The following is a 56,266-nucleotide window of genomic DNA, read 5'->3' as shown; positions in this document are numbered from 1 at the left end:
CCGCATGGGGGGGATCAGCGAGGAAGAAGATGTGTTCGCTCCTGTCGCCAAGGCGGTCAAGACCCGCTGGGCCTGGCTCGCCCTCAACCTCTGCACCGCCTTCGTGGCCTCGCGGGTCATAGGTCTGTTCGAGCACAGCATCTCGCAGCTGGTGGCGCTGGCGGCCCTGATGCCCATAGTCGCAGGGATAGGCGGCAACACAGGCAACCAGACCATCACCATGATAGTGCGGGCCCTGGCGCTGCAGCACATCCAGCCGGGCAACGTCTCCTTCCTGCTGTGGCGGGAGCTGGGGGTGGCGCTGATCAACGGCCTGGTGTGGGGTGGCACCATGGGAGTCGCTACCTACTTCCTCTATCAGGATGCGGCCCTGGGCGCCGTGATGACGCTCGCCATGGTGCTGAACCTGCTGGTGGCGGCCCTGATGGGGGTCATCATCCCCATGACCATGAGTCGGCTGGGGCGAGATCCGGCGGTGGGGGCCAGCGTGATGATCACCGCCATCACCGACACCGGCGGCTTCTTTATCTTCCTCGGGCTGGCGACCCTGTTCCTGCTCTAGTACCGGATCGGCGCCAATACGAAGGGGCCTGATGGCCCCTTTGCTTTTCAGCCGGGAGGACGAGCACATGCCCCTGACCCGCAAGGCGAGTGATGAAAGTCCCCCATGGCAGCTCGATGCTCTGAGTCTCTCGGCGACCCGGCGATGGGCTGCAGGGAATCCATGTGCAGTCTCTTATCCCCATGCTTGTTCAAGGAATATTCATTGAAATGCCAGTCCCACTCCTTATACTGGATCCACCTGTTTCCAGCGGTGGATTTGACTCAATGGAATACAACACTTCAGAACTGTGCGACATCTATCAGGACATGGTGGATGTACTCGAACCCATGCTCTGCTCCTTCGGCGGCCGTGCCTCTTTCGGCGGCGTCATCACCACGGTCAAATGCTTCGAATCGAACGGTCTCATCCGTGAAGTCGTCAAGGAGAACGGCGTCGGCCGCGTGCTGCTGATCGACGGCGGCGGCTCCATGCGCCGGGCCCTGATCGACAGCGAGATCGCCACCACGGCGGCGGAAAACGAGTGGGAAGGCATCGTCTGCTACGGCTGCGTGCGTGAGGTCGACATCCTGGAGGATCTGGATATCGGCATTCAGGCCCTGGCCGCCATCCCGGTCGGTGCCGACCACAAGGATGTGGGAGAGACGGATCTGCCGGTCAACTTCGGCGGCGTCACCTTCCTGCCGGATGATCACCTCTACGCCGATACCACAGGGGTGATCCTCTCCCCCGATGCGCTCGACATAGAATGAGCCGACACAGACTGAAGATGGGAGCCTTGGCTCCCATTTTTTATGGCTGCAACTTGCTGAAAAAAGACAAAAAAAGACAAAAAAAGAGGGCCAGTAAACAACTGGCCCCTTAACTGGAAGCAATGTGAGCAATGTCGTGCCTTCACAAGAAGTCCATCACGTTGGAACGAATGAAGTCTTTCCCGGAAAACAAGTTAACAATAATCATTCTCATTTAACTGTGCAAGCCTTATTTATAAAAAGTGCAAAAAAATGACCACCGCGCGGGTGGTCATTCTCGTCAGGCTTGTCGTGTTGCCGTTTGCAGACCGGCCAGGCCGGCCTCCCCCACCAGCTTGCGGCTGAGGTAGCGCAGCAGCACACCGTAGAGCGGCACGAACAATCCCAGGCTTATCAGCAGCTTGAACACATAGTCCACGGTCGCTATCTCGACCCAGTGCTCGGCCATGAAGGGATCCGTGCTGCGCCAGAAGGCGATGCTGAAGAAGGCGATGGTATCCACCAGGTTGCCGAACAGGGTCGAGGCCGCGGGTGCCACCCACCAAGCCCTGAGCAGCCGCAGGCGGTTGAACACCACCACATCCATGAACTGGCCCACCAGATAGGCCATAAAGCTGGCCAGGGCGATGCGCGCCACGAAGAGGTTGAACTCCGCCAGGTTGCCCATGCCCTGATAACTGCCTTCGAAGAAGAGCACAGAGAGCACATAGGAAACGGCCAGGGCCGGCAGCATCACGGTCTGGATGATCTTGCGGGCCAGTCCGGCGCCGAAGATCCGCACCGTCAGATCGGTGGCCAGGAAGATGAACGGGAAGCTGAAGGCACCCCAGGTGGTGTGGAAGCCAAAGATGGTGATCGGCAGCTGCACCAGGTAGTTGCTGCTGGCGATGATCAGGATGTGGAACAACGAGAGACGCACCAGCGCCGTCTGGTGCTGAGCAGGGGTCAGATTCATATTGTGACCTTTTTGGTTAATGGGGTTAGGGAACCCATACCGCCACCATTGGCGATAATTGAGGGGCGAGATTATACGCCCCGACACGGATAGTTCAATCCTTATGCTGCTGGTTCAGCCTGCGGCAATCATCGTCGAAGGGCGACGTCACAGGCCCCAGGCCGGAAATTCAATGCTTGTGCGACGGGCCCGGCAACCACCATCGGGACTCATGCCCCATATTGCCGACCCAGCCAGAGCACCACCTCCCTGTCGTCCGGGTGTGTCGCCTCCAGCCAGCAGCCGCTGTACTGCTCATACTCCAGCCGCAACCGGCTGCCTTCGAACTCCAGCAGCCAGCTGTGGCGATCCGCCCCCCACTCCCGCTCGATCGGTATAAGCTCCCACCCCTCGACCAGCTCCTCGGCCAGGGCAGGGAAGTTGTCCCAGCAGAGCCCGGGATAGGTCAGCAGCAGCACGGCCGACTCGGCATCCACCTGCGTTACCCGCCAGTTCATCCTTCACTCCTCAACTGCTGCAAGAGAGCTCGCCACCGCAATACCACTGGGGAACCGGGGTCGCCAGATCCTCGTATTCCGGCTGCTCGTCATAGGGGTGCTGCAGGGCAGCAAACAGCCGCTCGAACGGCGCCATGTTCCCCGTCTCGGCGGCGTCTATCACCTGCTGGGCCAGGGCATTGCGCAGCACGTACTTGGGATTGACGGCGTCCATCCGCGCCTTGCGTGCCGCATCCTGGCTCCCTTCCCGGGCCAGCCGGGCCCGATAGGCGTCGAGCCATCCCTGCCAGGGGGCGGGATCCGGCAGCAGCGCCAGCAGGGAGGCGGGCCACTCCCCCTGAGACGTCAGCTCACCCAGACGGCGCAGGAAGAGGTGATAGTCCACCCGATGTTCCGCCAGCAGCTGGAACAGCTGGCGGAACAGGGCCGGGTCTTCATCCTCCCAGGTTTCCAGGCCGAGTCGGGCCCGCATCAGTTCGGAGTAGTGCAACATCAGCTGATGCTCGTACTGGGCCAGGGCCGCCGCCAGGGCCTCGCCATCCACCTGATCCGCCAGCGCCTGGGCCAGCTTCTGCAAGTTCCAGTAACCCACCGCCGGCTGCTGATCCAGGGCGTAGCGACCACCCGGATCCGAGTGGTTGCAGACAAAGTCGGGCACATAGGCGTCGATGAAGCCGTAGGGGCCGTAATCCAGGGTCAGCCCGAGCAGGGACATGTTGTCTGTGTTCATCACCCCGTGGCAGAAGCCCGCCGCCTGCCACTTGGCGATGAGGCGTGCGGTGCGCCGCACCACCTCGGCGAACAGCTCGGCACCGCTCTCCAGTTCGGGGAAGTGGTGACGCAGCAGATAATCGATGAGCTGCGGGATCTTCTCCCCCTGGCCGCTCCAGGCAAAATACTCGAAGTGACCGAAGCGCAGGTGGCTAGGCGCTGTGCGCAGCACTGTCGCCCCGCTCTCGACCTGCTCCCGGTAGACCGGCTCGTCACTGCCCACCAGCACCAGGGCTCGGGTGGTCGGGATGCCGAGGGCATGGAGCGCCTCTGAGGCGAGGTATTCGCGGATGCTGGAGCGCAGCACGGCACGGCCGTCGCCGAAGCGGGAGAAGGGCGTCTTGCCCGCCCCCTTCAGGTGCAGATCCCAGCGCTGGCCGTCCGGCGCCTGCTGCTCCCCCAGCAGCAGGGCACGACCATCGCCGAGCCGGGGGCTGTAGCCACCGAACTGGTGCCCCGCATAGACCTGGGCCACCGGCTGCATGCCCGGCAACGGCTGCCCCAGCCCGCAGCAGGCGAGCCAGTCAGCCTCACCGACCCCGTCCAGCCCCAGCTCCCGCAGCAGCTCCTGATTGAGGTGCAGCAGCCTGGGCTCACGCAGGGGCTGAGGGGCCACAGGCTCGCAGGCCCAGGGCAGTTCGGTGGCGAAAGTGTTGATCAACTTCATGGTGGCGTGATTCGTCCCTGCGTATGCTCGTGTCACTCTTTATACCGCCGTCTGCCCGCACAGGCTAACAGGCGATCGCGCTATTTCATTTCACGGAGAAAACAATGCAAAAATGGATATATGCCCTGCCCCTGCTGGCACTGGCCTGGGGACATCAGACCAAGGCCGCCGACATCGAAGCGGGCAAGGCCAAGGCGACTGTCTGCGCCGCCTGTCATGGGGTGGATGGCAAGGCGACCGTCCCCGTCTATCCCCATCTGGCCGGCCAGAACTCTGCCTATCTGCTGAAACAGATGAAAGCCTTCAAGGAGGGCAGTCGCACCGAGCCGCTGATGGCCCCCTTCATGGCGATGCTGAACGAGGCGGACATGGAGAATCTGGCGGCCTATTACGCCAGCTTGAAGTAGCCTGGCGACGCCCTATCCCCGATGCGGTCGATTACGCTGCACTAATCGACCCTACCGCCGGCAATACTCGATGATAAGGTCCATAAAGGCTTCGCCGAAGCGCTCCAGCTTGCGGTGGCCGACACCGTTGATGGCCAGCATCTCGTCCTCGGTCATCGGCATCAGCTGGGCCATCTCCACCAGGGTAGCGTCGTTGAACACCACATAGGGCGGCACCTCTTCATCCTCGGCGATCTGCTTGCGCAGGGCCCGCAGCTCCTTGAACAGCCGCTTGTCGTAGTTGGCATTGTCGAGCAGGCCGCTGCGCTTCTCCTTGCGGCTGGAGATGGGCTGCAGCCGCGGCACCGCCAGGGCCAGCGGTACCTCGCCGCGCAGCACGGGGCGGGCCGCCTCGGTCAGCTGCAACACCAGGTTGCGGGTGATGTTCTGGGTCAGCAACCCCTTGTGGATCAGCTGGCGGATCACGCTCATCCAGTATTCGTGGCTCTGATCCTTGCCGATGCCGTAGGTCGACAGCTTGTCGTGGCCGTGATCCTTGATGCGCTGGTTGAGCGAGCCCCTGAGCACCTCCACCACATAACCCACCCCGAAGTTCTGCCCCACCCGCCAGACGCAGGAGAGCGCCTTCTGGGCATCTTCGGTGCCGTCATAGCTCTTGGGGGGATCCAGGCAGATGTCGCAGTTGCCGCACGGCTTGTCGTTGTACTCGCCGAAGTAGTTGAGCAGCACCTGGCGACGGCAGGTCTGCGCCTCGGCGAAGGCCGCCATCACGTTGAGCTTGTACTGCTCCACCTGCAGCTGCTGGGGGTTCTCTATGTTGTCGAGCAGGCGCCGCACCCGGCCTATGTCGGCGGGATCGTAGAGCAGCAGCGCCTCGGCGGGGGTGCCATCACGGCCGGCCCGGCCGGTCTCCTGATAGTAGGATTCGATGTTCTTCGGAATGTCGTAGTGCACCACGAAGCGAACGTTGGGCTTGTCGATGCCCATGCCGAACGCCACCGTCGCCACCACTATCTCGACGTCGTCCTTGAGGAAGGCATCCTGGGTGCGCAGCCGCTGATCCAGCGGCAGGCCCGCATGATAGGGCGCCGCCTTGCAGCCGTGGCGGGAGAGCCGCTCTGCGACCTCTTCCACCCGGTTGCGGCTGGAGCAGTAGACGATGCCGCAGTTGCCCTTCTGGCTCTGCACATAGCGCAGCAACTGCTCAGCCCCCTTGAACTTCTCCACCAGACTGTAGCGGATGTTGGGTCTGTCGAAGCTGGCGGTGTGAATGAAGGGGTCGTTCAGCTCGAGGCGATGCAGCATGTCGCTGCGGGTCGCCTCGTCTGCGGTGGCGGTGAGCGCCACCACGGGTACCTGGGGGAACCACTGCTTGAGCCGCCCCAGCGCCGCGTATTCGGGGCGAAAATCGTGGCCCCACTGGGAGACGCAGTGGGCCTCGTCGATGGCGAACAGCCCGAGGGGCAGCTCTGCCAGCCGATCCAGAAACTCGTGCTGCAGCAGCCGCTCGGGGGAGACATAGACCAGCTTGATCTCGCCGCGACGCATGGCGGCGAAGTTCTGGATCATCTCCTCCCGGCTCAGGGCCGAGTTGATGTAGACAGCCGCCACGCCGTTGGCGCGCAGGCTGTCCACCTGATCCTTCATCAGCGAAATGAGGGGGGAGACCACCACCCCGAGCCCGGGCCGCAACAGCGCCGGGATCTGGTAACAGAGCGACTTGCCGCCACCTGTGGGCTTGAGCACCAGGGCATCGCGCCCCGCCACTATCTGTTCGATGATCTCGAGCTGGCCAGGCCGAAATTGCTGGTAGCCGAAGACCGCCTGCAGCAGGGCAAGGGGGGTATCGGGCAAGGTGTCGGCAATGGCGGTCATGGGCTCTCCTTTGGGGTCGCCATTCTAAAGCAGCCGCCGCCCACAATAAACCTGCCATTGCGACTGTTAAGGAAGTGTTGCAGACTGGCTGGAGTTTTTACTCGGCTTTGATGACAGGGATCGGTATCAGAGAATGAAACAGATGTTGAAGAAGATGGCGCTCAGTGGCATTGCCAATCTGTTCGCCGAGAAGATGCCGTTCAACAAGCTCATCGGCATGCAGGTGACCCACTATGACTTCGAGAAGGTGGAGCTGCGCATCAAGATGGATGACAAGCTGATCGGCAACCCCTTTCACAACATACTGCACGGCGGTGTCACCGCCAGCCTGCTGGATGTGGCGGGCGGCATGATAGTCGCCGCCTCCTGCATCGACGAGCTGGAGGACTTCTCCCCCAGCTACCTCAAGGAGCGCTTCTCCCGCCTCGGCACCATAGACCTGAGGGTCGACTATCTGCGGCCCGGTCGCGGCAACGAATTCATCGCCACCGCCCACATCATACGGGCGGGCAGCAAGGTCGCCGTCGCCCGTATGGAACTGCACAACGAAGAAGGGACTCATATCGCCTTTGGCACCGGCACCTACCTGGTCGGCTAATGGCCTTTATTGCATAAAAAGTGCGCTTCTAAGCTGATTTTAATCATTAGAATTGTTACCCCCGCCACCGGCCAGGGTCCATACTGGAAGTCGGGATTGTGTGCAGAGGGAGGATTGCAGACGATGAGCGCGATGCTGGCTACCCAACCATCCAGAGCCTTGTTGACACAGCTCGAGTACATGCGCGAAGAGGTGCAGACGCCCGAGTGCCGTCACTGGTTGGAACAGGAGCTGAAGGGGTATTCTCTCTGTTCACCCCTGCCTTGGTATCGCATCATTGCCTGTCGGCAACGCGGTCACTTCCTGAATCTGAAGACGGGGAAATATTTGACTTGCCACATCGGCAGCCAAACGCTCAGCCAACGCGACCTGGCCCAAGTTCAGTTCATCTATGCCCGTGAACCCGCCGTCCACTATTTACTGCATCATGATTCCCATATCGAGCCCTGGCCAGAACAGCTGCTGGGAGCGTATCGAGAGCAGTTGATCCCCGGCCATCTCTGCCTGCAGGCCTGGCACGAGCCCGTGTCTTCTCTGCGGTCACAACTGATGGAGGGAATAGCACATTTCATTAGTGAGTACCCCAAGCATGCGGCTCTGCAAACTCAGCACGGCTTCAAGGCATTGCGGCATCAACACTGGCATATCTGATCATGCGCCCAGGGCGCAAGGAGGGCACCATCGACAAGACCCACAACGAGATTGCCACAATCTAGAGTGCCGGAGTCAGGATCAGACTCCACCTGTGGGGCCACCGAGCGGTGGCCCTTTTAATGGGCGGCATTCAGCACCAGGCAATCGGCCCCATACCGCTCCTGCCCCGTCTGCCGAGGACGGCAAAGGCAAAAGCCAAATGCGAAAAGGCCGCTCAATGAGCGGCCTTTTCTAATGTGGTCGGTGTGAGAGGATTCGAACCTCCGACCCCTTCGTCCCGAACGAAGTGCGCTACCAAGCTGCGCTACACACCGATGTCTGCGGGGCGAGAATTTACCGAAAGCCCCGACATGACACAAGCCTTTTTTTGCTTTCGCCACAAAAAAAGGGCTTTGCGCTCAATAATCCAGCGTTTCATGGCGACACGGGGGGCCGGGCTCGTCCCGGTGCTCAGTTACGCCTTTGGCGGCAGCTGAAACTCGGCCGGTCCCAGCAGACGCCGACTCCAATCGGCAACGACCCCGTGCTCCAGCCAGTGGGCCGCATGCTGGCGCCAGTTGGGAGAGAGCGCCGGGTTGTCCAGCAGCAGTTGCAGGTCCCCTTCGTGGCGGGTCTGGTTGAACAGGATGTCGGCGGTGCGCTTCACCGTCAGCTCGGGATAGGGCCTGTCCATCAGCAGCAGCTCATCCACCGGGGCCACGCGCCCCTCCTCCAGCACCCGCAGCAACCAGCCGCAGCGGCCGTTGAGCTGCATCACCTGGGAGAGGTGCGGGTAGCCAAAGCGTTGATTGAGCTTGAAGCAGGGGGATCTCGGCTGGCTGATCTGGATGAGCGCCTCGCCGAGGCGATAGACATCGCCGATGCAGGCTTGCGTTTCGGTCAAGCCGAGGCCGGAGAGGTTTTCACCAAAGGCCGCCGGCTGCCAGGGAGCACGAGGGGCAGGCAGACCCAGCGCGGCTTGCCAGGTCTTCCACCAGGGGTAGTGATCCGCGGGATAATAGTGCAGGGCACGATCCGGGCCGCCGTGATGGCGCTGGTCGCTCTGCTCATCTCCCTCCAGGCCAGAGAAGCTGCACCACAGGGGATTGCCTGCCACATGTTTGTCGATGGCACTGACGAGTCCGGGGGCGAGTTCGGCATTCATCTCGGCGCTCTGGCCGATAAAGAGGGAGATCCGCATTCCATGCTCCTGACGGATGAGAGAATGCGGATCTTAGGGGCTGTTGAGCCGTCGGCGCAAGCCGTGTGACTGCGTCAACAGCCCCGGGGTCAGGCGACGGCCTGCATCTGGGTGGTCATGGCAATCTCGGCGCGGCGGCGTTTCTCCGCCCTCGCCATCAGGTACCAGCTGCCGAAGGTGAACAGCGACACCGACAGCAGGATCAGGCTGGCCACCGCGTTGATCTCGGTTTTCACCCCGAGCCGCACCGCCGAGAACACCTCCATCGGCAGGGTAGTGGAACCCGGACCTGAGACGAAGCTCGCCAGCACCAGATCATCCAGCGACAGGGCAAACGACATCATGCCGCCCGCCGCCAGCGACGGCGCTATCATCGGGATGGTGATGAGGAAGAACACCTTCCAGGGCTTGGCGCCGAGATCCATGGCCGCCTCCTCGATGGAGAGATCCAGCTCCCGCAGCCGCGCCGACACCACTATCGCCACATAGGCGGTACAGAAGGTGGTGTGGGCAATCCAGATGGTCAGCATGCCCCGCTCGGCGGGCCAGCCCACCAGCTGGGCCATGGCCACGAACAGCAGCAGCAGCGACAGACCTGTGATCACCTCGGGCATGACCAGGGGCGCCGTCACCATGCCGCCGAACAGGGTGCGACCACGGAAGTGCGGGATCCGGGTCAGCACGAAGGCGGCCACAGTCCCCAGCGCCACCGCGGCTATGGCGGTGTAGAAGGCGATCTCCAGGGAGCGGAACACGGACCCAATCAACTGCTTGTTGTCGAGCAGGCCGAAGTACCACTTCAGCGACCAGCCCCCCCATACCGTCACCAGCTTGGAGGCGTTGAAGGAGTAGATGACCATGATGACCATGGGCAGGTAGATAAACAGCAGCCCCAGCCACAGCATCAGCTTGGAAAAACCGAGACGTCTCATGCCTGACCCTCCAATACGCTTGTCTGGTTGCAGTTGAACAGGATGGATGCTGGGACTATCAGCAACGCCTTTTTCATACCTTGCCCTCCAGTTCTTTCGCCTGGTTGCGGTTGAACAGGATGATGGGGACTATCAGCACCGCCAGCATCACCACCGCCAGGGCGGACGCCACCGGCCAGTCGCGGTTGTTGAAGAACTCCTGCCACAGCACCTTGCCGATCATCAGAGTCTCAGGGCCGCCCAGCATCTCGGGGATGACGAACTCGCCCACCACGGGGATGAAGACCAGCATGCAACCGGCGATGATGCCGTTCTTGGAGAGCGGTACCGTGATCTGCCAGAAGCGGGTCAGGTTGCGGGCGCCGAGATCGGAGGCCGCCTCCAGCAGGCTCTGATCGTGCTTGACCAGGTTGGCGTAGAGCGGCAGCACCATGAACGGCAGGTAGGAGTAAACGATGCCGATGTAGACCGCCAGGTTGGTGTTGAGGATCTGCAAGGGCTCGTCTATCACCCCTATCCCCAGCAAGAAGCTGTTGAGCAGGCCGTTGTTGCTGAGGATGCCCATCCAGGCGTAGACCCGGATCAGGATGGCGGTCCAGGTCGGCATCATGATGAGCAACAGCAGAACTGTCTGGGTCTCCTTGTTGGCCCGCGCTATGGAGTAGGCCATGGGATAGCCGATCAGCAGGCACAGCAGGGTGCTGATGAAGGCCATCTTGAGGGAGCCCAGATAGGCCGCTATGTAGAGCTCATCCTCCTGCAGCAGCAGGTAGTTGCCCATGTGGAGCAAGATGGTGAGCTGATTGTCTGCCCAGGTCACCACGTCGGTGTAGGGCGGGATAGCCACATCCGCTTCGGCGAAGCTGATCTTCACCACTATGATGAAGGGCAGCAGGAAGAAGAGGAACAGCCAGAAGAAGGGGATGCCGATCACCAGCTGGCGTCCCCCCAACTGCTTGAGTCGTCTCAATGCCTTCATGATTGCAGCACCACGCCGCTGTCATCTTCCCAATAGAGGAACACCTGGTCATCCCAGGTTGGCCGCTTGCCGTGGCGTTCGGCATTGGCGATGAAAGCCTGAACGATTTTGCCCGAGGGCAGCTGGATGTGATAAACCGAATGGCCGCCCAGATAGGCGATGTCATAGACCTCACCCTTGGTCCAGTTGAAGTCCGGATGCTCGATCTCCTCCGGCTTGTGCAGACTCATCAGCAATTTTTCCGGCCGCAGGGCGTAGGTCACCTTCTTGTTCTCGGCACGGGAGCTGATGCCGTGGCCCACGTAAATGGGCTGCTCCAGATCCGCGCAGGCGATGGTGGCGTGGTCCTGCTCATCTTCCACCAGCAGGCCGTCAAACAGGTTGACGTTGCCGATGAACTCGCACACCAGCCGGCTGGCCGGGGTCTCGTAGATGTCCATCGGGCTGCCGATCTGCTCGATGCAACCCAGGTGCATGATGGCGATCCGTTCCGCCATGGTCATGGCCTCTTCCTGATCGTGGGTCACCATGACGCAGGTTACGCCGACTCGCTCGATGATCTCCACCAGCTCCAGCTGCATCTTGGAGCGCAGCTTCTTGTCCAGCGCCCCCATGGGCTCATCCAGCAGCAGCAGCTTGGGGCGCTTGGCCAGAGAGCGGGCCAGTGCGACCCGCTGGCGCTGACCGCCGGAGAGCTGGTGCGGCTTGCGACGGGCATACTGGGTCATCTGCACCAGCTTGAGCATCTCCTCCACCCGGGCGTCGACCTCCGCCTTGGGCAGGCCATCCTGCTTGAGACCGAAGGCGATGTTCTGCGCCACCGTCATATGAGGAAACAGGGCGTAGGACTGGAACATCATGTTGATGGGACGTTCATAGGGCGGCATGTCGGTAATGTCGACCCCATCCAGGAACAGCCGCCCCTCGGTGGGGCGCTCGAACCCGGCCAGCATCCGCAGCAAGGTGGACTTGCCGGAGCCTGAACCACCCAGCAGGGCGAAGATCTCGCCCTTGTGGATGTTGAGAGACACGTTATCGACCGCCAGCGTTTCGTCGAACTGCTTGCTTACCCTGTCTATTTTGACCAGCACTTCTTTACGCTGCTGGCTGCCCTCGAGGGCTTTCTTGTAGGCACTGGAGGCTATCGCCATTACCAAACTCCCAAAGGTGATACCGGCCGGGGCCGATCCATCAATACAATCTGGCGCCCCGGGATGGGCGCCAAGGTTAGGTTCCGGACTTGATCTTGGTCCAACTCCGGGTGATCAGGCGCTGCACCGAGCGGGGATGTGCTTCCTGCACATACAGACGCTCCAGCACCGCCTGGGGGGGATAGACTGACTCGTCATCGCGCACGGCCTTGTCCATGAACTCTCCCGCCTTGATGTTCGGGTTCGCGTAGCCCACGTAGTCGCTCACCTTGGCGATCACTTGCGGCTCGAGAATGTAGTTGATCAGGGCGTGAGCCTCTTTGACGTTGGTGGCATCGGAGGGGATCGCCATCATGTCGAACCACAGATTGCCCCCCTCCTTGGGGATGCTGTAGGCAATCTTTATTCCCTTGCCTGCCTCGTCGGCCCGGGCCGCCGCCTGCAGTATGTCACCGGAGAACCCCGCCGCCACACAGATGTCGCCATTGGCGAGATCCCCTATGTACTTGGAGGAGTGGAAGTAGGTCACATAGGGGCGCACCTTGAGCAACTGCTCTTCGGCACGCTTGAGATCCGCAGGATCGTGGCTGTTGGGGTTGAGGCCGAGGTAGTTCAGGGCTGCCGGGATCATCTCGTCCGCCGAGTCGAGGAAAGCCACCCCGCAATGGGAGAGCTTCTTCATGTTTTCCGGTTCGAAGATGATGGCCCAGGAGTCAATCTTGTCGACCCCGAGCGCCGCCTTGACCTTGTCGACGTTGTAGCCGATGCCGTTGGTGCCCCACAGATAGGGCACGGCGTACTGATGACCCGGATCCACCTTGTCGAGCTGCTTGAGCAGCAGGGGATCCAGATTGGCCAGATTGGGCAGCAGAGCGGGATCCAGCTTCTGGAAGGCCCCCGCCTGGATCTGCTTGGCCAGGAAATTGTTGGAGGGCACGACCAGATCGTAACCGGTGCGTCCGGTCAGCAGCTTGCCCTCCAGCGTCTCGTTGGAGTCAAACACGTCGTAGACGGTCTTGATCCCGGTCTTCTGCTGAAAGTCACTGAGGGTGGTCTCGCCGATATAATCGGACCAGTTGTAAAAATGAACCACAGGGGCTGCCTGGGTCAGATTTGCAAACCCCAGGGTCAGGGCCAGCGTTGCCATCTTGGTCATGTGCACTTATCAGTCCTCGTTTGTGTGATTTTGCCAGTCGCGCATCCATACGCGCCGTCCAACCTGTCGGGTGGTCACCACCCTCCCGGCCGAACTGCGGACCGGGAGGGGTACTCGTCACTTACTTACCTGATTTGATCTTGGTCCAGCTGCGGGTCATCAGACGCTGCACCTTGGCCGGCAGATCCGGGAAGGTGTAGATCTTCTTGAGGGTGTCCGCCGTCGGGTAGATGCCCGGATCGGTGCGGATCGCCTCGTCCACCAGCGGAGTGGCTGCCTTGTTGCCGTTCGGGAACTGCACCACGTTGGTGATGTTCGCGATCACTTCCGGCTTCATCAGATAGTTGATGAAGGTGTGGGCTGCCTCGACGTTCTTGGCATCCGCCGGGATGGCGATCATGTCGAAGAAGCTGCCAGCCCCCTCTTTCGGAATGGTGTAAGTCAGACTGACACCGTTCTTGGCTTCGGCGGCACGTGCCTTGGACTGCTGCAGGTCACCTGAGTAACCCACCGCCACGCACAGGTTGCCGTTGGCCAGATCCGAAATGTACTTGGAGGAGTGGAAGTAGGCGGTATAGGGGCGGATGGAGAGGAACAGCTCCTCAGCCTTCTTCAACTCGTCCGGCTTCTGGCTATCCGGCTTGAAGCCCAGGTATTGCAGGGCAGCCGGCAGCATTTCGGTCGGCGAGTCGAGGAAGGAGACACCGCACTCCTTCAACTTGGCCATGTTCTCCGGCTTGAACACCAGATCCCAGGAGTTGACCGGCGCATCGGCACCCAGCACGGCCTTCACCTTCTCGGCGTTGTAGGCGTAGCCAATGGTGCCCCACAGGTAAGGGATGGAGTACTGGTTGCCCGGATCGCTCGGTTCGAGCGCCTTGAGCAGATCGACATCCATGTTCTGCCAGTTGGAGAGTTTGGACTTGTCCAGCTTCTGGAAGACGCCTGCCTTGATCTGCTTGGCCAGGAAGGGGTTGGACGGCACGACGATGTCATAACCCGAACTGCCCGCCAGCAACTTGGCTTCCAGCACCTCGTTGCTGTCGAACACGTCATACACCACCTTGATGCCCGTCTCCTTCTGGAAGTTTTCCAGCGTATCCGGCGCTATGTAGTCGCTCCAGTTATAGACGTGCAGCACCTTCTCGTCGGCCATCGCCCCGGTACTCATCATGACCAGCGCCACGGAAGCAGCCATCATTCCCTTTTTAAAAGACATAGTCCTTGTCTCCTAAGCAAATTGTATGCGTAAGCCAATCTGCCCGGTTTCAGCCTATTCCTGCAGCTTTGCAGCCGTCAGATCCAGACTGAGCCTGGCCAGTTTGACCAATTCATCCACCTGTTCCTCGGTGATCACCAAGGGGGGCGATATGATCATGGTATCGCCGACAGCCCTCATCACCAAGCCATTGTTAAAACAGAACTCCCGACAGGTCATCCCGGCGTGCAGTTCGGCCGGGAAACGACGTTTCGTCTGTTTGTCCTGGACTATTTCCAACGCGGCGACCAGGCCTTTACCCCGGGTTTCTCCCACCAGCGGGTGATCGGCAAGCTCGCTCCAGCGGCGCTGCAAATAGGGGCCGATACTATCATGAACGCGCTTAACTATGCTCTCACTTTGCATAAGCTGGATGTTGGCAATGGCCACGGCGCAGGCCACCGGATGACCGGAATAGGTGAAGCCGTGGTTGAACTCGCCCCCCTCTTCCACCAGCACCCTGGCGACCCTGTCCCCCACCATCACGGCTCCCATCGGCAGGTAACCCGAGGTGATGCCCTTGGCCAGACACATGAGGTCAGGCTTGATGCCGAAGCCTTCGCTGGCGAACCAGTGGCCGGTGCGACCGAAACCGCAGATCACCTCGTCGGCGATGAGCAGGATGCCGTACTTGTCACAGATGCGCTGGATCTCGGGCCAGTAGCTGTCGGGGGGAATGATGACGCCGCCGGCCCCCTGGATTGGCTCGCCGATGAAGGCCGCCACCTTGTCCACCCCCAGCTCCAGAATCTTCTCTTCCAGCTGGCGGGCACGGGCCAGGCCGAACTCATGGGCGCTCATGCCCTCCCCCTCACCGAAGTGATAGGGCTGATCGATGTGGACTATGCCGGGAATGGGCAGACCACCCTGGGCGTGCATGCCCTTCATGCCCCCCAGACTGGCGCCCGCCACCGTGGAGCCGTGATAGGCGTTGTGGCGGCTGATGATCACCTGCTTGTCGGGCTGCCCCTTGCTGGCCCAGTAGTGACGCACCATGCGCAGCACAGTGTCGTTGCACTCCGAGCCCGAGCCGGTGAAGAAGACGTGGTTGAGATGGGGCGGCGTGATCTCGGCCAGCAGGGTCGCCAGTTCGGCGGCGGGGGGATGGCTGGTCTGGAAGAAGAGGTTGTAATAGGGCAGTTGCTGCATCTGTCTGGTGGCGGCATCCACCAGCTCCTGGCGGCCATAACCCAGGTTGACGCACCACAGGCCCGCCATCCCGTCCAGGATGCGGCGCCCGTCGGAGTCTTCCAGATAGACCCCCTCGGCCTTGGTGATGATGCGGCTGCCCTTCTTGTTCAGGGCCTGAAAGTCGGTAAAGGGATGCAGGTGGTGGCTGGCATCCAGTTGCTGCCACTCGCGGGTGGTCTGCTTCATTGCTTGCTCCTCGGTTCCTTCGATTTAAGCGATGTTTGTTCGTCAATGTCGAGGGCGGCTGGCACTCTCCCGGTCACTGCTACTCACGGGCGGAATGCTGCGTTGCTTGCTCCTCGGTTCCTTCGATGTAAGCGATGTTTGTTCGTCAATTGCTGAGGGCGGCTGGCCCACGGGCACGGTGCGGCCGCGAGCGGGCGCCATCAGCCGCCCCTCACGAGCCAGTGCCATCTTGCTTTGAGAGTGACGGGAGGGATCTGCGCCCCTCCCGAGACGGGTCAGACGTTCAGCAGCAGGAATTCCCGTTCCCAGCGGCTGATCACCCCGAAGTAGGTCTCGTACTCCTTGCGCTTGACCGCGACGAAGGCGCGAATGAAGCGTTCCCCCAGCATGTCCTTGATGGGCTCGCACTGCTCCAGATGGCTGAGCGACTCCTCCAGGGAACGGGGCAGGCTGTAGGGCAGGTCATAGGCACTCGCCTTCATCTCCTGCATGGGCTCCAGCTTCTCCAGCATGCCGAGGTAGCCGCAGGCCAGGGTGGCGGCCAGCGCCAGATAGGGATTGGCGTCGGCACCGGCGAAGCGGTTCTCGACCCGGCGCGCGCTCGGCTCGGAGAAGGGCACCCGCAGGCCGCAGGTGCGGTTTTCCACGCCCCACTGCACGTTGCGCGGCGCGCTCTCGCCGAAGGTGAGGCGGCGGTAGGAGTTGACGTTCGGCGCCAGCAGGGCGGTCACCGCCGGGGTGTACTTCTGCAGGCCGGCGATGAAGTGCATGAACTGCTCGGAGTTGCCCCCTTCGCTGGTGCCAAACAGGTTGCGCCCTTCGGCGTCTTCCAGGCTCTGGTGGATGTGCATGGCGGAGCCCGGCTCATCGCTCATGGGTTTGGCCATGAAGGTGGCATAGATGCCGTGACGGTGGGCCGCTTCCCGCATGGTGCGCTTGAACAGGAACACCTGGTCGGCGAGATCGATGGCGTCACCGTGCAGGAAGTTGATCTCCATCTGGGCGGCGCCGGACTCGTGGATCAGGGTGTCTACCTCCAGCTCCTGGGCCTCGCAGTAGTCGTACATATCCTCGAAGATGGGATCGAATTCGTTGACCGCATCTATGCTGAACGACTGGCGAGCCGTCTCGGGGCGGCCGTTGCGGCCCACCGGCGGCACCAGCGGATAGTCGGGGTCTTCGTTGCGCTTGACCAGATAGAATTCGAGCTCAGGGGCCACCACAGGCTTCCAGCCCTGCTTCTCGTAAAATGACAGGACCCGGCGCAGCACGGAGCGCGGCGCTATGTCGATCAGCTTGCCATTGATGTCGAAACAGTCGTGGATCACCTGAGCCGTGGGCTCCAGTGCCCAGGGCACGAAACGAATGGTGTTGGGATCGGGATAGAGCTGCATGTCCCGCTCCAGCGGGTCAATCATGCTGTCGTCATCCGGGTACTCGCCGGTCACCGTCTGGGTGAAGATGACCTCGGGCAGCCGCATGCCCCCTTCGCGCAGAAACTTGTTGGCTGGAATGATCTTGCCTCGGGCATTGCCGGTGAAATCCGGGAACAGGCACTCCACTTCCGTGATGCGATTGCTCTCCATCCAGCCCTTGATACTGTCCATGTTAAACCCCGACTCTACGGTTGTCATTGGCAAGGGTGTCTAATATAAGGAACACCCTTGTTAAGAAAATGTAATCGACCTCACCATAAAAGCCCGTGATAAAGGCCTTTGTCAAGCAGTGGTGTTTAAAAAACTATAAACAATGGCCGATATAATGACCAATGCGGCACCAAATACTAAACACTCTGTGTCACGATCAGCCCACTGCAAGCACGATGCCAAGGCTGGACAGAAGCTGCTCGATACTCAGTCAGCCCCTGTCGGAGCGGGCCCATTTCTTTGCAAGGGCGCACAATCCTTATCCAATTCTCTTTGCATACCTGCATTTTTTTGGTACAAGGCCCGCCCTGATTTGCACTCTCCTGCATGGATTTGGTGCAAATCGGACTACAGGGGCTTGGTCTGCGGGCCTAAAGCCCCCATAAATGGGAAAAATTGGGAAACTGACTGGTAGCAAACCCTATGTGTGATTTCATGACTGAAGACCAACTGGCCTTTTACAAGGGTCAGATCGAGCGACAAATCCTCGAGCTCGAAGAACGTCTCAACTCCCAAGCCAGCCAGGCCATCGCCACCGATACCAACGAGATGGCCGATGAAATTGATCGTGCCAGCATCGAGGAGGCCCGCCGTCTGGAGCTGAACCGCATCGAGCACGACAAGCTGCATCTGCGCAAGCTGAAAGGGGCGCTGAGACGCATCAATGAAGGGGACTTTGGTTACTGCGAGTCCTGCGGTGACGAGATCTCCCTCAAGCGGCTGCAGGCTCGCCCTGAGTCCCGCTTCTGCGTCGAGTGCCAGAGCACCAAGGAATTCAACGACACCCACGTGTTCCGCCGCGTCGCCTGATGCGCCAGTGAACCGTCACCACCTTGTCGCACCGGGCCGCTGGCAAGGCAGTGTACAGGCACCGGCATCCGTGTAGACAGACGAGCATGCCGGGCTGCACATGAACCTTGTTTGCGGCTTCACAGCAAGAGCGTGACAACTTCTGTTAGACTCCGGGCAAGTCCCGGACTCTACAGGAGATCAGAGCGTGAAATGGCTCATCAAGCTGTGTTTGTGCCTGCCGCTGCTGGCACAGGCGCAGACTCTCACCGTCAAGGTCCCCAGCCGACCGATCAATGACCTCGACAGCGAATACCAGCTCAAGCTGCTGGAGCTGGCACTCGACCGTGCCGGACAGCCCTACAAGCTGGAACGGGTCGACCTCAATCTCAATCAGTTCACCCTGCAGCAGGAGCTGCGCAAGGGCAAAACCATCAATGTGTTCTGGATGGGTACCTCCAGCGCCCTCGAATCCGCCCTGATCCCCGTCCCCATTCCGCTGTTCCGCGGTCTGGAAGGGCTGCGGCTGTCGTTCATCCACAGCGATGCCCAGGAGAAGTTCAACCAGGTCAACACCCTGGCGGATCTCAAGCAGCTGAAAGCGGCCCAGGGGGTCGGCTGGGCCGACAACAAGATCCTGGAGCAGGCGGGCATAGCGACCTATGCGGGGCGCTACAGCAACCTGTTCCGCCTCATCAACGACGGTGACAAGCTCGACTTCTTCCCCCGCGGTCTGGTGGAGATCTTCGCGGAACGCCGTGAGCTGGCGGCCCAGTACCCCAATCTCGCCATAGAGCAGCACCTGCTGATCCGCTACCCCTTCGCCGAGTTCTTCTTCGTCAGCCCAGAGTCCCCCAAGCTGGCCAAGGCGATCCAGACCGGACTGGAGCGGGCCTATGCCGACGGCAGCTTCATGACCTTCTTCCACGAGAATCCCAGGATCCGCGAGGCCCTGGCCAGCGCGAACCTGGAGCAGCGGGTCACCATATCCCTGCCCAACCCGGACATGACCCCCTTGCTCAGGAGCATTCCAGCCCAATATTGGGACTATCCGCCCAGGCAAGGGCAGTAATGCCGGGATTGGGACTACCCCCCAGACAGGGGCAGTAACGCAGCCAAGCATTCGCCGCCACAAGGGCGTTAGTCCCTGACCATCGGCTCGCAGGGAATAAGCGGGCCGGTTTCAACCGCAGCACCAGGGAGGTGCCATGAAGCGACTCGACGACTGGTTCAGGGACTACGGCCAGAGCCACCGGCACCCGGTCAATGTAGCCATCCACAAGGTGGCGGTGCCCGGTATCTACCTCTGTACCCTGGCCCTGCTCTGGTGCCTGCCGGCCGGGCCCTTGCCGCCCTCCCTCAACTGGGCGGCGCTGGTTGCCATTCCGGTGCTGGCCTTCTACCTGCAGCTGTCGTTTGCCCTGTTCGTGGGGATGGCGGCGCTGACCGCGCTGGGATTGGCCCTCTGCCACAGCTGGCAAGGCCCCTTGCTGTGGCCCGCCCTGTCCGGCTTCGCGCTGCTCTGGGTAGCCCAGTTCGTCGGCCACCGGATAGAGGGCAAACGCCCCTCCTTCCTCGCCGACCTGCAATTTCTGCTGGTCGGCCCCGCCTGGGTGCTGGCCAGCCTCTATCGTCGCTTGGGTATCCCCTACTGAGGGAGTCCAAAGGAGAAACCATGACACACAATTTCCCCCTCACCCGCGCCCTGCCTCTGCTGCTGGGCATGCTGTTTGCCGGTCCGGCGCTGGCCGACAAGGCCGATCCCGTCGGCGAGGTGAGCACCGCCTTCAAGCTGGTCGGCCCCAATCACAAGATCCTGGTGGAGGCGTTCGACGACCCCAAGATAGCCGGCGTCGCCTGCTATCTGGCGCGCCCCAAGACCGGGGGCGTCAAGGGCGGTCTCGGGCTGGCGGAAGATCCCTCCCACGCCTCATTGTCGTGCCACCAGATAGGTCCCATCACCCTGCCCGCCAAGCTCAAAGCCGGGGAAGAGGTGTTCGACGTCAGCACCTCACTGGTGTTCAAGGAGCAGAAGGTGGTGCGTTTTTACGACGAGAAGCGCAATGCGCTTGTCTATCTGACTTACAGCACCAAGTTGGTGGATGGTTCGTACAAGAGCGCAGTGAGCGCCGTCCCCATCATGCCCTGGGGCTGAATCCCCACCATTTATCCCGTGATGACGGTCACTATTTGTTGTAATTTAACCACATCATTTTCTGCGGAGAGCGCACCATGAGAGTCGCCGTTTTCAGTACCAAGAGCTACGACAAGGAACACTTCAATCAAGCCAACAGCCAGTACGGCTTCGAGCTGGAGTTCTTCGACGTGCGGCTGGAGGCCAAGACAGCCCGCCTCGCCCATCACTTCCCCGTGGTCTGCCTGTTCGTCAACGATGACGCAGACCGGGAGGTGCTGACCGAGCTGGCCGCCAACGGCACCAAGGTGATCGCCCTGCGCTGCGCCGGTTACAACAACGTGGATCTGGTCGCCGCCAAGGAGCTGGGTCTGAAAGTAGTGCGGGTGCCCGCCTACTCCCCCGAAGCCGTCGCCGAACACGCCGTGGGCCTGATGATGACCCTCAACCGCCGCATCCATAAGGCCTACCAGCGCACCCGCGACGCCAACTTCTCCCTGGAAGGGCTGGTCGGTTTCAACATGCACGGCCGCACCGCCGGCATCATAGGCACCGGCAAGATCGGCATCGCCACCCTGCGCATCCTCAAGGGCTTCGGCATGCGCCTGCTGGTGAGCGACCCCTACCAGAGCCAGGCGGCCATCGATCTCGGCGCCGAGTACGTGGACATCGACACCCTGCTGCGCCAGTCCGACGTCATCAGCCTGCACTGCCCCCTGTTCAAGGAGAACTACCACCTGCTGAACAAGGAGGCCTTCGCCAAGATGAAGGATGGTGTGATGATCATCAACACCAGCCGGGGCGGCCTGCTCGACTCCAACGCCGCCATCGAGGCCCTCAAGACCTCCCGCATCGGCGCCCTGGGGCTGGACGTCTACGAGGAGGAGGAAGATCTCTTCTTCGAGGACAAGTCCAACGAGGTGATCACCGATGACGTCTTCCGCCGTCTCTCCGCCTGCCACAACGTGCTGTTCACCGGTCACCAGGCCTTCCTGACCCGGGAGGCGCTGCACGCCATCGCCGACACCACACTCGGCAACATCCAGGCCATCGAGAGCCAGGGCCGCAGCGACAACGAGGTGGAGTGACCCCTCCCCTGGCGATGAAAGACAGAGGGAGCCACTCCCTCTGTACTTTGCGCCAACAGACGCCCTGCTCGTCCTATTGCCCCCTGCGACCTCAATAACCATGGCGCCGGGTTGTGAGACCCGACGTCATCAGGTAGGCTACCAGCCCTTTTTTGTACAGGAGTCTGGCAAGCATGTTCATCGAATTTGCTCACTGTACCTCCGACTGTGCGTCGGGTTGTAAGACCCGGCACCTTCGAGTAGGCCAGTCCTCCTTTTTTACTCTGGAGTCTGGCACCCATGTTTATCGGATTTGATTACGGTACCTCCAACTGTGCCGTCGCCGTGATGGAACAGGGCAGCCCCAGGCTGCTGACCCTCTCCGGTTCCCACTACCTCCCCTCCACCCTGCACGCGCCGCACCGGGACGCCATCGCCGGCCTGCTGGCCGAACGGCTGGCCAGCACCCAGCAAGCTGAGTACCTCAAGCTGCGCGGCCCCGTGGTGACCCGGGCTCAGGCGGTGCGTCGCCAGATGCGCGAAGAGGGGCTCATCGACGAACTCAGCTTCGGCGGGGCGGCGCTGGAGCGCTATCTGGAGGAGCCGGATGACGGTTACTACATCAAGTCGCCGAAATCCTTCCTCGGGGCCTACGGCCTCAAGGCGCCCCAGATCGCCCTGTTCGAGGACATCGTCTGCGCCATGATGCTGCACGTCCGCCACGAGGCGGAGCAGCAGACAGGTGCCCCCGTGCGCCAGGCGGTGATAGGTCGCCCGGTCAACTTCCAGGGGCTGGCCGGGGAGGAGAGCAACCGCCAGGCCATCGCCATCCTGGGTGAGGCTGCCCGCCTCGCCGGCTTCGAGCGGGTGGAGTTTCTCTACGAGCCGGTCGCCGCCGGCTTCGAGTTCGAGGCACGCCTCACCGAGGATGCTGTGGTGCTGGTGGTGGACATAGGCGGCGGTACCACCGACTGCTCCATGCTGCGCATGGGCCCCAGCCACCGCGACCGGCTCGATCGCAGCGGCGATCTGCTCGGTCACAGCGGCCAGCGCATCGGCGGCAACGACTTCGACATCCGCCTGACGGTGGAGGGCATGATGCCGCTGCTCGGCATGCACGAGACCCTCAAGACCGGCAAGCCCCTGCCCCACCCGCTGTTCTGGGACGCGGCCGCCATCAACGACGTCAGCGCCCAGAGCCGCTTCTACAGCCTGGATACCGCCCGCCAGCTGCAGGATCTGCAGCTCGACAGCCAGCCCGGCAGCAAGCTCTCACGGCTCGCCAGCCTGCGGGCCCACAAGCTGAGCCACCAGCTGGTGTGGCGCGCCGAGCAGGGCAAGATCGCCCTGTCCGACCATGAGCTCAATCACCAGACCCTGAACGAGCTGGAGAAGGGGTTGGAGGCTGAACTCACTCGCCCTCAGCTGGCCAGTGCCTCGACCCCCCTGCTGGAGAAGATTGGCGAGCTGATGGACGAGGCGATCGCCGCCGCCGGCGTGTCGCCGGACCGGGTCTTCGTCACCGGTGGCAGCGCCCGCTCCCCCCTCATCAAGGCCTTCATTCGCCAGAAGCTGCCCGCAGTGCCTCTGGAAGGAGGGGATGACTTCGGCTCTGTGGCTTCGGGCCTTGCCCGCTACGCCGAACGGCTGTTCGCCGGCTGATCCCCGACACGCCAAAGGCTACCCACCACATCCCCTCTGGAAGGAGGGGATGACTTCGGTTTGATAACCTCGGGCCTGGCCCGTTACGCCGAGCGGCTGTTCGCCGGCTGATCCCCGACACGCCAAAGGCTACCCACCACATCCCCTCTGGAAGGAGGGGATGGCTTCGGCTCTGTGGCTTCGGGCCTGGCCCGCTACGCCGAGCGGCTGTTCGCCGGTTGAGGTACCGGCAGGGGTCCATGGGCGACCCCTGCTGCCTGAAACGAGGCTCGCCCGGGGCGGGTGTTGCCATTTACCGACACCCCCCTTCCCCTGAGGGCGACAGAAGCGGTCGGGCTGGCCCCCCCTCGCCCTGCCTCCCGGGCCATGGCACGGGTATGCTTGTCGCTCCCATCACCGGAGCCCCTTCCATGCCCAGATTTCTGCTACTGCTGCTCGCCCTGCTCCTGCTCAGCGCCTGCAGCAGTACTCCCCGCTTCGCCTCGCAAGATCTGCAGCACCACCACTGGGTGCTCGACAAGCTGGATGGCCAGGCCATCCCCAGCAGCCGCGTCAATCCCCCCGATATCGAGATAGGGGAGCACTTCACCGTCAATGGCATCGCCGGGTGCAACCGCTACTTCGGCCAGGGCCATCTCGAGGATGACAGACTCTGGGTTACCAGCCTCGGCAGCACGGCCATGGCCTGCCCGCCCCGGCTCGACCAGATCGAACAGGCGGTACTCGCCACCCTGATGGAGGGCGCGACCCTGAGCGGCACGCCACAGACCCTGATCCTGACCGGAAAACAGCACCGTTTGGAATACAGACTGCGAGACTGGGTGTACTAGGGCTCACAAAACCACTCGCCGACAGGAACAACTGGCCCAGCTGTGGCACAATATGAGGCACTGTTCGCAATGGAGGCTGCCTCAGCCATGTCGATGGATCGCCTGTTTGGCAAGATCAAACAACTGCCCACAATCCCGCAGCTGCTGCACGAGCTGATGCAGAGTTTCAACGATGAGAATGCCCGCATCGACGAGATCGCGGCCAAGATCGCCATGGACCAGGTGATCAGCGTCAAGGTGCTGCGGATGGCCAACTCCGCCGCCCTGCGCCGGGGCAACGAGGTGACCTCCATCGAGCAGGCGGTGATCCGCCTCGGCTTCAACCGCTTGCGCTCCGTGGTGGTCGCCTCCGGCATCATCAGCAGCTTCAAGGCCCCCCCGGGCTTTGACAAGCACCGCTTCTGGACCCAGACCTTCCAGGTCGCCACCATAGCCCGCACCCTGGCCCAGCAGACCAAGGCGGTGGATCCGGAGAGCGCCTTCACCTGCGCCCTCATTCACAACATCGGCGAGCTGCTGATCCAGAGCACCCTGCCGGAGGAGGCCGGGCTCATCAACCTGGCCATCGAGAAGGGGAGCAGCCGGGTCGAGGCCCAGCGGGAGATGCTGGGGTACGACTATGCCCAGCTCGGCGCCGAGCTGGCGAAGCGCTGGAACCTGTCGGCCTCCTTCGTCGATGCCATCGCCCAGCAGCTGGATCCCCTCTCCCACGATCCGGTGAGCAAGGAGGCGGTGCTGATCCGGCTCTCCGTCTTCGTCTCCTTCGCCTGGCACGCCGGGGTACCGGCCCAGGCCATCATAGCGCGCTTCCCCAAGCCGCTGGCCGACCAGCTCGGGCTGGATCCCGCCACCCTGGCGGATCAGCTGGAGCAACTCCACGAGCAGGGCAATGCCCTCGCCGACCTCCTGACCCAGTAGCCTCTGGCCACCCTCTGATGCAGTAGATACCATGACCCATCCCTTCCTGTTTCATCCCCAGGTGGCACCCTGGTTCAAAGAGAGTGCCGATACCCTGTTGCTCACCCTGTTCAGCGAGCTGGACGCCACCATCCGCGAGGTGTGGCTGCGCCATGAGCCGGACAACGAGGAATATCTGGTAGCCATGCGCCCCGTTTCGACCCGGGACAGGCTGCAGGTCTGGCAGGTCGAGCTGCCGCTGGCCAAGGGGCAGGAGATCCACCTCTACTGCTTCAAGTGCCTCACCGACCAGGAGCAGTGGTGGCTGCACGGGGCGGGCGTCAGCGCCACCATGCCGCCGCGGGAGCAGCATTTCCGCTTCAACAGCCATCACCAGCCGCCGACCTGGGTACAGGATCAGGTCTTCTACCAGATCTTCCCCGACCGCTTCTGCAACGGCGATCCGTCGCTGAGCGTCAAACATCACGAGTACGAGTACCGCGGCAAGGCGGTCATCAGCAAGGCCTGGGGGGAGCCGGTCAGCCGCCACGAGGAGGGCCACGGCGCCTGCGAGTTCTACGGCGGGGATCTGGCGGGCATAGACGCCAAGTTGCACTATCTGCAATCCCTCGGGGTGACGGCGCTCTACCTCAACCCCATCTTCGATTCGCCGAGCAACCACAAGTACGACACCCAGGACTACTACAGCGTCGATCCGCACCTCGGCACCAATGCCCAGTTTGCCGAGCTGACCCGCAACCTGCATCAGCGCGGCATGAAGATCATCCTGGACGCCGTGGTCAACCACACCTCCACCGACCACCCCTGGTTCTGCCCGCCGCTGGGGGCCCAGAGCAACCCTGACTCCCCCTGGCGCAGCTTCTACACCTTCGACCAGGAAGGGGATTATGTCAGCTGGAAGGGCATCCGCAGCCTGCCCAAGCTGGACTTTGCCAGCGAGCAGGTGCAGGACGCCGTGTATCGGGCAGATAACGCCATTCTGCGCTACTGGATGCGCGCCCCCTACCAGATCGACGGCTGGCGCTTCGACGTCATCCACATGCTGGGGGAGCGGGGCTCGGCCATGGGCAACAGCGGCCATGTGCGTGCCATTCGCGGCGCCGTCAAGCAGGAGAACCCGGACGCCTACGTGCTCGGCGAACACTTCTTCGAGGCGAGCCAGTGGCTGCAGGGGGATCAGGAGGACGGCGCCATGAACTACTACGGCTTCGCCCACCCCATCCGCGCCTTCCTGGCGGGGCAGGATATCGCCTATCACCCCATCAAGATCAGCGCCGAGGAGCTGGACAGATGGCTCAAGCTGGCCCGGGCCCATATCCCGTTCAAGAACCAGCTGGCCCAGTTCAACCTGTTGGACAGTCACGACACCGCCCGCTTCCTCCACCTGCTGGGGGAGGACAAGCAGCGCATGCGGCTCGCCGCCACCCTGCTCATCACCTATATCGGCGTGCCCTCCATCTACTACGGCGACGAGGTGGGGCTCTCCGGCGGCAACGATCCGGACTGCCGTCGCTGCTTCCCCTGGGACACCACGGACTGGGATCATGTGCTGCACGATCACTATCGCCGCCTGATCCAGCTGCGCCGCCAGCGTCCGGCCCTGCGCCGGGGCGACATCCAGACCCTCTACGCCGGCCCTCACAGCTATGTGTTCGCCCGCACCCTGCAAAGCGATCAGGTGGTGGTGGCCTGCAACCGCCACCCCACCGAGCCGCGCACCATCAGCCTGCCCCTGTGGCAGACCGCCAGCCCCGCCAGCCGCTTCACCGACGCCTTCAACGGCGACAAGTTCGAGGTGGTGCAAGGGGAGGTGCAACTCACCATACCGGCCAACTCGGCCAGGGTGCTGCTCTCCAGCTAAATGCGCTGTTGGCGCGCTGAAAAGCAAAACCGGAGCCCAAGGCTCCGGTTTTTCTTTATGTCGCTTCGGCCAGCCTTGTGGCAACCCCAGGCAACCTCAGTAGTTGATGCTGACGTAGGGCACTTCGGGCACGTCCCAGGCCTGCTTGAGGTAGACGGTGAGTACGAAGAAGAAGTTGGCCAGCAGATTGGCGAAACGATAGAGGATGGGATCGAAGCGCACGCCGCTCTCTTCGAGGCGCACCAGCAGGCGCACCACCTTCTTGCTGCCGCAGCGGCACAGGTGCAGGGTGGGGATGGGCTGGGGTCCCTGGGGCAGCACGAAACCGGTGACCCGGCCGCGGCTCGCCTCGTTGTAGTGATCGTAACGCCCCTTCAGCCAGTCCAGATCCTCCTCGAAGATGCCGAGCCTGCCGCGCACCGAGCCGTTGAGGTTGTAGATGAGTCGCTGCAAGGTAGCCAGATCCGCCAGCATGGGCTGGGTGTCGGCATCCGGCACCAGGTGGGACAGCACGGCCCCCACTTGGCAGCAGAGCTCGTCGGTGGCGATCTCGTAGTCGCACTGGAACTGGGTCTCGAAGATGAAGGGGTAGCAGAGCTCGCGCTTGTCTCTTGGCTTCTTGGGGTTCATGGCATCGTCTGGCTGGAGAAAAGGGCAGTTTGCCAGCCCCGGCCCGGGCTGGCAAACGCCGCATCAGAGGGGCGACGAACCGGGATCAGCTCGTCGCCATCTGCTGGCCGAGCAGCCTCATGGCCTCCAGCATCCGCTGGTTGAAGCCCATGAAACCGGCGCTCTCGGCCGCCTCGCCCTGGCCTCGCGCCGCCAGCACCGCAGGGGTCAACGCCTGCTGCTGGGCAGGCGGCAACAGGGCATCGGCCTGCTGCTGCAGCTGACTCAGCTTCGGCAGGTAGTCCGCCAGCGGCTTGAGCCCCTCCTGCAGCGAATGGGCCCCCTGATAGGTCTGGCTCAAGCGGGCCGACTGCTTGAGCTTGAGGGAGTAGGAGGCCAGCTGGCTGTCGTCCAGTTGCAGCCCATCCAGCCTGTCAGCCAGGGTCTTGCCCTCCCCGCCCCCGAAGAACTGGCCAGCCAGCTCGTCCAGCCCCTTGACCAGCTTGCCGATGGCGTCCATCTCGCCACTGTCGAGATCCCCCTCCAGGGAGAAGTCGAAACTCTGGCTCGACTTGAGGCTGAACTGGTTGCCGCTCCCGTCGCTTCGGGACTTGAACTGCCAGCTGTCGCTGAAGCGCAGCATCACCTTGTCCCCGTCCCGGGTCTCTATCTCGAGGAAGGCCTGCTGCCGGCTGGCCATCTTGGCCGCCCCGAGATCCGTGGTCGAGACCTCGCCAAGGAACTCTTGCTCGAAGGACTCCAGCCCCTCCTGGATCAACTTGTAGCTCTGATCCATGCCGGTCTTGATGTCCTCGTTGTCCGCCCAGTCCCCGAGCTGCTTTCTGGCGTCGCCGAAGCCCATATCCACGCCCTTGCGGGCCTGCTCCATCATCTTGGCCAGATCCTCATCCGACTTGCCGTCGGCACGGGCCGCCCCCAGCCGTCCGGTGACGAACTGCAGCACGTTGTCCGCCACGGCCTCGTAATCGAACAGGGTCTCCGGGGTGATAGCCTCTGGAGGATCCAGCTTGAACTCCTGACTCCTGGGGGCCTGATAGTGCTGGCCGTTGATCTCCAACGCGAATTGCAGCGCCTGCTGGATCAGCACCTGGGCCCACTTCGGGGGCTTGTTCAGGGAGACCTCATCCCCCTTGTCCGCCGTTTTCGACTCTGCCTGTTGAGGCGATTTGGGAGCAATGCCCACTCCCTTGGGTTGGGCTGCGCCCATGCCATCGATCTGCATCATCACTCTCCCGCCATACTGGTGGATCGGCTATCGGCCCGACTGGCCACTTCTTGACCACAAAAAACTTGGACAATCCGCGACGGCCTTTTAAAATCCCCACCCTTTGGTTGGCTGCGGCCTTCTCCCGGTTTCTGCCCGGCCCTGCCGGTGTGCATCTGAGGTATCTATGACCCAATCCCAGCGGACCCCCGCCGACTACCAGGCCCAGCTCGACGAGAAGCGCGATCGCCTCACCCAGCTGTTCGCCGACTTCAACCCGCCCGCGCTTGAGGTCCATGCCTCCCCCGCCGAGCACTACCGGATGCGTGCCGAGTTCCGCATCTGGCACGAGGGGGATGACCTCTTCCACTGCATGTATGCCCAGGCCACCAAGGAGATCATCCGGGTCGACAGCTTCCCCACCGCCAGCCTGCTCATCAACCGGCTGATGCCGGTGCTGCTGGCAGGGCTTCGCCCGCACCCGGTGCTGCGCCGCAAGCTGTTCCAGATAGACTACCTCTCCACCCAGTCCGGCCAGCTGTGCGTCAGCCTGCTCTACCACCGCAAGCTGGAGGCGGAGTGGCAGCAGGCCGCAGAGGCCCTGCAGGCCGACCTGCGGGCCCAGGGCTTCGATCTGCAACTGATTGGCCGCGCCCACAAGCAGAAGATCTGCCTGGGGGAGGAGTTCGTCATCGAGCGGCTCAACGTGCAAGGCCGCGAGCTGGTCTACAAGCAGGTGGAGAACAGCTTCACCCAGCCCAATGCCGCCATCAACGAGCAGATGCTGGGCTGGGCGCTGGATGTGACCCGCGGCAGCGAGGGGGACCTGCTGGAGCTCTACTGCGGCAACGGCAACTTCTCCATCGCCCTGGCGCAGAACTTCCGCAAGGTGCTGGCCACCGAGATCGCCAAGCCGAGCGTGGACTCCGCCCAGTTCAACATCGCCGCCAACGGAGTGGACAACCTGATCATACTGCGCATGTCGGCGGAGGAGTTCACCATGGCGATGCGCGGCGAGCGGGAGTTCAACCGCCTCAAGGGGGTCGATCTCGGCGCTTACCAGTGCAACACCATCTTCGTCGACCCGCCCCGGGCCGGTCTCGACGACGCCACAGTCCGGCTGGTGCAGGAGTACGACAACATCCTCTACATCTCCTGCAACCCCGAGACCCTGCAGGCCAACATGGCAGTACTGGGCGAGACCCACGAGATCGCCCGCTTCGCCCTGTTCGACCAGTTCCCCTGGACCCACCATATGGAAGCCGGTGTCTATCTGCGCCGCAAGGCGGGCTGATTCGAACCGCCTCCCCCCGGCCCGCCACATGGAAACCGGGGGTATCTACGCCACAAGGCGGACCAAACTCTCCCCTCATCCCCACCCTTCTCCCGCCAGGGGAGAAGGGTGCAAAGGGCCCGCGGGCCCTGTTTTGATTAGTTATCCCGGTGCAGAGCGCTGGCGCAGCCGTTATGCTGGCGACACGCGCATTCGCGCCATAGCCGGGGGCCACGCCGCCATGCCACGCGTTCTGTTTGTTGAAGATGATCCCGACATAGGCCAGCTCATCAGCAGCTGGCTCGGCCGCCACGACATAGAGGTGCTGCTGGAGACCCGGGGCGATCTCGCGCTGGCCAGGGTGGCGGCCGAACAGCCCGATCTGGTGCTACTCGACATCATGCTGCCGGGGCAGGACGGCCTCTCCCTGTGCCGGGATCTACGGCCACGCTTTGCCGGCCCCATCGTCATGCTCACTTCGCTCGACAGCGACATGAACCAGATCCTCAGCCTGGAGCTCGGGGCCAACGACTACATCCTCAAGACCACACCGCCCCCCGTGCTGCTGGCCCGACTGCGGGTCCAGTTCCGCCAGCAGGGGCTGGCGCCGCAACCGGCCGCCCTCAGCGCGCCCCCCCAGCGCCTGCAATTTGGTCGCCTGCGGATCGACGGCCCGGGGCGGGACGTGCGCCTCGATGGCAACAGCGTGCCCCTCTCCACCGCCGATTTCGATCTCTTGTGGGAGCTGGCCTGCCATGCGGGCCAGATCCTGGGGCGGGAGGCGCTGTTTCGCAGCCTGCGGGGCCGCGACTACGACGGCCAGGACCGCAGCATGGACGTGGCCATCTCCCGCCTGCGCCGCCGGCTCGGGGATGACAGCAACAACCCGACCCGAATCAAGACGGTGCGCCAGAAGGGCTATCTACTGGTACCCCAGGCCTGGGAATAAGCTGTTACCGAATGACCTTGATGCTCTCTGCTCCCTTCTCCCCTTGCGGGAGAAGGGTTGGGGATGAGGGGGGCGCCCAGACGCAATCCAGGCAAGAGGAGAGCCCCCATGCGCCGCCTGTTTATCCAGTTCTACCTGCTGCTGATCGGCTGCTTCGGCCTCGCCATCCTGCTCATCGGCCTGGTCTATCAGGTCAGTGCCGAGCGGGCGGGGGACCGCTATCTCGAGCACATGATGCAGGGCTCCCTGGGGCTGCTCACCGGCGAGCTGGCCCGGCTGCCCCCCGCACGCTGGCCCGCCCGCATGGGGGAGCAGAGCCAGCAGCTCAACCTGCCGCTGCAACTCGGCGCCCTCGCCAACCAGCCGCTGGCCAGGGAGGATCAGGCCTTCCTCGAGGCGGGCAACATCGTCATCGTCGAGGAGGATGACACCTTCCTGCAGCGCATCCCGGGCACCGACCAGGTGCTGATCGTCGGCCCCGTCCCCTATCTCTCCTACCTGCACGAGCTGCACTGGGTGGACGTGGGCCTGCTGCTGCTCATCGGCCTCTCCCTCGGCCTGCCGATCCTGCTCTGGCTGCGCCCCCACTGGCACGGCCTGCAACGGCTCGAACAGACGGCCCGCCGGGTCGGTGACGGGGATCTCTCCTGCCGCACCGGCCTGCCTCCCGGCAGCAGCCTGGGCCGGGTGGGACGCACCTTCGATCAGATGGCCGAGCAGTTGCAGGCCATGCTGGCCAGCCGCAAGCAGCTGACCGACGCCATCGCCCACGAGCTGCGCACCCCCCTGGTGCGGCTGCGCTACCGACTCGCCATGCTGGCCGAGCCTCCCTCGGCCGAGGAGCAGCAGGGGCTGGAGCGGGATCTCGGCGCGCTGGACGCCCTCATCGAGGAGATGCTCACCTATGCCAGGCTGGATCGCCCCGAGCTGCCGCTGCAGTGCAGCGATCTCGAGCTGGGCTGCTGGGCCGGGGAGCGGCTCCCGGACTGGCAGGCGCTGCGCCCGGACAGACACCTGGCACTCCAGCTTCCCGCCCATCCCCTGCCCTGGCGCGGCGACATCCGCCTGCTGGACAGGGCGCTGGAGAACCTCATCGGCAACGCCCTGCGCCATGCCGCCAGCCGGGTGAGCCTCACCATGAGCCGGCAGCAGGATCACTATCTGCTGGAGGTGGCCGACGACGGCCTCGGCATAGATCCGGCGCTGGCGCCCCAGATCTTCGAGCCCTTCGTGCGGCTGGATCAGAGCCGGGACAGACGCACTGGCGGCACGGGCTTAGGCCTCGCCATAGTGCGCAGCATAGCGCGCCACCACGGCGGCGAGGTGCAGTTGCTGCCCACCGAGACGGGAGCCCGCTTCTGCCTCAGGCTGCCCGTACATTTGGATACAAACCGTCACCAGCCACTCACTGAACCTCAGGCCCGGCAGCCCTAGGATGACGTCATGGAGAGCCGCTCCATGTCATCAAACCGAACGAGGAACTGGAATATGAAAAAGCTGATCCCCCTGAGCCTGGCCGCTGTCTTCGCCCTGACCTCCGGCTTCACCATGGCAGCCACCCCGACCAAGGCTGCCGCACCCCAGGCCACCCAGACCAAGGTGGTGAAAAAGCATCACAAGGCGACCCATGCCGCACCGGCCGTGAAAGTGGCCCCCAAGACCAAGTAACAGGCGCACAAGCTCCCAATGAAAAGGGGCCCCATCATGGGGCCCCTTTTGTCGTGCTCAGTCGGCTCAATCCTGCATGTAATCTGCCGGCAGCGCGATGCGCGCCACCCCGGAGGCTACCGCTGCCAGCGCCACGGCGCGGGCCACACGGGGCAGCAGACGGGCATCCATCGGCTTGGGAATGACGTACTCCTTGCCGAAGGAAAGCGCACTCACCCCGGCGGCGGTCAGCACCTCGGCCGGTACGGGTTCTTTCACCAGGCCACGGATCGCCTCCACCGCCGCCACCTTCATGGCATCGTTGATGCGACTGGCGCGCGCGTCCAGGGCGCCGCGGAAGATGAAGGGGAAGCAGATGACGTTGTTGATCTGGTTCGGATAGTCGGAACGACCCGTGCCCATGATGAGATCGCTGCGCACCGAGTGGGCCAGGGCGGGCTTGATCTCGGGATCCGGGTTGGAGCAGGCGAAGATCACCGGATTGGGGGCCATCAGCGCCACCGCCTCCGCAGACAGCACGTCCGGGCCGGAGACGCCGACAAACACGTCCGCCCCGTCGATGACATCCATCAGGGTGCGCAGCGGCGTGTCGTTGGCGAAGCGCTGCTTGTACTGGTTGAGATCGGTGCGACCGCTGTGGATCACCCCCTGACGGTCCAGCATAAAGATGTTCTGTGGCGCAGCGCCGCACTTGATCAGCAGGTCCATACAGGCGGTGGCGGCGGCACCGGCGCCCATGCAGACGATGCGGCTCTGCTCGATGCGCTTGCCCTGCACTTCCAGCGCGTTGAGCAGGCCGGCGGCGGTGACGATGGCGGTGCCGTGCTGATCATCGTGGAACACCGGAATGTCGCAGCGCTCGATCAGCGCCTGCTCTATCTCGAAGCACTCGGGAGCCTTGATGTCTTCCAGGTTGATGCCGCCGAAGGTGTCGGCGATGGCGGCGACAGTGTCGATGAACTGCTGGCTGGTCTCGTGCTTCACCTCGATGTCGATGGCGTCGATGCCGGCGAATCGCTTGAACAGCAGGGCCTTGCCCTCCATCACCGGCTTGGAGGCCAGCGGCCCCAGATTGCCCAGCCCCAGGATGGCGGTGCCGTTGGAGATGACGGCCACCAGGTTGCCCTTGCCGGTGTAGCGGTAGGCATCGGCCGGGTTGGCGGCGATTTCGCGCACCGGCTCGGCGACGCCAGGGCTGTAGGCCAAGGCCAGATCCCGCGCGGTCTCGGCGGGCTTGGTGAGGGCTATGGCTATCTTGCCGGGAATGGGCTGGGCGTGGTAATCGAGCGCTTGTTGACGAAGATCGTGCTGCTGATCGGACATGGGGGACCCCGATACGGAAGTGAATGAGTGGTGCATTGGCTCGCCGGTGGCGAGGGCTGGGGATCATAAAGAAAACCCGCCCCCTTTCACAGCAGAAAATATCGCCAAGTCGCACTGACAGCTGACTCAGCAGCATCTCATGCCGCTCTCAAATACCTATTTAGTTATAGATTCGATTTCAGTCCATCACGGGAATACCGGCCCTCGCCTCCGCCTGGCGGGCGATGGCCTCCGTCATCCCCTGGAAGATGAAGAGGTGGAAGGGCAGCATGGCGAGCCAGTAGGCCAGGCCCCAGGCCCCCTGGGGGTGCCAGTGGGCGGTCACCCTGAGCCGGGTCAGGCCGGACTCCTGGGGCTGGATGTTGAACTCCAGTCGCCCGACGCCAGGGGCCTTCATGTTGAACAGCAGATCCAGCCTGCGCCCCTCGTCCACCCCGAGGATCTGCCAGGAGTCCAGCATGTCCCCCTTCACGAAGCGATCCGGATTGGTGCGCCCCCGGGTGAGCGCCGGGCCCCCTATCAGGTGATCCATCCATTCGCGTACCACCCACAGCTCGTTCATGTAGAAGTAGCGCTGCTCACCCCCCAGCTGCTGCAGCACCTGCCACACCACCTCGGGGGAGGCGAGGCACTCGGCCTCCCCGCTGGCGGTGCGATCGTAGAAGCCGTACTCGGGATGTCGCCAGCGCAGGCCGAGCGGCGTCTCCTCCCCCTGTTGCTCGGCGCCGAGCTTCTGCTCCAGCGCCAGGCTCTCCGTCAGCGCCTCGTCGAAGCTGAGCAGGTGCTGGGGCAGCAGGGCCCGCAGTGGACCATCGTCGGCCGGAATGTCGTGCTTGAGGCCGCCCACCAGCGCCTTGGCGATGGGTTGGGGCACAGAGGTGGCAAACTGCAGCCACCAGGCGGAGAGCCGCGGGCTCAGGAAGGGGATGGGAATGATGGGGCAACGCTTGCCAATGTGGGCCGCAAACCTCTGCAACTGCTGCTGATAGCTGAGCAGCTCGGGGCCGGCCGCGTTGAAGATGCGGCCATCCACCCCTTGCGCCTCCACCAAGCCGCCCAGATAGTGCAGCAGGTTGGAGAGGGCTATGGGGGGCGTGCGGGAGCGCACCCACTTGGGCGTCACCATCATGGGCAGGTTGAACACCAGATCCCGCATCACCTCGAAGGCGGCGGAGCCGGGCCCTATGATGATGCCGGCCCGCAGCTCCACCGTGGGCACCCCCGCCTCCCGAAACAGCTCGCCGCAGTGGCGACGGGAGTTGAGATGGCGGCTGTTGCAGGGGATCGGTTGTATGGCCCCCAGATAGACGATGCGGCGCACCCCGGCGGCGCGGGCGGCGGCGGCGAAGTTCTTCACCCCCTGCTGCTCCAGCCGGTGAAAACCGGCGCCTGCCCCCATGGCGTGCACCAGATAGAAGACGGTATCCACCCCGGCAAGGGCCGGCAGCAGGGTGATGGGCTTTAGGCTGTCGGCGAGACGAAACTCCACCCCCTCCGGCAGGCGGCAGGGGCGGCGCGCACCGGCGATCACCCTGTAACCCAGCCCTTGCAGATGGGGTACCAGATAGGAACCTATGTAACCCGCCGCACCCATCACCAGACAGTTTCGCATTCCAACACTCCTTGCCATCCCCCATGGACTCGCACCACCATAGGGCAAAGCGGGACAATACAGAACGCCGGCCAGTAAAAAAGGCGCCCGATGGGCGCCTTTTTCAGAATTCTTCAGAAGTAAGATTACTTCTTGGCAGTCAGACCACCGAAACGCTTGTTGAACTTGTCTACGCGGCCGCCGCTAGAAACTTCTTTCTGCTTGCCGGTATAGAACGGGTGGCATGCGGAGCACACGTCCAGGTTCAGATCTTTACCCAGGGTAGAGAAGGTATTGATGACGTTACCGCAAGAGCACTTGCAGGTGATGGCTACGTACTCGGGATGGATACCAGCTTTCATGGACAACCTCGATTATCAGGCCGTGTCGCCATCCGATCTCTTGTCGGACACCACACGATTGTTGAACACAGTTTCAAAGGCTGCGAATAATATAGGAAATGCCTGAGTTCAGGCAAGTGGCTTCGCAGAAAAAATAGGCAACCCCTGGTGGATTCATCGCAAACGCTTGATCTGGTTCGTGTCGCTGTCCCGGTACCGTTACGCCGTCACTTCGACTATCTCTCCCCTTTGCCCCTGCCTGAGCCCGGTTGCCGGGTCGAGATCCCTTTCGGCCCCCAGACCCTGGTCGGTCTGGTGGTGGATCACCCGACCGAGAGTCAGGTACCCCGCGCCAAGTTAAAGCCCTTGAAGCGGGTGCTCGACACGGCCCCTGTGCTCGGGCCCGACATACTGGCGCTGATGGCCTGGAGCGCCGGCTACTACCAGCATCCGCTCGGCGAGGTGCTGCCTCACGCCCTGCCTGTGCTGGTACGCAAGGGGGAGCCTGCCGCCTACCGGGAGCTGGAGTTCTGGTTTGCCACCGAAGCCGGGATGGCAATCGATCTCAACGAACTCAAGCGCGCCGCCAAGCAGCAGCAGGCCCTCGCCCTGCTGCGCAAGGGCCCCCTGACGCCGTCTGCGCTCAAGCAGGAGGAGATTCAGAGCGCCGCCCTCACCGCCCTGGAGAAGAAGGGGCTGCTGGAGAAACGCAGCCTGGAGCCGAGCCACGACGGCGACTGGGCAACCCATTTTGACGCCGGTGAGGGGCTGCGCCTCAACGGCGAGCAGGCATTGGCGGTGGCCGCCGTCACCAGCCAGAGCGACAAGTTCGGCGCCTTCCTGCTGGACGGCATCACGGGATCCGGCAAGACAGAGGTGTACCTGAGCATTCTCGAGCCCCTGCTCAAGGCGGGCAAGCAGGCGCTGGTGATGGTGCCGGAGATAGGCCTCACCCCCCAGACCATCAACCGCTTCCGCCGCCGCTTCAAGGTGCCCGTGGTGGCGATGAACTCCGCCATGAACGACAGGGAGCGGCTCGATGCCTGGCTCGCCTGCCGCGACGGCGGCGCCGCCATCCTGATCGGCACTCGTTCCGCGGTCTTCACCCCGTTCAAGGACCTCGGCATCATCATCATCGACGAGGAGCACGACGGCTCCTTCAAGCAGCAGGACGGTTTTCGCTACCACGCGCGGGATCTGGCGGTGATGCGGGCCCATCGCGCCGGTATCCCCATACTGCTCGGCTCGGCCACCCCCTCGCTGGAGACGCTGCACAACGCCCGCACCGGCAAGTACCACCACCTCAGCCTGACGCGGCGCGCCGGCAACGCCCAGACCGCCCGCCAGGTGATCCTGGACATCAAGAGCGTGCGACTGCAGGCCGGGCTCTCTCCCCAGCTGGAGCAGCTGATGGCAGAGCACCTGGTGGCGGGCAACCAGGTGATGCTGTTCCTCAACCGACGCGGCTATGCCCCCTCGCTTATCTGCCACCAGTGTGGCTGGAGCGCCGCCTGCGAACGCTGTGACGCCTGGTACACCTGGCATCAGGCTGGGCGCCGGCTGCACTGCCACCACTGCGACAGCGTGCGCCCACTGCCTCATAGCTGCCCGGAGTGCGGCAGCAATGAGTTGATCGGCTCGGGAGTCGGCACCGAGCAACTGGAGCAGCTGCTCACCACTGTGTTCCCCCAATATCCGGTAGTGCGCATCGATCGGGACAACACCCGCCGTAAAGGCGAGCTGGAGACCCATCTCGGCGACATCAAGGCGGGCAAGTACAAGATCCTGATCGGCACCCAGATGCTGGCCAAGGGGCATCACTTCCCGGACGTAACCCTGGTGGGTCTGCTGGATGTGGATGGCGCCCTGTTTTCCGCCGATTTTCGCGCCGCCGAGAAGTTGGCCCAGCTCTACACCCAGGTAGCGGGCCGGGCCGGTCGCGCCAGCAAACCCGGGCTGGTGGTGTTGCAGAGCCACCATCCGGAGCATGCCCTGTTGCAGGACCTGACCCAGAACGGCTACGGCCACTTTGCCGATACGGCGCTCAAGGAGCGCCGCCTGCTGGGGTTGCCGCCCTTCAGCTATCAGGGGTTGTTCAGGGCCGAGGCCAACGGTCGCGACGAGGTGCAGCTGTTCCTCACCCGGCTCGCCGATACCCTGCGCAGCGCCCGTTATCCCCAGGTGCAGGTGCTCGGGCCCATCAGCGGCTTTATGGAGCGCAAGGCGGGCAAGTTCCGCATGCAGTTGCTGGTGCAGGGGCCGAACCGGGCGCCCCTGGCGCAACTGCTGGATTGGGCGGTGAAGGAGCTGGACGGCTGGCCGGAGACCAAGAAGGTGCGCTGGAGTCTGGATATAGACCCTACAGAGCTGAGCTAGCGCCCCTCACCCAGCACGGTGGGTGCCAGCACCCTGGCCTGCTCCAGGGCCAGTGGTTGCTGATAGCTGTGCGCCATCACCACGGCCCCTTCCAGCAGCAGGCATAGCCCGGTGGCCTGCTCCACGGTGCACTCGAGGGCCTCCCTGACCCAGTTCAGCAGCGCCAGCTTGTGGGCCACCACCAGCTTGCGCACCGGATGGCGCGCATCAGAGAACTCGGCACTGGCATTGATGAAGTTGCAGCCGTAGAAATCGCTGCGGCCAAACCAGTCGGCGAAGCCGTCGAGCAGCGCCCGCAACCTGGCCTCCCGTCCCGACACCCCGTCCATCCTGGCATCGAGCAGGGCAAAAAATTCCGCATCCCGCGCCATCAACACGGCCTCGATCAAGGCGTCCTTGGTGGGGAAGTGGCGATACAGGGTGCGTTTGGTGCTGCCCGCCTCGGCCCAGATGCGATCGATGCCGGTGGCGTGAAAGCCATGACGATTGAACAGCCGGTAGGCCGTCGCCATCAGTTGCTGACGTTTCTCACTCACGCTGATTCCCCCCTTGAAGTACACCGATCTGTCTACCTAATGTCGCAACTGAGGTCAAGCAACCCGTCACACATTGAGGAGACAGAAGATGGAGATGAAACAATGGAGACCCGCCTTGCTGGCAGGCGCAGGCGCCAGCATGGCCATAGCTCTGCTTGGCTGGCTGGATCTGAGCTGGCAATTGACCCTGCTGATGGCGCCCTTCGGGGCGAGCTGCGTGCTGCTCTTCTCCCTGCCACAGAGCCCGCTGGCCCGCCCGCAGAACGTGCTGGGGGGCCACCTGCTGTCGGCGACCCTGGGCTTGCTGGTGCAGTTGCTGCCCCTGCCAATGGAGCTCAAGCTGGCCCTCGGCGTGGGCCTCTCCGTGGCCATGATGCAGGGCCTGGGGCTGATTCATCCCCCCGCCGGGGCCAATCCGCTGCTGGTGTTGCTCACGGCGCAATCCTGGCCTTTTCTGTGGGAGACAGTCCTGCCCGGTGCCTTGCTCCTGGTGCTCATGGGGCGCGGCGCCCGCTGGCTGAATAGCCGACCGCTCGGGGCACCATGATCGACGAGGGGGCCTGGGCCCCCTCGTTGTTTTTACCCCATGACAGCTCCGGCTTATTCGGCGACCTGGGAAACCCCGGTCAACCGCACCTCGACCCGGCGATCCGGGGCCAGACAGGCGATCATCTGCGCCTTGGCGCCATCCGGGCAGCTACCCCCCGTCACCGGTGACGACTCGCCCTGCCCCTCGGCCCGCACCTTGTCGGCAAACAGCCCCTTGGCAATCAGGTAGTCGGCCACTGTGCGGGCACGCTGCTCCGAAAGGGCCTGGTTGTAGGCATCGGATCCCAGCCGGTCGGTATGACCGATCACCGTGGCCACCCCGTCTTTCGGGTTGGCCGCCAGGATCTGGGCAAACAGGCTGTCCAGCGCCTGGCTCGCGGCCGGCTTCAGGGTCGCCTTGTTGAATTCAAACAAGACGTCCGAGTCCAGGCTGAACTGCTTCTCTACCAGCACGGGGGCCGGTGCTGGCTCAGGTACGGGAGCCGGCGTCGGCGCCACCGGCTCGTCACCGACCTGACCGAAGCGATAGAGCATGCCCACCGACAGCAGGCCATTGTCCATCTCTATGCCGGATTCCTCCAGCGAGGTCTTGCCGAGGGGGGTGGTGTACTGGTATTCGAGGCGGGCGGCCCAATCCCTGTCGATGGCGTATTCGATGCCCAGTGCCCCCACAAAGGAGGCGCCGTGATACTTGTTGCCCTCATGGGACTCGGAAAGGCTGCTGGTACCATCGCTGGCCCTGACGTTGAGGGAGCTCTCGGTCCAGGCGTAGGCGCCCCCGAGGCGGCCGTAGATATCCAGAGCTGAGGTCGCAGGCAGGATGATCTTCATGGTGGCCTGCACCATCTGGGCCTTGGCCTCGCCATCTAGTGCAAAATCAACGCCATTGCCCGAGTAGTGCTTGTCCACCTGATACTTGCCGAGCCAGTCATAACCGAGCTCGACGGCCAGGTTTCTGTTGACCTGGTAGCCTGCGAAGAGCCCAAGCCCGAGATCATCGCTGTTCTCGTTCACCCTGGTCGCATCAAACAGCTCTTCGACCTGAGCGTTGTAATCCACCCCGTAAAAATTGGACCAGCCGGCCTTGCCGCCGACATACCAGGTGTTGTCCTGGGCGGCAGCCTGCACCGTCCCCGTTGCCATCAGAGCGCCGATCAGGACGGCGAGCATAGATCTGTTCATGGATGAGCCCCTGCAATGAATTGTTATGACGCGGATGCGCCTCTCTTCCCTGACGGGGCCCTGAACCCAAGCCCCGCACTCAGATTATCCCATCTGCAACCAGCCTCAAACGACCAGGGACTCAGGAGTGTGATATTGGCGACATTATCGGCAGATGCACACCCCGGGGCGCCCATAAAAAAACGAAGAGCCAGGCTCTTCGTTTTCATCTCGGGGCGGGATGGTCAAGCCGCCGTCACTGACTGCCCTGGCTCGCCAGGAACAGGCGGTAGGCGGGATCCTCGCTGACCTCCTTCCAGCCGTAGCCAATCTCGCGCAGGTAGTCGTGGAAAGCGGCCACGTCCTCGTCCGGCAGCTCGAAGGCACAGAGCACCCGGCCATAGTCGGCACCGTGGTTGCGGTAGTGGAACAGGCTGATGTTCCAGCGACAACCCAGGGTCTCGAGGAAGCGCATCAGGGCACCCGGCTGCTCCGGGAACTTGAAGCTGTAGAGACGCTCACCGAGGGGCCGGGCCGGGCGGCCGCCAATCATGTAGCGCACGTGGTTCTTGGCCAGCTCGCTCTCTGTCATGTTGACCACGGGGTAACCGTTGCCACCGAGCTGATCGATGATCTGGCCGAGCTCCTCGTCGCCCCCGCTGAGACGCACCGAGACGAACAGGGAGGCCTGGGCCGCATCCGCGTAGCGGTAGTTGAACTCGGTCACCATGCGTGGCCCAAGCTGACGGCAGAAGTCGAGGAAGGCCCCCTTGCGCTCGGGTATGGTCACCGCCAGCATGCCCTCGCGCTTCTCGCCGATCTCGCAGCGTTCCGACACATAGCGCAGGCTGTGGAAGTTGACGTTGGCACCGGAAAGGATGGCCGCCATCCGCCCGCCCTTGACCTGCTCCCGCTCGCTGTAGGCCTTGAGACCGGCCAGGGACAGGGCCCCCGACGGCTCGGCGATGGCGCGGCAGTCGTCGAAGATGTCTTTCAGCGCTGCGCAGATTTGATCGTTGGAGACGGTCACCACCTCGTCCAGATACTGGTTGCACAGGCGGAAGGTCTCCTCACCAATGCGCCTGACCGCCACCCCGTCGGCAAACAGGGAGACCCGCTCCAGGTTGACCGGCTCGCCGGCCTCCATGGCGGCCTTGAGGCAGGCGGAGCCCTCGGCTTCCACCCCTATCACCTTGACATCCGGCAGCAGCTGCTTGATGTAGACAGCCACCCCGGCGGCCAGGCCGCCGCCCCCCACGGGCACGAAGACGTGGGTGAGGTGGGTGTCCTGCTCCAGCAGCTCCTTGCCTATGGTGCCCTGGCCCGCGATCACCTCGACGTCGTCGAACGGCGGTATCAAGGTGTAGCCCTCGGTTTCTGACAGGCGGCGGCTCTCGGCATAGGCCTCGTCGAAGCTGTTGCCAAACAGCAGCACGTTGCCACCCAGGCGACGCACCGCATCTATCTTGATGTCCGGCGTGGTCTTGGGCATCACTATGATGGCCTTGATGCCGAGCTTGGCGGCCGACAGCGCCACCCCCTGGGCATGGTTGCCGGCCGAGGCGGCCACCACACCGTTCGCCTTCTGCTCGGCGCTCAGGGTGGCGATCTTGTGATAGGCGCCGCGCAGCTTGAAGGAGTGCACGGGTTGCAAGTCTTCACGCTTGAGCGCCACGTGATTGCCGAGTCGCTCGGAGAGTTTTTTCAGGCTCTGCAAGGGGGTCACCCGCGCTGCCTCATAGACGGGGGAGAGCAACACCTTGCGTAGATAATCTGCCGCTGAAACCATGTCCTATTCCTCCAGCTTGCTTAAATCACGTACCGCACCTTTGTCGGCACAGGAGGAGGCGAGCAGCACTTTGCATAAATGATTTGTCGTCGCGCTCATCATCACTCCTCCAGCTTGCTTAAATCGCGCACCGCGCCTTTATCTGCGCTGGTGGCGAGCATGGCATAGGCGCGCAGGGCGTAGGAGACCTGACGCTGACGGTTCAGCGGCTTCCAGCCACGGGCCTCGACTGCGGCGCGGCGAGCGGCCAGCACGCTGTCGGCCACCTCCAGCACCATGCTGCGGGCCGGGATGTCGATGTTGATGATGTCACCATCCTCCACCAGGCCTATGGTGCCGCCGGAGGCCGCCTCGGGGGAGACGTGACCGATGGAGAGGCCAGAGGTGCCACCGGAGAAGCGACCGTCTGTGATCAGGGCGCAGGCCTTGCCGAGCCCCATGGACTTGAGATAGGTGGTGGGGTAGAGCATCTCCTGCATGCCGGGGCCGCCTTTGGGCCCTTCGTAGCGGATCACCACCACCTCGCCGGCCTGGACGGTGCCGTCCAGGATGCCTGCGACCGCCGAGTCCTGGCTCTCGAACACCCGGGCCGGGCCGCGGAAGCAGAGGTTCTCGTCATCCACCCCGGCGGTCTTGACGATGGCACCGTTGAGGGCCAGGTTGCCGGAGAGCACGGCCAGGCCCCCTTCCAGGCTGTAGGCATTCTCCAGGGAGCGGATGCAGCCTTCTGCCCGGTCCAGATCCAGCTCGGGCCAGCGGCAATCCTGGCTGAATGCCTTGGTGGTGCGGATCCCGGCCGGGCCGGCGCGGTAGAAGTCGTGCACCGCCTTGTCGTCACAACGGCTGACGTCATAGGCCTCCAGCAATTCGCTCAGGGAGGTACCGAGCACGTTGCGGGTATCCCCGTGCACCAGGCCGGCTCTTTCCAGCTGGCCCAGGATGGCCACCACGCCACCGGCGCGGTGCACGTCTTCCATGTGGTACTTCTGGGTGGAGGGCGCCACCTTGCACAGCTGGGGCACCTTGCGGGACATGCGGTCGATGTCGGCCATGGTGAAGTCCACCCCGGCCTCCTGGGCCGCCGCCAGCAGGTGCAGCACCGTATTGGTGGAGCCGCCCATGGCGATGTCCAGCGCCATGGCGTTCTCGAACGCCGCCCTGGTGGCGATGTTGCGCGGCAGGGCGCTCTCGTCATCCTGCTGGTAGTAGCGATTGGCCAAAGCGACGATGCGCTGACCGGCCAGCTTGAACAGCTGCTCCCGATCGGCGTGGGTCGCCAGCATGGAGCCGTTGCCCGGCTGGGAGAGGCCCAGGGCCTCGGTCAGGCAGTTCATGGAGTTGGCGGTGAACATGCCGGAGCAGGAGCCGCAGGTAGGGCAGGCGCTGCGCTCTATCTGATCGCTCTGGGCGTCTGAGACCTTGGGGTCAGCCCCCTGGATCATGGCGTCCACCAGATCCAGCTTGATGATCTGATCGGACAGCTTGGTCTTGCCCGCCTCCATGGGGCCGCCGGAGACGAAGATCACCGGTATGTTGATGCGCAGGGCGGCCATCAGCATCCCCGGGGTGATCTTGTCGCAGTTGGAGATGCAAACCATGGCGTCGGCACAGTGGGCGTTGACCATGTACTCCACAGAATCGGCGATAAGCTCGCGGGATGGCAGCGAATAGAGCATGCCGCCATGGCCCATGGCGATGCCGTCATCGACCGCTATGGTGTTGAATTCCTTGGCAACGCCGCCGGCGGCCTCGATCTCCCGGGCCACCAGCTGGCCGAGATCCTTGAGGTGCACGTGACCGGGCACGAACTGGGTGAAGGAGTTGACCACGGCTATGATGGGCTTGCCGAAATCCTGATCTGTCATGCCGGTGGCACGCCAGAGGGCGCGGGCCCCGGCCATGTTACGTCCGTGGGTGGTGGTGGCGGATCTCAACTTCGGCATTGTCTCTACTCCCTGAATACATGAGCCCGGCTGGGCAAACTTATGGTGCGAAGCTGTCGCTTCAAATCGGTTGTGGCAAGGGATAGGGCCCTTGCCATAGCCGACTCCAATCCAAACATGAGCGGGCGACCGGGTCGCCCGCTCAACTCCTCAGTCGTTGACCGGGGTGAGCCAGTTCCATTTGTCCTCGGTCTGGCCGTTGAACAGGCCGAAGAAGGCATTCTGCAACTGCTCGGTCACCGGGCCACGGCTGCCGGCGCCCACCGTCATCCGATCCACAGAGCGCACCGGGGTCACCTCGGCGGCGGTGCCGGTCATAAATATCTCGTCCGCCACATAGAGCGCCTCCCGAGGCAGCGCCTGCTCGCGCACCTCGTAACCGAGATCCCGGGCCAGCGTCATTATGGTGTCGCGGGTGATGCCGGGCAGGATGGCAGCAGTGGCGGGCGGGGGGAAGATCACGCCGTTCTTCACCAGGAAGAGGTTCTCCCCCGCACCTTCGCTCAGGTAGCCGTTCACGTCCAGCGCCAGCCCCTCGGCGAAGCCGTTGCGCTTGGCCTCGCGGCTGATCAGCTGGGACGAGAGGTAGTTGCCGCCCGCCTTGGCGCCGGTGGGGATGGTATTGGGGGCGAGCCGGTTCCAGGAGGTGACACAGACATCCACCCCGTTTTTCAGCCCCTCTTCCCCCAGATAGGCGCCCCAGGGCAAGGCCGCGACCATGAGATCCGCCTTGGCATCCAGCGGCGGATGCAGCCCCAGCCCCACGTTGCCGACAAAGGCCAGCGGGCGCAGGTAGCCGCTCTTGAGGCCGTTCTCGCGCACCACTGTGCGGCAGGCTTCATTCACTTCGGATTCGCTGTAGGGCACGTCCATCCAGTAGATTTTGGCGGAGTCGAACAGGCGGCGGGTGTGCTCCTGCAGGCGGAAGATGCAGGTCCCCCTGGGGGTGTCGTAGGCGCGCACCCCCTCGAACACCGAGGAGCCGTAGTGCAGGGCGTGGCTCATGACGTGCACCTGGGCATCCTGCCAGGGCACCAGTTTGCCGTTAAACCAGATGTATTGGGGGTGAGTGGCAGATTGGGAAGGCTGTGACATTGGCTTGGCTCCTTAAGCGCTGATCCGGGGCTGCTGTTCCAGTGCATCGACCCGGGAGACGTCCACCAGCTTGACCAGCTGGCTCCACAACTGCTGGATGGGACGCTCCGACTCGACAGTAACCGTGATCCGCAGCTGTTGGCAATCCTGCTCCATGTTCAGAGAGCAGAGAGCGAAGCCACGGTGCCGCACCACCCGCAGCACCCGCTCCATCACTTCGGGTCTGGGCTGGGCGTGAATATGCAGGGTGTGCTGCGCAAATCCGGGTTGGTGAAAGCTGTGCTGCTTCATGGGCGTTGCTCCATCATCTTGTGGTTGGCGACTCCCGGCGGAACCAGGGGCCAGACGTTTTCTTCCTCTGAAATGGCCACATGCAGCAGGTAGGCACTCTCGCTTGCCAGCAGGCGATCGAGGGCACCGGCTATCTGCTCCTTGCATGTGATGGTCTCGCCCGGGATGCCGAAGGCAGCGGCCAGGGCAATGAAATCCGGGTTGTCGGAGAGTATGGTCTCGCTGTAACGGCCGTCGAAGAACAGCTCTTGCCACTGGCGCACCATGCCGAGACGTTGATTGTCGATCAGCACCATCTTCACCTTGAGCTGGGCCCGGCGTATGGTGCCGAGCTCCTGCACATTCATCATGAAGGAGCCGTCACCGCTCACCAGTACCACCTCGTCATCCGGGCGCGACATCTTGGCGCCGATGGCGGCGGGCAGGCCAAAGCCCATGGTGCCAAGACCTGCGCTGGAGAGGTGATTGCGCGGGCTGGTGAAGCGCATGTGCTGGGCAACCCACATCTGGTGCTGACCCACGTCGCAGGCCACCACGCTGGTCTCGGGCAGCCGTGCCGAGAGCTGCTTGAGCAGGGCCGGAGCATAGATGGGCTGGCCGGGATGGTCGTAGCGGAAGGCATACTCGCGGGCCATGGCGGCGCAGTGCTCACGCCAGGGATCGATCGGCAGCGCCATGGCCAGGGCGGGCAACACCCGTTTGAGATCCGTGGTGATGCCCACGTCGGCGGCGCGGCGTTTGCCGAACTCGGCGGCATCCACGTCCAGGTGGATCACCCTGGCCTCGGGGGCGAACTCCTCCAGCTTGCCGGTCACCCGGTCATCGAAACGGGCGCCCACCACCAGCAGCAGGTCGCACTGCTGCACCGCATAGTTGGCGGCCTTGGTGCCGTGCATGCCGAGCATGCCGAGGTAGACGGGGCTGTCGGGGTCGAGCGCGCCTATCCCCTTGAGGGTGGTGACCGCAGGCATACCGGTGACGGCGGCAAAGTCGCGCAGTTGCTGCTCAGCGTTGGCCATGCCCACCCCGCCCCCGACGTAGAGCACGGGGCGCTCGGCAGCGGCCAGCAGGGTGCGGGCCAGGGTCAGCTCGGCCGGATTGAGGGGCTCTGGCTCCTCCACCGCAAACAGCGGGCTCTGGGCCGGCACGGCGGCAAGCTGCACATCCTTGGGAAAGTCGATGAGCACAGGACCCGGACGCCCCTCGGTGGCGATGGCGAAGGCTTCCGCCAGCACCCGACCCAGATCGGCGGGGTCTGTGACCATGAAGGAGTGCTTGGTGCAGGAGAGGGACATGCCGAGCACGTCGACCTCCTGAAACGCATCGGTACCCACGGCGGCGCAGGCGACCTGACCGCTGATGGCGACCAGCGGCACGGAATCGAGCAGCGCCTCCGCCAGGCCGGTCACCAGGTTGGTGGCGCCCGGGCCCGAGGTGGCGATGCAGACCCCCACCTGACCGGAGGCGCGGGCATAACCCACGGCGGCCAATGCGGCCCCCTGCTCGTGACGGCAGAGCTGATGGGCCAGGCCACCGTCATACAGGGCGTCATAGACCGGCATGATGGCCCCGCCCGGGTAACCAAACACCTGGGTCACACCCTGTTTCTTGAGAGCCTGTACCAAAAACTGCGCGCCGTTCATGTGGAAATCCTGTCCTTTGGTCGAAAAAAAACCCCCGGGCCGTGAGGCTCGGGGGTCGCTTGTTTCGTTCTGTCCGGTGGTGGGTCTATCCCTTGTTCCGTGCAGCTAAACGAGCCCCGAGCGGTGAGATAATAATCACCACTAGGACCACAATAATGCTGACGAAACGGGAGGCCATGTTCATAGTTACAACCGGAAATCCTGTGAAATGGGGGCGATTTGCACCGCGAATGGCTATTAGAACTAGCATGGTGATTTTTATTGGGCAAGCATTTTTTACCTGACAAGACTCTGATTTTGACTGATCAGCAAGCTGCTCTCTGGAACAAAAAACTAATAAAAAACGGTTAACCAGCACATACATCAAACCAAGGACGGGATTTATGTCATTAGCTGTGGTTTATAGCCGTGCCAGCCTGGGGATCGCGGCGCCGCAAGTCACGGTGGAAGTTCATTTATCCAACGGACTGCCCGCCTTCAACATGGTGGGATTGCCGGAAACGTCGGTGAAGGAGTCACGGGATCGGGTGCGCAGTGCCCTGCTAAACGGCAATTTCGAGTTTCCCTCCAAGCACATCACGGTCAATCTGGCCCCCGCCGACCTGCCCAAGGAGGGAGGCCGTTTCGATCTGGCCATCGCCATTGGCATTCTCGCCGCTTCAAAGCAGATACCGGCAACATACCTGCTCGATCATGAATTTTTAGGGGAGCTTGCCTTGACCGGCGAGATCCGTCCCGTGCTCGGGGTGCTGCCCGCCGTGCTCGCCTGCCGCGATGCGGGTCGCACCCTGCTGGTACCGCGAGAGAACGGCCCCGAGGCCTCCCTCATCCAGGATGCAGAGGTGCGCACCGCCCACCAGCTGCTGGCCGTCACCGCCTGGCTGGCGGGTCAGTACGAGCTGCCCCTGCCGGAGCCCCAGACCACGGACGCCCTGCCCGATGTGCCGGATCTGCAGGATGTGATCGGCCAGTCCCAGGCCAAGCGGGCGCTGGAAATCGCCGCCGCGGGCAGCCACAACCTGCTGTTCATTGGCCCGCCCGGCACCGGCAAGAGCATGCTGGCAAGCCGCCTGCCCGGCATACTGCCGCCGCTCAGCGAGCAAGAGGCACAGCAGACCGCCGCCATCCACTCCATCGGCGGCCTCACCCCCCGCGCCGGCCACTGGCATCACAGGCCCTATCGCACGCCCCATCACAGCGCCTCGGCGGTGGCCCTGGTGGGGGGTGGCAGCCACCCGCGGCCGGGGGAAATATCCCTGGCCCACAATGGTGTGCTGTTTCTCGACGAGCTGCCCGAGTTCGAGCGCAAGGTGCTCGACTCACTGCGAGAGCCGCTGGAGACGGGTCACATCACCATCAGCCGCGCCGCCCGCCAGGTGGATTTCCCCGCCCGCTTCCAGCTGGTGGGTGCCATGAACCCCAGCCCCTGTGGCCACTATGGGGACGGCCAGACCCGCTCCAGCCCGGATCAGATACTGCGCTACCTCGGCAAGCTCTCAGGCCCCTTCCTCGACCGTTTCGATCTGACGGTGGAGGTGCCGCTGCTGCCCAAGGGGAGCCTGACTGGCAAGGTGGAGCGGGGAGAGTCAAGTCGGCAGATCCGCGACCGGGTATTGGCGGCGCGGGAGCGAATGCAAAGCCGCAATGGCAAGCTCAACAACCTGCTTGATAGTCGCGAGATAGAGGATATTTGCCGACTATCGCCACAAGATGCCGAATTTCTGGAGAGCGCCATCCAGAAGCTGGGGCTCAGCATCCGGGCCTGGCACCGCATTTTGCGGGTGTCGCGCACCATAGCGGATCTGGCGGGGCGCCCCGTCATCGAGAAGGAACATCTTATCGAGGCGCTCGGTTATCGCGCCATGGACAGGCTGCTGTCGCGGCTGCGCAGCGGCCAGTGAGGGCCAGGAGATCCCGGCGTCTGTGCGGTGCATCCATGGTCTAGCGCCGGATCGGCTGATATTATGGCCACAGATCTGACCACTTGGTTGCCACCCACAGACACGAAAACGGATCCGATTCATGCACAACAAGCTGATAGAGCGGCTGCGCGGCTGCCTCTCGACCCTGCTCTATTTCCTCAACACCCTCTTCTGGTTTGTCCCCATACTGCTGCTCGGCCTCATCAAGCTGCTGCTGCCGCTCAAGGGCTGGCGTACCCTCTGCAACGCCCTGCTGGACGGCTGTGCCAGCTGCTGGATAGGTTTCAACAATCTGATCCAGAAAACCATCATCAGAACCCCTTTCGAGGTGGTCGGAGTGGACAAAGGACGCCGGAATGAGTGGTATATGGTGGTTGCCAACCATCAATCCTGGGTCGACATACTGGTACTGCAGCGGATTTTTAATCAAAAAATTCCCTTCCTGAAGTTTTTCCTCAAGAAAGAACTGATTTGGGTACCTTTTCTCGGTCTGGCCTGGTGGGCGCTGGACTTCCCCTTCATGCGGCGATATTCACGCAGCTTGCTGGAAAAGAAGCCGCATCTGAAGGGAAAAGACATAGAAACGACGCGCAAGGCCTGTGCCAAGTTCCGCCACATTCCGGTGAGTGTGATGAACTTCGTAGAGGGCACCCGCTTCACCACCCACAAGCACGACAAACAGGGTGCCCCCTATCGCCACCTCCTGCACCCGAGGGCTGGCGGCATCGCCTTCACCCTGGCGGCCATGGGGGATCAACTGCACAAGCTGGTGGATGTGACCATCGCCTATCCAGGCGGCATCCCAAGCTACTGGGACTTCATGTGCGGTCGGGTCAAGGAGATCAAGGTTCGGGTCCGCTTTCTGCCGATCGAACGCAATCTGGTGGGGGATTACTTCAATGACCCCGAGTTCCAACAAGAGTTTCAACAGTGGCTGAACGGGATCTGGCGCGAGAAAGACCAGACCCTGAACCAGCTGCTGGCGGACAAGACGCAGTAAACGACGCCCATGCTAAGCCTGCTCCCCGGCCCCCTGGTGCTGTTCATCAGCGCCGGCCTGACCATATTGTTCACCGCCCTGTGCGCCAGCCTGATCCTGCTGGTCTCCCTGGCGAAATTGCTGTTGCCGATTCCGGCCTTTGGCCGCGCCTGCAGCCGGCTCAACAATGGCTTCATGAGGCTGTGGCTGGGTTGCAACGCCCTGGTGATCCGCCTCACCACCCGCATCGACTGGCAGCTCGAGGATGACACCCGGCTGCGCAAGGATGGCTGGTACCTCATCATCAGCAACCACATGAGCTGGACCGACATAGTGGTGCTGGGCCACCTGTTCCGCGACCGGCTGCCGGTGCCCAAGTTCTTCATGAAGCACGAGCTCATCTACATACCGCTGCTGGGGCTCGCCTGCTGGGGGCTAGACATGCCCTTTATGCGTCGCTACTCACGGGAGTTTTTGCTGCGCAATCCGCACCTGAGGGGCAAGGACATAGAGACCACCCGCAACGCCTGCGAGAAGTTTCGCCACATCCCCACCACAGTCATCAACTTTGTGGAGGGGACCCGCTTCACCGAGGAAAAGCGAGAGGCGACCCGATCCCGCCACCGCCACCTGATGCCGCCCAAGGCGGCGGGGCTCGCCTTCACGCTGGCCGCCATGGGGGAGCAGTTCGACAGCCTGATCAACGTCACCATCCGCTACCCGGACAACAGCGAAACGCCGTTCAAGGACTTCCTGATGGGGCGGATGAAGCGCATTCAGGTGCGCATCGAGGAGCTGCCGGTGGATGAGGCGCTGGTGGGTGACTACTTCAACGACAAGCAGTTCAAGCGCGGTTTTCAGGCGTGGCTGAACCAGCGCTGGCAGGAAAAGGACGAGGTATTGGAAGGGTGGCAGCGAGCTCAGGAGCCCGCTGCGGTGGCCGCCAGGGAGAGTGCCAGAGCCAGCTCTGGCAACTGATCCTCGCTGAACACCTGAATGCCGTGACGGCGCAGCAGGGCCGTGGTCTTGCCCTCACCCGCCATGGAAACGCCTTCGAAGCGGCCGTTGTAGATGCGGCCACTGCCGCAGGAGGGGCTCCCCTCCTTGAGCAGGGCAAAGCGAATGCCCTGCGCCAGGCAGAGCCCGAGCGCCAGCTCGGCGCCGCGATCGAACTCGGCCGTCACATCCAGCCCGCTCTCGGTTACCACAAGCTCACCCTGCCGCTCGGCGGGCGGACGCGGGGTCGGCAAGCCGCCCGCCACCTCGGGGCAGAACGCCAGCGCCCTCCCCTCGGCCCCCAGCGCATTCAGCCAGTCGCTGACTATCCCCTTGCTCTGGCCGTCGTAGCGTACCGGCTGACCCAGCAGGCAGGCGCTGACCAGTACCCGGGGCGGCGCTTTATTCATGCTTCCGCTCCATGCATCACCTGATCGAACATCACGCAGCAGGGGCTCTCCAGCCGGTAGAGGATGGCGGGACGCTGCTTGCCGGTACGCTTGCGGCCGGTATCCACCAGGATGTCGGCACGATGGATCCGCTTGCGAAACGCCGCCGTGTTCATGGGGGTCTGCAGGACTATCTCGAAGGCCCGCTGCACCTCCGAAAGGGTGAACTCGGCCCCCAGCAGTTGCAGCGGCAGTGTGCTGTAGCGGCTCTTGATGCGCAGCCGCTCCAGTCCCATGGCGACCAGCTGGCCGTGATCGAAGGCAAGGTCGAGGCCAGGCAGGGCCGAGAGCGGGTGCCAATGCCCTCGCACAGCCTCCGCCTCCGGCTCCACCAGACACAGATAGACGAGGGTGGTGGACCAGCCACGGGGATCCCGTTCCAGATTGCCGAGGGTACAGACCTGCTCGCTGTAGCAATGACCCAGCCCCCACTCCCCCAGCAGGCGATGGCGGGCGGCATCCAGATCCCGATCCCGGGTCTCGTCGATGCGCAGGGCCGGCAACTGCCAGCAGTGGCTAAAGGGGGGGCGATCCCGGGTCTCGAGGAGCAGCTCGAGCCGCTCCTCGTTCAACCGCAGCACCACCATATCCAGACTCATTCTCGGCATCCTGGTCGACCTGCTCGCCTTCTAATAATGTTTGGTAGATAATATCACAAGAATATTATGTGCAGGAGCCACCCATGGGAACCATCGCCAGCCTGGATATAGATGCGCAGAAGGGCTTTACCCCCCTCTGCCCGAACGAGCTGCCCGTCGCGGGCGGGGCTGACATAGTGGCCGCTCTCAACGCGCAAGCCGCCCTCGCCAGCCTGCGGATCGGCAGCAAGGACGCCCACCCCGCGAACGCCGCCTGGGTGGTGACAACCCCCGCCGCCATGCTGCAACCGCTGGACCTGCCCAACGCCGATCTCACCTGGCCGACCCATTGCGTACCGGGCACCCCTGGCTTCGAGCTGCTCGATGGCCTGCCCGCCCCCGTCGACTATGACTTCTTCGTCTGGAAGGGGGTCGAGCCGGATCTGCATCCCTATGGCGCCTGTTACCATGACCTGGCTGAGCGGCGCAGCACAGGGCTTATCGAATTCCTGCAAGCACGGAGCGTCGATACCGTGCTGGTCGGCGGCCTCGCCACCGACTACTGCGTCAAGACCAGCGTGCTGCAGCTGCGCCGTGCCGGTCTGCGAGTCATAGTGCACCTCGATGCCTGCCGTGGCATAGCGCCCGAGACGGTTGCCAGCGCCCACACCCAGATGATCGAGGCGGGTGCTGAACTGGCCCAGACCCTGATCGATGTACAACGCCTGCTGGACGCCTGATATGTCGCCGATCCTCACCCGCCAACTCGATACCGGCGCCTGCACCTTACCTATGCAGCAAGGGCACGTCATCGTGCTCACCCGTCTGCGAGGAGCCTGATATGCCCCCTATCCTCACCAGCCTGCTCGACACAGACGCCTACAAGCTGCATATGCAGCAGGCGGTGTTCCATCGCTACCCGGATGCCGAGGTGGTGGCCGAGTTTCACAGCCGCAACGAGGAAGATCTGCTGCCCATGATGGGCGAGATCGAGGAGCAACTGCGCCTCGCCGGCTCCCTGCGCCTGACCGGCTCCGAACTCGATTTCCTGGCCGAGCGCCCCTTCTTCACCGCCGATTACCTCGATCACCTGCGCCGCAAGCCGCTGGATGCCTCCCTGCTCAAGGTGTTCGAGCAGGATGGCCGCATCAATGTGCGGGTCGAGGGACCCTGGCAGGACGTGATCCTGTGGGAGATCCCTGTGCTCGCCATCATCAGCGAGATGCGCAACCGCTTCCGCTATCCCCAGTTCGGGGTGAGCCATGCCCTGGCACGGCTGGACCAGAAGATCGACAAGCTGGAGCGGGAACTCAGCCCCGAGGAGATGCAGGATTTCAACCTCATCGACTTCGGCACCCGCCGCCGCTTCTCCCATGCCGTGCAGGATGCCGTGGTGGGCCGCCTCAAGGAGCGCCTGCCGGCATTTCGGGGCACCAGCAACTACCAGCTGGCCCAGAAGTACCGGCTACCGGCGGTGGGCACCCAGGCCCACGAGTGGTTCCAGGCCCACCAGCAGCTCGGCTTCCCGCTGGAACACAGTCAGCGCGCGGCCCTCATCAGCTGGCTTGACGAGTTCACCAACCATTTGGGCATAGCCCTGACCGACTGCATCACCATGGATGCCTTCCTGCGCGACTTCGATTTCGAGCTGGCCAGCCGCTATCAGGGACTGCGCCACGACTCCGGTGACCCCGTGGTGTGGGGCGAGAAGGCCATCAGCCACTACCAGCGGCTCGGCATAGATCCCAAAGACAAGACGCTGGTCTTCTCCGACGGCCTCAACCTCGACAAGGCCGTCGAGCTATTTCGTCACTTCCGTGGCCGCATCAACACCAGCTTCGGCATCGGCACCAAGCTCACCTGCGATCTGCCCGGCGTCAGCCCGATGAACATCGTCTTCAAGCTGATGGAGTGCAACGGCGGCCCTGTTGCCAAGATCTCCGACAGCCCGGGCAAGACCCTGTGCCGTGACGCGGACTTCATCCGCAACCTCAAGCAGGCCTTCCACGTCGGGGTGTGACACGCCTTTTTGAGGGGCCATCTTGCGCAGAGCGCCGCAGGCCCCCTACCATGACCCTCTTGCAAGGTCCGACTGGTGTCGGGCCTTTCTCTTGCCCGAACGACAGACCACAAGGAACTGCCCATGACCTCTAAATGGATATTTGCCCTCACCACCCTGCTGGCCAGCCTGGGCGCCACCGCCGCCGAGCCGTTGCGGGTATCCGCCATCCCGGACGAGGCCCCCACCGAGCTGCAGCGCAAGTTTGCCCCGCTGGGTGACTACCTGGCCGAGCAGACAGGCCGCGAGGTGGTGTTCGTGCCGGTCAACGATTACGCCGCCGTGGTCGAGGCGCTGGCCGCCGGTAAGCTGGACATGGCCTGGCTCGGGGGCTTCACCTATGTGCAGGCCCATCGCCGTGCCGACAAGGTGGTGCCGCTGGTCCAACGCCAGGAAGATGCCCAGTTCACCTCCAAGTTCATCGCCAACGCGGACAGCGGCATCAAGACCCTGGCCGACACCAAGGGCAAGGACTTCGCGTTCGGTTCCCCCTCTTCCACCTCGGGCCACCTGATGCCGCGCCACTTCCTGGCCGAGCAGGGGATCAACCCGGAGCGTGACTTCGCCCATGTCGCCTTCTCCGGCGCCCACGACGCCACCGTCGCCTGGGTCGCCTCCGGCAAGGTGCCGGCCGGTGCGCTCAACGCCTCCGTGTGGGACAAGCTGGTGGAAGAGGGCAAGGTCGATACCGCCAAGGTGAAGGTGATCTGGACCACGCCGACCTACTTTGATTACAACTGGACGGTGCGCGGCGACCTGGATCCGGCGCTGCAGGAGAAGATCAAGCAGGCCTTCCTCAAGCTGGATCCCGCCGTCCCGGCCCAGGCCGAGATCCTCAAGCTGCAACGAGCCAGCCGCTTCATCGAGACCAAGCCCGAGAACTATCAGGGCATAGAAGCCGCCGCAACCCAGGCCGGTCTGCTGAAGTGATCGCCGTTGCACTGAGCGGGGCTGGGCTGCAGATCGGCCAGAGCCGCATACTGCATCCGCTTCGCCTGCAGATCGAGGCGGGGGAGTGTGTCGCCATCATAGGGCCGAGCGGCGCGGGCAAGACCAGCCTGCTGCGCCTGCTCGGCACCGAGCTGCGCGGCGAGGGGAAGCTTGCCCTCTGGGGACAGGATCCCTGGGCCCTCTCCACCCGGACCCGCCAGCGGCTGCGCAGCCGGATCGGCATGGTCTGGCAGCAGCCGCCCCTGCCCACCTCCCAGCCTGTGATGACCGCCGTGCTGGCTGGCAGACTCGGCCAGTGGTCCCTCGGCCGCGCCCTGCTCTCGCTGCTGCGCCCCTGCGACCCGGACGGTGCACGGGCCGAACTGGCCCGCCTCGGCCTCGCCGACAAGTGGCAGCAGCACTGCGGCGAGCTCTCCGGCGGCCAGTTGCAGCGGGTCGGCATCGCCCGGGTGCTCTATCAGCAGCCGGATCTGATCCTGGCCGATGAGCCTGTCTCCGCCCTCGATCCCGTGCTCGCCCGCAGCAGCCTGGACGCCCTGCTGGCCCAGGCCCGCGCCCGGGGCAGCACGCTCATCGCCAACCTGCATGCGGTCGAACTGGCGCTCGAGCGCTTCCCCCGCATCATAGGCCTGCGCGAGGGACGGGTGCAGTTCGACTGCCCCGCCCAGGCGGTCACCCCGGCCATGCTGAGCGCGCTCTACGCCGGCGACGACGAGGTGGATGCGTGCCTGGGCTGACGGATCGCTGGCGCCATCCCCTGCCCTGGCTGCTGGCGCTGATCGGCTTCAGCCTGTGGCAGCATGCCGAGGGCTGGCTCGGTCTGTTCGACGGCCAGAGCTGGCGGCAGATGGGCAACTTCCTCGCCACCAGCTGGCCACCCCGGCTGGATGCTGACTTCCTCGCCCTGACCCTGAGCGCTGCCCTGGAGAGCCTGGCTGTCGCCACACTTGGGCTGGCCGGTGCCCTGGTGCTCGGCGTTCCGTTCGCCCTGCTCGGCTCCCGTGCCCTGTCGCTGGCCGAGCTGGGGCCGGTTCCCAGCCCGCTGCGCGGCGCCTTGCGGGCCCTCAGCCGACTCATCGCCATCCTGCTGCGCAGCCTGCCCGAGCTCATCTGGGCGCTGCTGTTCGTGCGCCTGTCCGGGCTCGGGCCCCTGGCCGCCATCCTGGCCATCGCCGTCAGCTACGGCGGCATGTTGGCCAAGGTCTACAACGAGATCATGGAGAGCGGCGCCCTGCAACCGGCCCGCGCCCTGCTGCTCAGTGGCAGCGGCCGCCTGCAGGCGCTCTGGTATG

The 56,266-nt window shown here is 63.4% G+C and carries 54 protein-coding genes and 1 tRNA gene (2 of these 55 running past the window's edge); 28 read left to right on the top strand and 27 right to left on the bottom strand.

The window, feature by feature from the left end; all coding sequences use genetic code 11:
• Both mgtE and rraA read left to right on the top strand, forming a co-directional pair.
• A protein-coding gene (mgtE, locus tag OC537_RS15425; RefSeq protein WP_262112558.1) for a magnesium transporter crosses the window boundary here: on the top strand, positions 1-562 show its 3' end. The gene continues 863 nt to the left of window position 1, outside the view; 562 of the gene's 1,425 nt are visible here — the last part of the coding sequence; its start codon lies beyond the left edge, outside the window; it ends in the stop codon at positions 560-562.
• Between the two features lie 266 nt (positions 563-828).
• Positions 829-1,314: a ribonuclease E activity regulator RraA gene (gene rraA / locus OC537_RS15420; protein ID WP_005328442.1), complete on the top strand. Its 486-nt coding sequence runs from the start codon at positions 829-831 to the stop codon at positions 1,312-1,314.
• Positions 1,315-1,594: 280 nt separating this feature from the next.
• Here the strand turns inward: rraA and OC537_RS15415 are convergent, their stop codons facing one another.
• The 3 genes from OC537_RS15415 to OC537_RS15405 form a co-directional block, all read right to left on the bottom strand.
• Complete coding sequence (locus tag OC537_RS15415; RefSeq protein WP_043554198.1) at positions 1,595-2,269, bottom strand: 7-cyano-7-deazaguanine/7-aminomethyl-7-deazaguanine transporter; 675 nt, start codon at positions 2,267-2,269, stop codon at positions 1,595-1,597.
• Between the two features lie 209 nt (positions 2,270-2,478).
• Positions 2,479-2,766 carry a DUF3630 family protein gene (locus OC537_RS15410; protein ID WP_262112555.1) on the bottom strand — a complete coding sequence of 96 codons (288 nt, stop codon included), beginning with the start codon at positions 2,764-2,766 and terminating at the stop codon, positions 2,479-2,481.
• A 10-nt stretch (positions 2,767-2,776) separates the two neighbouring features.
• Positions 2,777-4,204, bottom strand: a complete 1,428-nt coding sequence (locus tag OC537_RS15405) for a protein adenylyltransferase SelO (RefSeq protein ID WP_262112554.1) — start codon at positions 4,202-4,204, stop codon at positions 2,777-2,779.
• Positions 4,205-4,308: 104 nt separating this feature from the next.
• Here OC537_RS15405 and OC537_RS15400 point away from each other — a divergent pair, with 104 nt between their 5' ends.
• Positions 4,309-4,611 (top strand): c-type cytochrome, encoded by a 303-nt coding sequence (locus OC537_RS15400; RefSeq protein ID WP_262112552.1) that lies wholly within the window; start codon positions 4,309-4,311, stop codon positions 4,609-4,611.
• Positions 4,612-4,662: 51 nt separating this feature from the next.
• Here OC537_RS15400 and recQ read toward each other — a convergent pair whose 3' ends face one another.
• Positions 4,663-6,486: an ATP-dependent DNA helicase RecQ gene (gene recQ, locus OC537_RS15395; protein WP_262112550.1), complete on the bottom strand. Its 1,824-nt coding sequence runs from the start codon at positions 6,484-6,486 to the stop codon at positions 4,663-4,665.
• Between the two features lie 133 nt (positions 6,487-6,619).
• On the opposite strand from recQ, the gene OC537_RS15390 reads away from it, so the two are divergent.
• Both OC537_RS15390 and OC537_RS15385 read left to right on the top strand, forming a co-directional pair.
• Positions 6,620-7,084, top strand: a complete 465-nt coding sequence (locus tag OC537_RS15390; RefSeq protein ID WP_162519265.1) for a thioesterase family protein — start codon at positions 6,620-6,622, stop codon at positions 7,082-7,084.
• 123 nt (positions 7,085-7,207) lie between these two features.
• Positions 7,208-7,735: a hypothetical protein gene (locus OC537_RS15385; RefSeq protein ID WP_262112548.1), complete on the top strand. Its 528-nt coding sequence runs from the start codon at positions 7,208-7,210 to the stop codon at positions 7,733-7,735.
• 240 nt (positions 7,736-7,975) lie between these two features.
• Here OC537_RS15385 and OC537_RS15380 read toward each other — a convergent pair.
• The 9 genes from OC537_RS15380 to OC537_RS15340 all read right to left on the bottom strand — a co-directional run bounded on the left by OC537_RS15380 (position 7,976) and on the right by OC537_RS15340 (position 17,378).
• Positions 7,976-8,052: transfer RNA gene (locus OC537_RS15380), tRNA-Pro, on the bottom strand.
• Positions 8,053-8,192: 140 nt separating this feature from the next.
• A complete protein-coding gene (locus tag OC537_RS15375) occupies positions 8,193-8,918 on the bottom strand; it encodes an MOSC domain-containing protein (RefSeq protein ID WP_262112546.1) in 726 nt (241 codons plus the stop codon).
• An 89-nt stretch (positions 8,919-9,007) separates the two neighbouring features.
• The gene (locus OC537_RS15370) at positions 9,008-9,850 is read right to left on the bottom strand and encodes an ABC transporter permease subunit (RefSeq protein WP_262112545.1); all 843 of its coding nucleotides are present in this window, start codon (positions 9,848-9,850) and stop codon (positions 9,008-9,010) included.
• A 73-nt stretch (positions 9,851-9,923) separates the two neighbouring features.
• Positions 9,924-10,829: an ABC transporter permease subunit gene (locus OC537_RS15365; RefSeq protein WP_111910851.1), complete on the bottom strand. Its 906-nt coding sequence runs from the start codon at positions 10,827-10,829 to the stop codon at positions 9,924-9,926.
• A complete protein-coding gene (gene potA / locus OC537_RS15360) occupies positions 10,826-11,980 on the bottom strand; it encodes a polyamine ABC transporter ATP-binding protein (RefSeq protein WP_005328474.1) in 1,155 nt (384 codons plus the stop codon). Before potA ends, OC537_RS15365 begins: the two co-directional genes overlap by 4 nt.
• Positions 11,981-12,056: 76 nt before the next feature.
• The gene (locus OC537_RS15355) at positions 12,057-13,136 is read right to left on the bottom strand and encodes a polyamine ABC transporter substrate-binding protein (protein WP_205598900.1); all 1,080 of its coding nucleotides are present in this window, start codon (positions 13,134-13,136) and stop codon (positions 12,057-12,059) included.
• A 121-nt stretch (positions 13,137-13,257) separates the two neighbouring features.
• Positions 13,258-14,355 carry an extracellular solute-binding protein gene (locus OC537_RS15350; RefSeq protein ID WP_106885489.1) on the bottom strand — a complete coding sequence of 366 codons (1,098 nt, stop codon included), beginning with the start codon at positions 14,353-14,355 and terminating at the stop codon, positions 13,258-13,260.
• A 54-nt stretch (positions 14,356-14,409) separates the two neighbouring features.
• Positions 14,410-15,771 carry an aspartate aminotransferase family protein gene (locus tag OC537_RS15345; RefSeq protein WP_163157590.1) on the bottom strand — a complete coding sequence of 454 codons (1,362 nt, stop codon included), beginning with the start codon at positions 15,769-15,771 and terminating at the stop codon, positions 14,410-14,412.
• A gap of 275 nt (positions 15,772-16,046) precedes the next feature.
• Positions 16,047-17,378, bottom strand: a complete 1,332-nt coding sequence (locus OC537_RS15340; RefSeq protein ID WP_106885487.1) for a glutamine synthetase family protein — start codon at positions 17,376-17,378, stop codon at positions 16,047-16,049.
• A gap of 462 nt (positions 17,379-17,840) precedes the next feature.
• On the opposite strand from OC537_RS15340, the gene OC537_RS15335 reads away from it, so the two are divergent.
• The 9 genes from OC537_RS15335 (at position 17,841) to malZ (ending at position 26,678) form a co-directional block, all read left to right on the top strand.
• Positions 17,841-18,227: a TraR/DksA family transcriptional regulator gene (locus OC537_RS15335; protein ID WP_025328724.1), complete on the top strand. Its 387-nt coding sequence runs from the start codon at positions 17,841-17,843 to the stop codon at positions 18,225-18,227.
• Between the two features lie 187 nt (positions 18,228-18,414).
• Positions 18,415-19,278: a hypothetical protein gene (locus OC537_RS15330; protein WP_234690565.1), complete on the top strand. Its 864-nt coding sequence runs from the start codon at positions 18,415-18,417 to the stop codon at positions 19,276-19,278.
• Positions 19,279-19,414: 136 nt separating this feature from the next.
• Complete coding sequence (locus OC537_RS15325) at positions 19,415-19,861, top strand: DUF962 domain-containing protein (protein ID WP_262112537.1); 447 nt, start codon at positions 19,415-19,417, stop codon at positions 19,859-19,861.
• 20 nt (positions 19,862-19,881) lie between these two features.
• The gene (locus OC537_RS15320; RefSeq protein ID WP_163137486.1) at positions 19,882-20,361 is read left to right on the top strand and encodes a CreA family protein; all 480 of its coding nucleotides are present in this window, start codon (positions 19,882-19,884) and stop codon (positions 20,359-20,361) included.
• Between the two features lie 77 nt (positions 20,362-20,438).
• Complete coding sequence (locus tag OC537_RS15315) at positions 20,439-21,428, top strand: 2-hydroxyacid dehydrogenase (protein ID WP_262112534.1); 990 nt, start codon at positions 20,439-20,441, stop codon at positions 21,426-21,428.
• A gap of 279 nt (positions 21,429-21,707) precedes the next feature.
• Positions 21,708-23,069, top strand: coding sequence for a molecular chaperone (yegD, locus tag OC537_RS15310; protein WP_262112532.1), 1,362 nt, complete (start codon positions 21,708-21,710; stop codon positions 23,067-23,069).
• Positions 23,070-23,479: 410 nt separating this feature from the next.
• Positions 23,480-23,899 (top strand): META domain-containing protein, encoded by a 420-nt coding sequence (locus OC537_RS15305; RefSeq protein WP_234676415.1) that lies wholly within the window; start codon positions 23,480-23,482, stop codon positions 23,897-23,899.
• Between the two features lie 69 nt (positions 23,900-23,968).
• Complete coding sequence (locus tag OC537_RS15300) at positions 23,969-24,817, top strand: HDOD domain-containing protein (protein WP_042649203.1); 849 nt, start codon at positions 23,969-23,971, stop codon at positions 24,815-24,817.
• Positions 24,818-24,848: 31 nt separating this feature from the next.
• The gene (gene malZ / locus OC537_RS15295) at positions 24,849-26,678 is read left to right on the top strand and encodes a maltodextrin glucosidase (protein ID WP_262112529.1); all 1,830 of its coding nucleotides are present in this window, start codon (positions 24,849-24,851) and stop codon (positions 26,676-26,678) included.
• A gap of 96 nt (positions 26,679-26,774) precedes the next feature.
• Here malZ and OC537_RS15290 read toward each other — a convergent pair whose 3' ends face one another.
• Together OC537_RS15290 and OC537_RS15285 are read right to left on the bottom strand one after the other, a co-directional pair.
• A complete protein-coding gene (locus OC537_RS15290; protein ID WP_262112527.1) occupies positions 26,775-27,308 on the bottom strand; it encodes an ATP--cob(I)alamin adenosyltransferase in 534 nt (177 codons plus the stop codon).
• Positions 27,309-27,393: 85 nt separating this feature from the next.
• Positions 27,394-28,530 carry a DUF5610 domain-containing protein gene (locus tag OC537_RS15285; RefSeq protein WP_262113280.1) on the bottom strand — a complete coding sequence of 379 codons (1,137 nt, stop codon included), beginning with the start codon at positions 28,528-28,530 and terminating at the stop codon, positions 27,394-27,396.
• A 169-nt stretch (positions 28,531-28,699) separates the two neighbouring features.
• Between OC537_RS15285 and trmA the strand changes: the two genes are divergently transcribed.
• The 4 genes from trmA to OC537_RS15265 all read left to right on the top strand — a co-directional run bounded on the left by trmA (position 28,700) and on the right by OC537_RS15265 (position 32,402).
• Positions 28,700-29,806 carry a tRNA (uridine(54)-C5)-methyltransferase TrmA gene (trmA, locus tag OC537_RS15280; protein ID WP_262112525.1) on the top strand — a complete coding sequence of 369 codons (1,107 nt, stop codon included), beginning with the start codon at positions 28,700-28,702 and terminating at the stop codon, positions 29,804-29,806.
• A gap of 220 nt (positions 29,807-30,026) precedes the next feature.
• On the top strand, positions 30,027-30,734 hold the full coding sequence (rstA, locus tag OC537_RS15275; RefSeq protein WP_262113278.1) for a two-component system response regulator RstA: 708 nt from the start codon (positions 30,027-30,029) through the stop codon (positions 30,732-30,734).
• Positions 30,735-30,842: 108 nt separating this feature from the next.
• Positions 30,843-32,168: a two-component system sensor histidine kinase RstB gene (gene rstB, locus OC537_RS15270; protein WP_262112523.1), complete on the top strand. Its 1,326-nt coding sequence runs from the start codon at positions 30,843-30,845 to the stop codon at positions 32,166-32,168.
• 54 nt (positions 32,169-32,222) lie between these two features.
• A complete protein-coding gene (locus tag OC537_RS15265; protein ID WP_025328738.1) occupies positions 32,223-32,402 on the top strand; it encodes a hypothetical protein in 180 nt (59 codons plus the stop codon).
• 66 nt (positions 32,403-32,468) lie between these two features.
• On the opposite strand, the gene OC537_RS15260 is transcribed toward OC537_RS15265, so the two are convergent.
• The 3 genes from OC537_RS15260 to rpmE form a co-directional block, all read right to left on the bottom strand.
• Entirely contained in the window at positions 32,469-33,725 is a 1,257-nt protein-coding gene (locus OC537_RS15260) for a malic enzyme-like NAD(P)-binding protein (RefSeq protein WP_262112521.1), read from the bottom strand.
• A gap of 178 nt (positions 33,726-33,903) precedes the next feature.
• Entirely contained in the window at positions 33,904-35,337 is a 1,434-nt protein-coding gene (locus tag OC537_RS15255; protein WP_163137476.1) for a DUF2867 domain-containing protein, read from the bottom strand.
• 125 nt (positions 35,338-35,462) lie between these two features.
• Complete coding sequence (gene rpmE, locus OC537_RS15250) at positions 35,463-35,678, bottom strand: 50S ribosomal protein L31 (protein WP_025328741.1); 216 nt, start codon at positions 35,676-35,678, stop codon at positions 35,463-35,465.
• 147 nt (positions 35,679-35,825) lie between these two features.
• Between rpmE and priA the strand changes: the two genes are divergently transcribed.
• Complete coding sequence (gene priA / locus OC537_RS15245) at positions 35,826-38,033, top strand: primosomal protein N' (RefSeq protein ID WP_262112516.1); 2,208 nt, start codon at positions 35,826-35,828, stop codon at positions 38,031-38,033.
• On the opposite strand, the gene OC537_RS15240 is transcribed toward priA, so the two are convergent.
• Entirely contained in the window at positions 38,030-38,569 is a 540-nt protein-coding gene (locus OC537_RS15240; protein ID WP_262112514.1) for a TetR/AcrR family transcriptional regulator, read from the bottom strand. The genes priA and OC537_RS15240 overlap by 4 nt on opposite strands.
• 151 nt (positions 38,570-38,720) lie before the next feature.
• Here OC537_RS15240 and OC537_RS15235 point away from each other — a divergent pair, with 151 nt between their 5' ends.
• Positions 38,721-39,116: an HPP family protein gene (locus OC537_RS15235; protein WP_262113276.1), complete on the top strand. Its 396-nt coding sequence runs from the start codon at positions 38,721-38,723 to the stop codon at positions 39,114-39,116.
• 53 nt (positions 39,117-39,169) lie between these two features.
• Here OC537_RS15235 and ompA read toward each other — a convergent pair whose 3' ends face one another.
• From ompA to ilvG, 6 genes are all read right to left on the bottom strand, one after another.
• Positions 39,170-40,300, bottom strand: coding sequence for a porin OmpA (ompA, locus tag OC537_RS15230; protein WP_262112512.1), 1,131 nt, complete (start codon positions 40,298-40,300; stop codon positions 39,170-39,172).
• Between the two features lie 235 nt (positions 40,301-40,535).
• On the bottom strand, positions 40,536-42,068 hold the full coding sequence (gene ilvA / locus OC537_RS15225) for a threonine ammonia-lyase, biosynthetic (RefSeq protein WP_262112510.1): 1,533 nt from the start codon (positions 42,066-42,068) through the stop codon (positions 40,536-40,538).
• Between the two features lie 101 nt (positions 42,069-42,169).
• Positions 42,170-44,011 (bottom strand): dihydroxy-acid dehydratase, encoded by a 1,842-nt coding sequence (gene ilvD / locus OC537_RS15220; protein WP_262112508.1) that lies wholly within the window; start codon positions 44,009-44,011, stop codon positions 42,170-42,172.
• A gap of 150 nt (positions 44,012-44,161) precedes the next feature.
• Positions 44,162-45,106, bottom strand: coding sequence for a branched-chain amino acid transaminase (locus OC537_RS15215; protein ID WP_262112504.1), 945 nt, complete (start codon positions 45,104-45,106; stop codon positions 44,162-44,164).
• Between the two features lie 12 nt (positions 45,107-45,118).
• Positions 45,119-45,397, bottom strand: a complete 279-nt coding sequence (gene ilvM, locus OC537_RS15210) for an acetolactate synthase 2 small subunit (RefSeq protein ID WP_106885470.1) — start codon at positions 45,395-45,397, stop codon at positions 45,119-45,121.
• Entirely contained in the window at positions 45,394-47,040 is a 1,647-nt protein-coding gene (gene ilvG / locus OC537_RS15205) for an acetolactate synthase 2 catalytic subunit (RefSeq protein ID WP_262112500.1), read from the bottom strand. Before ilvG ends, ilvM begins: the two co-directional genes overlap by 4 nt.
• Positions 47,041-47,423: 383 nt before the next feature.
• On the opposite strand from ilvG, the gene OC537_RS15200 reads away from it, so the two are divergent.
• From OC537_RS15200 to OC537_RS15190, 3 genes are all read left to right on the top strand, one after another.
• On the top strand, positions 47,424-48,941 hold the full coding sequence (locus OC537_RS15200) for a YifB family Mg chelatase-like AAA ATPase (protein WP_262112498.1): 1,518 nt from the start codon (positions 47,424-47,426) through the stop codon (positions 48,939-48,941).
• A 121-nt stretch (positions 48,942-49,062) separates the two neighbouring features.
• Positions 49,063-49,962 carry an acyltransferase gene (locus tag OC537_RS15195; RefSeq protein ID WP_163137468.1) on the top strand — a complete coding sequence of 300 codons (900 nt, stop codon included), beginning with the start codon at positions 49,063-49,065 and terminating at the stop codon, positions 49,960-49,962.
• A 9-nt stretch (positions 49,963-49,971) separates the two neighbouring features.
• Positions 49,972-50,919 (top strand): acyltransferase, encoded by a 948-nt coding sequence (locus tag OC537_RS15190; RefSeq protein WP_262112495.1) that lies wholly within the window; start codon positions 49,972-49,974, stop codon positions 50,917-50,919.
• On the opposite strand, the gene OC537_RS15185 is transcribed toward OC537_RS15190, so the two are convergent.
• Positions 50,862-51,347 (bottom strand): DUF523 domain-containing protein, encoded by a 486-nt coding sequence (locus tag OC537_RS15185; protein ID WP_111910829.1) that lies wholly within the window; start codon positions 51,345-51,347, stop codon positions 50,862-50,864. The two genes, OC537_RS15190 and OC537_RS15185, sit on opposite strands and share 58 nt — an antisense overlap.
• Complete coding sequence (locus OC537_RS15180) at positions 51,344-51,994, bottom strand: NUDIX hydrolase (RefSeq protein ID WP_111910828.1); 651 nt, start codon at positions 51,992-51,994, stop codon at positions 51,344-51,346. Before OC537_RS15180 ends, OC537_RS15185 begins: the two co-directional genes overlap by 4 nt.
• A gap of 74 nt (positions 51,995-52,068) precedes the next feature.
• On the opposite strand from OC537_RS15180, the gene OC537_RS15175 reads away from it, so the two are divergent.
• The 5 genes from OC537_RS15175 to phnE form a co-directional block, all read left to right on the top strand.
• On the top strand, positions 52,069-52,704 hold the full coding sequence (locus OC537_RS15175) for a nicotinamidase (RefSeq protein WP_262112494.1): 636 nt from the start codon (positions 52,069-52,071) through the stop codon (positions 52,702-52,704).
• A gap of 101 nt (positions 52,705-52,805) precedes the next feature.
• Positions 52,806-53,984, top strand: a complete 1,179-nt coding sequence (gene pncB, locus OC537_RS15170) for a nicotinate phosphoribosyltransferase (RefSeq protein ID WP_025328755.1) — start codon at positions 52,806-52,808, stop codon at positions 53,982-53,984.
• A gap of 123 nt (positions 53,985-54,107) precedes the next feature.
• Positions 54,108-54,953, top strand: a complete 846-nt coding sequence (locus tag OC537_RS15165; protein WP_262112491.1) for a putative selenate ABC transporter substrate-binding protein — start codon at positions 54,108-54,110, stop codon at positions 54,951-54,953.
• Positions 54,950-55,711, top strand: a complete 762-nt coding sequence (locus OC537_RS15160) for a phosphonate ABC transporter ATP-binding protein (protein ID WP_262112489.1) — start codon at positions 54,950-54,952, stop codon at positions 55,709-55,711. Before OC537_RS15165 ends, OC537_RS15160 begins: the two co-directional genes overlap by 4 nt.
• Positions 55,708-56,266: the start of a phosphonate ABC transporter, permease protein PhnE gene (gene phnE / locus OC537_RS15155; RefSeq protein WP_410050482.1), read on the top strand. It continues 980 nt past the right edge of the window; 559 of the gene's 1,539 nt are visible here — the first part of the coding sequence; it begins with the start codon at positions 55,708-55,710; the stop codon falls past the right edge of the window. Before OC537_RS15160 ends, phnE begins: the two co-directional genes overlap by 4 nt.

This window comes from Aeromonas sp. Marseille-Q5825 (assembly GCF_946892685.1).
GTDB classification, from domain to species: domain Bacteria; phylum Pseudomonadota; class Gammaproteobacteria; order Enterobacterales; family Aeromonadaceae; genus Aeromonas; species Aeromonas rivipollensis.
This window is presented reverse-complemented; position numbering and strand designations above follow the sequence as displayed.

Bases quoted from the DNA above. Each gene is read 5' to 3' on its own strand.
- OC537_RS15185 (WP_111910829.1), bottom strand. From the start codon at position 51,347: ATGAATAAAGCGCCGCCCCGGGTACTGGTCAGCGCCTGCCTGCTGGGT.
- OC537_RS15355 (WP_205598900.1), bottom strand. From the start codon at position 13,136: ATGACCAAGATGGCAACGCTGGCCCTGACCCTGGGGTTTGCAAATCTG.
- malZ (WP_262112529.1), top strand. From the start codon at position 24,849: ATGACCCATCCCTTCCTGTTTCATCCCCAGGTGGCACCCTGGTTCAAA.
- rraA (WP_005328442.1), top strand. From the start codon at position 829: ATGGAATACAACACTTCAGAACTGTGCGACATCTATCAGGACATGGTG.
- rstA (WP_262113278.1), top strand. From the start codon at position 30,027: ATGCCACGCGTTCTGTTTGTTGAAGATGATCCCGACATAGGCCAGCTC.
- OC537_RS15165 (WP_262112491.1), top strand. From the start codon at position 54,108: ATGACCTCTAAATGGATATTTGCCCTCACCACCCTGCTGGCCAGCCTG.
- OC537_RS15415 (WP_043554198.1), bottom strand. From the start codon at position 2,269: ATGAATCTGACCCCTGCTCAGCACCAGACGGCGCTGGTGCGTCTCTCG.
- pncB (WP_025328755.1), top strand. From the start codon at position 52,806: ATGCCCCCTATCCTCACCAGCCTGCTCGACACAGACGCCTACAAGCTG.
- ilvA (WP_262112510.1), bottom strand. From the start codon at position 42,068: ATGGTTTCAGCGGCAGATTATCTACGCAAGGTGTTGCTCTCCCCCGTC.
- OC537_RS15265 (WP_025328738.1), top strand. From the start codon at position 32,223: ATGAAAAAGCTGATCCCCCTGAGCCTGGCCGCTGTCTTCGCCCTGACC.
- OC537_RS15350 (WP_106885489.1), bottom strand. From the start codon at position 14,355: ATGTCTTTTAAAAAGGGAATGATGGCTGCTTCCGTGGCGCTGGTCATG.
- OC537_RS15175 (WP_262112494.1), top strand. From the start codon at position 52,069: ATGGGAACCATCGCCAGCCTGGATATAGATGCGCAGAAGGGCTTTACC.
- OC537_RS15300 (WP_042649203.1), top strand. From the start codon at position 23,969: ATGGAGGCTGCCTCAGCCATGTCGATGGATCGCCTGTTTGGCAAGATC.
- OC537_RS15405 (WP_262112554.1), bottom strand. From the start codon at position 4,204: ATGAAGTTGATCAACACTTTCGCCACCGAACTGCCCTGGGCCTGCGAG.
- OC537_RS15305 (WP_234676415.1), top strand. From the start codon at position 23,480: ATGCCCAGATTTCTGCTACTGCTGCTCGCCCTGCTCCTGCTCAGCGCC.
- recQ (WP_262112550.1), bottom strand. From the start codon at position 6,486: ATGACCGCCATTGCCGACACCTTGCCCGATACCCCCCTTGCCCTGCTG.
- OC537_RS15370 (WP_262112545.1), bottom strand. From the start codon at position 9,850: ATGAGACGTCTCGGTTTTTCCAAGCTGATGCTGTGGCTGGGGCTGCTG.
- OC537_RS15290 (WP_262112527.1), bottom strand. From the start codon at position 27,308: ATGAACCCCAAGAAGCCAAGAGACAAGCGCGAGCTCTGCTACCCCTTC.
- OC537_RS15190 (WP_262112495.1), top strand. From the start codon at position 49,972: ATGCTAAGCCTGCTCCCCGGCCCCCTGGTGCTGTTCATCAGCGCCGGC.
- rpmE (WP_025328741.1), bottom strand. From the start codon at position 35,678: ATGAAAGCTGGTATCCATCCCGAGTACGTAGCCATCACCTGCAAGTGC.
- yegD (WP_262112532.1), top strand. From the start codon at position 21,708: ATGTTTATCGGATTTGATTACGGTACCTCCAACTGTGCCGTCGCCGTG.
- OC537_RS15340 (WP_106885487.1), bottom strand. From the start codon at position 17,378: ATGGACAGTATCAAGGGCTGGATGGAGAGCAATCGCATCACGGAAGTG.
- OC537_RS15180 (WP_111910828.1), bottom strand. From the start codon at position 51,994: ATGCCGAGAATGAGTCTGGATATGGTGGTGCTGCGGTTGAACGAGGAG.
- OC537_RS15365 (WP_111910851.1), bottom strand. From the start codon at position 10,829: ATGAAGGCATTGAGACGACTCAAGCAGTTGGGGGGACGCCAGCTGGTG.
- ilvD (WP_262112508.1), bottom strand. From the start codon at position 44,011: ATGCCGAAGTTGAGATCCGCCACCACCACCCACGGACGTAACATGGCC.
- OC537_RS15325 (WP_262112537.1), top strand. From the start codon at position 19,415: ATGAAGCGACTCGACGACTGGTTCAGGGACTACGGCCAGAGCCACCGG.
- OC537_RS15195 (WP_163137468.1), top strand. From the start codon at position 49,063: ATGCACAACAAGCTGATAGAGCGGCTGCGCGGCTGCCTCTCGACCCTG.
- OC537_RS15260 (WP_262112521.1), bottom strand. From the start codon at position 33,725: ATGTCCGATCAGCAGCACGATCTTCGTCAACAAGCGCTCGATTACCAC.
- OC537_RS15285 (WP_262113280.1), bottom strand. From the start codon at position 28,530: ATGCAGATCGATGGCATGGGCGCAGCCCAACCCAAGGGAGTGGGCATT.
- potA (WP_005328474.1), bottom strand. From the start codon at position 11,980: ATGGCGATAGCCTCCAGTGCCTACAAGAAAGCCCTCGAGGGCAGCCAG.
- ilvG (WP_262112500.1), bottom strand. From the start codon at position 47,040: ATGAACGGCGCGCAGTTTTTGGTACAGGCTCTCAAGAAACAGGGTGTG.
- OC537_RS15335 (WP_025328724.1), top strand. From the start codon at position 17,841: ATGTGTGATTTCATGACTGAAGACCAACTGGCCTTTTACAAGGGTCAG.
- OC537_RS15375 (WP_262112546.1), bottom strand. From the start codon at position 8,918: ATGCGGATCTCCCTCTTTATCGGCCAGAGCGCCGAGATGAATGCCGAA.
- OC537_RS15200 (WP_262112498.1), top strand. From the start codon at position 47,424: ATGTCATTAGCTGTGGTTTATAGCCGTGCCAGCCTGGGGATCGCGGCG.
- OC537_RS15400 (WP_262112552.1), top strand. From the start codon at position 4,309: ATGCAAAAATGGATATATGCCCTGCCCCTGCTGGCACTGGCCTGGGGA.
- OC537_RS15410 (WP_262112555.1), bottom strand. From the start codon at position 2,766: ATGAACTGGCGGGTAACGCAGGTGGATGCCGAGTCGGCCGTGCTGCTG.
- OC537_RS15315 (WP_262112534.1), top strand. From the start codon at position 20,439: ATGAGAGTCGCCGTTTTCAGTACCAAGAGCTACGACAAGGAACACTTC.
- OC537_RS15215 (WP_262112504.1), bottom strand. From the start codon at position 45,106: ATGTCACAGCCTTCCCAATCTGCCACTCACCCCCAATACATCTGGTTT.
- OC537_RS15320 (WP_163137486.1), top strand. From the start codon at position 19,882: ATGACACACAATTTCCCCCTCACCCGCGCCCTGCCTCTGCTGCTGGGC.
- OC537_RS15385 (WP_262112548.1), top strand. From the start codon at position 7,208: ATGAGCGCGATGCTGGCTACCCAACCATCCAGAGCCTTGTTGACACAG.
- OC537_RS15390 (WP_162519265.1), top strand. From the start codon at position 6,620: ATGAAACAGATGTTGAAGAAGATGGCGCTCAGTGGCATTGCCAATCTG.
- trmA (WP_262112525.1), top strand. From the start codon at position 28,700: ATGACCCAATCCCAGCGGACCCCCGCCGACTACCAGGCCCAGCTCGAC.
- ilvM (WP_106885470.1), bottom strand. From the start codon at position 45,397: ATGAAGCAGCACAGCTTTCACCAACCCGGATTTGCGCAGCACACCCTG.
- OC537_RS15345 (WP_163157590.1), bottom strand. From the start codon at position 15,771: ATGAAGCAGACCACCCGCGAGTGGCAGCAACTGGATGCCAGCCACCAC.
- rstB (WP_262112523.1), top strand. From the start codon at position 30,843: ATGCGCCGCCTGTTTATCCAGTTCTACCTGCTGCTGATCGGCTGCTTC.
- OC537_RS15255 (WP_163137476.1), bottom strand. From the start codon at position 35,337: ATGCGAAACTGTCTGGTGATGGGTGCGGCGGGTTACATAGGTTCCTAT.
- ompA (WP_262112512.1), bottom strand. From the start codon at position 40,300: ATGAACAGATCTATGCTCGCCGTCCTGATCGGCGCTCTGATGGCAACG.